At 71.2% G+C, this 53,981-nt stretch carries 57 protein-coding genes and 1 riboswitch (1 of these 58 running past the window's edge); of the genes, 25 read left to right on the top strand and 32 right to left on the bottom strand.

Annotation, left to right across the window (positions count from 1 at the left end; translation table 11 throughout):
* The 4 genes in view from ACIRQ7_RS10145 to ACIRQ7_RS10130 are tightly spaced (at most 10 nt apart) and all read right to left on the bottom strand, a layout consistent with a single transcriptional unit that may run on beyond the window.
* Positions 1-452: the beginning of a GH1 family beta-glucosidase gene (locus tag ACIRQ7_RS10145; RefSeq protein WP_404261439.1), read on the bottom strand. Its footprint begins 946 nt before the window's first position; the window shows 452 of its 1,398 coding nt (coding positions 1-452); its start codon is at positions 450-452; its stop codon lies off the left edge, out of view.
* A complete protein-coding gene (locus ACIRQ7_RS10140; protein WP_404261438.1) occupies positions 449-1,342 on the bottom strand; it encodes a carbohydrate ABC transporter permease in 894 nt (297 codons plus the stop codon). The genes ACIRQ7_RS10145 and ACIRQ7_RS10140 overlap by 4 nt, the downstream gene beginning before the upstream one ends.
* Complete coding sequence (locus ACIRQ7_RS10135) at positions 1,335-2,339, bottom strand: carbohydrate ABC transporter permease (protein WP_404261436.1); 1,005 nt, start codon at positions 2,337-2,339, stop codon at positions 1,335-1,337. The genes ACIRQ7_RS10140 and ACIRQ7_RS10135 overlap by 8 nt, the downstream gene beginning before the upstream one ends.
* Before the next feature lie 10 nt (positions 2,340-2,349).
* Positions 2,350-3,666: an ABC transporter substrate-binding protein gene (locus ACIRQ7_RS10130; RefSeq protein ID WP_404261435.1), complete on the bottom strand. Its 1,317-nt coding sequence runs from the start codon at positions 3,664-3,666 to the stop codon at positions 2,350-2,352.
* A 151-nt stretch (positions 3,667-3,817) separates the two neighbouring features.
* Here ACIRQ7_RS10130 and ACIRQ7_RS10125 point away from each other — a divergent pair, with 151 nt between their 5' ends.
* Complete coding sequence (locus tag ACIRQ7_RS10125; protein WP_404261433.1) at positions 3,818-5,161, top strand: ROK family protein; 1,344 nt, start codon at positions 3,818-3,820, stop codon at positions 5,159-5,161.
* Between the two features lie 104 nt (positions 5,162-5,265).
* Here ACIRQ7_RS10125 and ACIRQ7_RS10120 read toward each other — a convergent pair whose 3' ends face one another.
* Positions 5,266-7,020 (bottom strand): amidohydrolase, encoded by a 1,755-nt coding sequence (locus tag ACIRQ7_RS10120; protein WP_404262280.1) that lies wholly within the window; start codon positions 7,018-7,020, stop codon positions 5,266-5,268.
* Between the two features lie 70 nt (positions 7,021-7,090).
* Entirely contained in the window at positions 7,091-8,674 is a 1,584-nt protein-coding gene (locus ACIRQ7_RS10115; protein ID WP_404261431.1) for an APC family permease, read from the bottom strand.
* A gap of 244 nt (positions 8,675-8,918) precedes the next feature.
* Between ACIRQ7_RS10115 and ACIRQ7_RS10110 the strand changes: the two genes are divergently transcribed.
* Both ACIRQ7_RS10110 and ACIRQ7_RS10105 read left to right on the top strand, forming a co-directional pair.
* The gene (locus ACIRQ7_RS10110; RefSeq protein ID WP_404261430.1) at positions 8,919-9,725 is read left to right on the top strand and encodes a TetR/AcrR family transcriptional regulator; all 807 of its coding nucleotides are present in this window, start codon (positions 8,919-8,921) and stop codon (positions 9,723-9,725) included.
* 76 nt (positions 9,726-9,801) lie between these two features.
* Positions 9,802-11,136, top strand: coding sequence for a PP2C family protein-serine/threonine phosphatase (locus tag ACIRQ7_RS10105; RefSeq protein ID WP_404261428.1), 1,335 nt, complete (start codon positions 9,802-9,804; stop codon positions 11,134-11,136).
* Positions 11,137-11,248: 112 nt separating this feature from the next.
* Here ACIRQ7_RS10105 and ACIRQ7_RS10100 read toward each other — a convergent pair whose 3' ends face one another.
* Positions 11,249-11,812 (bottom strand): hypothetical protein, encoded by a 564-nt coding sequence (locus tag ACIRQ7_RS10100; protein WP_404261426.1) that lies wholly within the window; start codon positions 11,810-11,812, stop codon positions 11,249-11,251.
* Positions 11,813-12,185: 373 nt separating this feature from the next.
* On the opposite strand from ACIRQ7_RS10100, the gene ACIRQ7_RS10095 reads away from it, so the two are divergent.
* Entirely contained in the window at positions 12,186-12,422 is a 237-nt protein-coding gene (locus tag ACIRQ7_RS10095) for a DUF6400 family protein (protein ID WP_404261425.1), read from the top strand.
* Between the two features lie 2 nt (positions 12,423-12,424).
* Positions 12,425-12,655 carry a hypothetical protein gene (locus ACIRQ7_RS10090; RefSeq protein WP_404261423.1) on the top strand — a complete coding sequence of 77 codons (231 nt, stop codon included), beginning with the start codon at positions 12,425-12,427 and terminating at the stop codon, positions 12,653-12,655.
* 39 nt (positions 12,656-12,694) lie between these two features.
* On the opposite strand, the gene ACIRQ7_RS10085 is transcribed toward ACIRQ7_RS10090, so the two are convergent.
* The gene (locus tag ACIRQ7_RS10085) at positions 12,695-13,651 is read right to left on the bottom strand and encodes a S41 family peptidase (protein ID WP_404261421.1); all 957 of its coding nucleotides are present in this window, start codon (positions 13,649-13,651) and stop codon (positions 12,695-12,697) included.
* Positions 13,652-13,910: 259 nt separating this feature from the next.
* Between ACIRQ7_RS10085 and ACIRQ7_RS10080 the strand changes: the two genes are divergently transcribed.
* The 3 genes from ACIRQ7_RS10080 to ACIRQ7_RS10070 all read left to right on the top strand — a co-directional run bounded on the left by ACIRQ7_RS10080 (position 13,911) and on the right by ACIRQ7_RS10070 (position 16,716).
* On the top strand, positions 13,911-14,141 hold the full coding sequence (locus ACIRQ7_RS10080) for a DUF6296 family protein (protein ID WP_401477076.1): 231 nt from the start codon (positions 13,911-13,913) through the stop codon (positions 14,139-14,141).
* 306 nt (positions 14,142-14,447) lie between these two features.
* Entirely contained in the window at positions 14,448-15,401 is a 954-nt protein-coding gene (locus ACIRQ7_RS10075) for an SDR family oxidoreductase (protein WP_404261419.1), read from the top strand.
* Positions 15,402-15,792: 391 nt separating this feature from the next.
* Positions 15,793-16,716, top strand: coding sequence for a glycoside hydrolase family 19 protein (locus ACIRQ7_RS10070; RefSeq protein ID WP_404261418.1), 924 nt, complete (start codon positions 15,793-15,795; stop codon positions 16,714-16,716).
* A gap of 65 nt (positions 16,717-16,781) precedes the next feature.
* Here the strand turns inward: ACIRQ7_RS10070 and ACIRQ7_RS10065 are convergent, their stop codons facing one another.
* Positions 16,782-17,972: a cytochrome P450 gene (locus ACIRQ7_RS10065; protein WP_404261417.1), complete on the bottom strand. Its 1,191-nt coding sequence runs from the start codon at positions 17,970-17,972 to the stop codon at positions 16,782-16,784.
* A 220-nt stretch (positions 17,973-18,192) separates the two neighbouring features.
* Positions 18,193-18,480, bottom strand: a complete 288-nt coding sequence (locus ACIRQ7_RS10060) for a hypothetical protein (RefSeq protein ID WP_401477088.1) — start codon at positions 18,478-18,480, stop codon at positions 18,193-18,195.
* A gap of 282 nt (positions 18,481-18,762) precedes the next feature.
* On the opposite strand from ACIRQ7_RS10060, the gene ACIRQ7_RS10055 reads away from it, so the two are divergent.
* Positions 18,763-19,110: a hypothetical protein gene (locus tag ACIRQ7_RS10055; RefSeq protein ID WP_401477091.1), complete on the top strand. Its 348-nt coding sequence runs from the start codon at positions 18,763-18,765 to the stop codon at positions 19,108-19,110.
* 16 nt (positions 19,111-19,126) lie between these two features.
* Here the strand turns inward: ACIRQ7_RS10055 and bioD are convergent, their stop codons facing one another.
* From bioD to bioB, 3 genes are all read right to left on the bottom strand, one after another.
* Positions 19,127-19,849, bottom strand: coding sequence for a dethiobiotin synthase (bioD, locus tag ACIRQ7_RS10050; protein WP_404261416.1), 723 nt, complete (start codon positions 19,847-19,849; stop codon positions 19,127-19,129).
* Positions 19,850-19,945: 96 nt separating this feature from the next.
* Positions 19,946-21,250 (bottom strand): adenosylmethionine--8-amino-7-oxononanoate transaminase, encoded by a 1,305-nt coding sequence (locus ACIRQ7_RS10045; RefSeq protein WP_404261415.1) that lies wholly within the window; start codon positions 21,248-21,250, stop codon positions 19,946-19,948.
* Complete coding sequence (bioB, locus tag ACIRQ7_RS10040) at positions 21,243-22,406, bottom strand: biotin synthase BioB (RefSeq protein ID WP_404261413.1); 1,164 nt, start codon at positions 22,404-22,406, stop codon at positions 21,243-21,245. Before bioB ends, ACIRQ7_RS10045 begins: the two co-directional genes overlap by 8 nt.
* A gap of 145 nt (positions 22,407-22,551) precedes the next feature.
* Between bioB and ACIRQ7_RS10035 the strand changes: the two genes are divergently transcribed.
* Entirely contained in the window at positions 22,552-23,781 is a 1,230-nt protein-coding gene (locus ACIRQ7_RS10035; RefSeq protein WP_404262278.1) for an 8-amino-7-oxononanoate synthase, read from the top strand.
* Positions 23,782-23,806: 25 nt separating this feature from the next.
* Here the strand turns inward: ACIRQ7_RS10035 and ACIRQ7_RS10030 are convergent, their stop codons facing one another.
* Positions 23,807-24,697 (bottom strand): helix-turn-helix domain-containing protein, encoded by an 891-nt coding sequence (locus tag ACIRQ7_RS10030; RefSeq protein WP_404261412.1) that lies wholly within the window; start codon positions 24,695-24,697, stop codon positions 23,807-23,809.
* 273 nt (positions 24,698-24,970) lie between these two features.
* Here ACIRQ7_RS10030 and ACIRQ7_RS10025 point away from each other — a divergent pair, with 273 nt between their 5' ends.
* Positions 24,971-25,399 carry an ATP-binding protein gene (locus ACIRQ7_RS10025; RefSeq protein ID WP_401477106.1) on the top strand — a complete coding sequence of 143 codons (429 nt, stop codon included), beginning with the start codon at positions 24,971-24,973 and terminating at the stop codon, positions 25,397-25,399.
* A 9-nt stretch (positions 25,400-25,408) separates the two neighbouring features.
* Here the strand turns inward: ACIRQ7_RS10025 and ACIRQ7_RS10020 are convergent, their stop codons facing one another.
* Positions 25,409-26,326, bottom strand: a complete 918-nt coding sequence (locus ACIRQ7_RS10020; RefSeq protein WP_404261410.1) for a LysR family transcriptional regulator — start codon at positions 26,324-26,326, stop codon at positions 25,409-25,411.
* Positions 26,327-26,399: 73 nt separating this feature from the next.
* Here ACIRQ7_RS10020 and ACIRQ7_RS10015 point away from each other — a divergent pair, with 73 nt between their 5' ends.
* Positions 26,400-27,062 carry a LysE family translocator gene (locus ACIRQ7_RS10015; protein WP_404261408.1) on the top strand — a complete coding sequence of 221 codons (663 nt, stop codon included), beginning with the start codon at positions 26,400-26,402 and terminating at the stop codon, positions 27,060-27,062.
* 48 nt (positions 27,063-27,110) lie between these two features.
* Here ACIRQ7_RS10015 and ACIRQ7_RS10010 read toward each other — a convergent pair whose 3' ends face one another.
* The 3 genes from ACIRQ7_RS10010 to ACIRQ7_RS10000 all read right to left on the bottom strand — a co-directional run bounded on the left by ACIRQ7_RS10010 (position 27,111) and on the right by ACIRQ7_RS10000 (position 29,014).
* Positions 27,111-27,584 carry a C40 family peptidase gene (locus ACIRQ7_RS10010; protein ID WP_404261406.1) on the bottom strand — a complete coding sequence of 158 codons (474 nt, stop codon included), beginning with the start codon at positions 27,582-27,584 and terminating at the stop codon, positions 27,111-27,113.
* A gap of 3 nt (positions 27,585-27,587) precedes the next feature.
* Positions 27,588-27,753, bottom strand: a riboswitch (cyclic di-AMP (ydaO/yuaA leader).
* A gap of 316 nt (positions 27,754-28,069) precedes the next feature.
* Positions 28,070-28,378 carry a hypothetical protein gene (locus tag ACIRQ7_RS10005; protein WP_404261404.1) on the bottom strand — a complete coding sequence of 103 codons (309 nt, stop codon included), beginning with the start codon at positions 28,376-28,378 and terminating at the stop codon, positions 28,070-28,072.
* Positions 28,379-28,384: 6 nt separating this feature from the next.
* On the bottom strand, positions 28,385-29,014 hold the full coding sequence (locus ACIRQ7_RS10000) for an ATP-dependent Clp protease proteolytic subunit (RefSeq protein WP_404261402.1): 630 nt from the start codon (positions 29,012-29,014) through the stop codon (positions 28,385-28,387).
* A gap of 81 nt (positions 29,015-29,095) precedes the next feature.
* On the opposite strand from ACIRQ7_RS10000, the gene ACIRQ7_RS09995 reads away from it, so the two are divergent.
* A complete protein-coding gene (locus tag ACIRQ7_RS09995) occupies positions 29,096-29,410 on the top strand; it encodes a type II toxin-antitoxin system Phd/YefM family antitoxin (protein ID WP_404261400.1) in 315 nt (104 codons plus the stop codon).
* A 21-nt stretch (positions 29,411-29,431) separates the two neighbouring features.
* Here the strand turns inward: ACIRQ7_RS09995 and ACIRQ7_RS09990 are convergent, their stop codons facing one another.
* Complete coding sequence (locus ACIRQ7_RS09990; protein WP_404261398.1) at positions 29,432-30,382, bottom strand: M28 family metallopeptidase; 951 nt, start codon at positions 30,380-30,382, stop codon at positions 29,432-29,434.
* A 526-nt stretch (positions 30,383-30,908) separates the two neighbouring features.
* On the opposite strand from ACIRQ7_RS09990, the gene ACIRQ7_RS09985 reads away from it, so the two are divergent.
* The 6 genes from ACIRQ7_RS09985 to ACIRQ7_RS09960 all read left to right on the top strand — a co-directional run bounded on the left by ACIRQ7_RS09985 (position 30,909) and on the right by ACIRQ7_RS09960 (position 35,562).
* Complete coding sequence (locus tag ACIRQ7_RS09985; protein WP_401477124.1) at positions 30,909-31,211, top strand: urease subunit gamma; 303 nt, start codon at positions 30,909-30,911, stop codon at positions 31,209-31,211.
* 17 nt (positions 31,212-31,228) lie between these two features.
* The gene (locus ACIRQ7_RS09980; RefSeq protein ID WP_401477127.1) at positions 31,229-31,540 is read left to right on the top strand and encodes an urease subunit beta; all 312 of its coding nucleotides are present in this window, start codon (positions 31,229-31,231) and stop codon (positions 31,538-31,540) included.
* The gene (locus ACIRQ7_RS09975) at positions 31,533-33,254 is read left to right on the top strand and encodes an urease subunit alpha (protein ID WP_404261397.1); all 1,722 of its coding nucleotides are present in this window, start codon (positions 31,533-31,535) and stop codon (positions 33,252-33,254) included. The genes ACIRQ7_RS09980 and ACIRQ7_RS09975 overlap by 8 nt, the downstream gene beginning before the upstream one ends.
* 42 nt (positions 33,255-33,296) lie before the next feature.
* The gene (locus ACIRQ7_RS09970) at positions 33,297-33,971 is read left to right on the top strand and encodes an urease accessory protein UreF (protein ID WP_404261396.1); all 675 of its coding nucleotides are present in this window, start codon (positions 33,297-33,299) and stop codon (positions 33,969-33,971) included.
* A 62-nt stretch (positions 33,972-34,033) separates the two neighbouring features.
* Positions 34,034-34,726: an urease accessory protein UreG gene (ureG, locus tag ACIRQ7_RS09965; RefSeq protein WP_404261394.1), complete on the top strand. Its 693-nt coding sequence runs from the start codon at positions 34,034-34,036 to the stop codon at positions 34,724-34,726.
* A complete protein-coding gene (locus ACIRQ7_RS09960; protein ID WP_404261392.1) occupies positions 34,723-35,562 on the top strand; it encodes an urease accessory protein UreD in 840 nt (279 codons plus the stop codon). The genes ureG and ACIRQ7_RS09960 overlap by 4 nt, the downstream gene beginning before the upstream one ends.
* Before the next feature lie 16 nt (positions 35,563-35,578).
* On the opposite strand, the gene ACIRQ7_RS09955 is transcribed toward ACIRQ7_RS09960, so the two are convergent.
* The 4 genes from ACIRQ7_RS09955 to ACIRQ7_RS09940 form a co-directional block, all read right to left on the bottom strand.
* Positions 35,579-35,953: a hypothetical protein gene (locus ACIRQ7_RS09955; protein WP_401477142.1), complete on the bottom strand. Its 375-nt coding sequence runs from the start codon at positions 35,951-35,953 to the stop codon at positions 35,579-35,581.
* A gap of 71 nt (positions 35,954-36,024) precedes the next feature.
* The gene (locus ACIRQ7_RS09950; protein ID WP_404261391.1) at positions 36,025-36,405 is read right to left on the bottom strand and encodes a roadblock/LC7 domain-containing protein; all 381 of its coding nucleotides are present in this window, start codon (positions 36,403-36,405) and stop codon (positions 36,025-36,027) included.
* Between the two features lie 61 nt (positions 36,406-36,466).
* A complete protein-coding gene (locus ACIRQ7_RS09945; protein WP_404261389.1) occupies positions 36,467-37,354 on the bottom strand; it encodes a hypothetical protein in 888 nt (295 codons plus the stop codon).
* A 61-nt stretch (positions 37,355-37,415) separates the two neighbouring features.
* On the bottom strand, positions 37,416-37,817 hold the full coding sequence (locus ACIRQ7_RS09940; protein ID WP_401477151.1) for a hypothetical protein: 402 nt from the start codon (positions 37,815-37,817) through the stop codon (positions 37,416-37,418).
* A 684-nt stretch (positions 37,818-38,501) separates the two neighbouring features.
* Between ACIRQ7_RS09940 and ACIRQ7_RS09935 the strand changes: the two genes are divergently transcribed.
* A complete protein-coding gene (locus tag ACIRQ7_RS09935) occupies positions 38,502-40,142 on the top strand; it encodes an alpha/beta hydrolase (RefSeq protein ID WP_404261388.1) in 1,641 nt (546 codons plus the stop codon).
* A gap of 124 nt (positions 40,143-40,266) precedes the next feature.
* Here ACIRQ7_RS09935 and ACIRQ7_RS09930 read toward each other — a convergent pair whose 3' ends face one another.
* The 3 genes from ACIRQ7_RS09930 to ACIRQ7_RS09920 all read right to left on the bottom strand — a co-directional run bounded on the left by ACIRQ7_RS09930 (position 40,267) and on the right by ACIRQ7_RS09920 (position 42,384).
* Positions 40,267-40,548 (bottom strand): YbaK/EbsC family protein, encoded by a 282-nt coding sequence (locus tag ACIRQ7_RS09930; RefSeq protein ID WP_404261386.1) that lies wholly within the window; start codon positions 40,546-40,548, stop codon positions 40,267-40,269.
* Positions 40,549-40,734: 186 nt separating this feature from the next.
* On the bottom strand, positions 40,735-41,559 hold the full coding sequence (locus ACIRQ7_RS09925) for a TIGR02452 family protein (RefSeq protein ID WP_404261385.1): 825 nt from the start codon (positions 41,557-41,559) through the stop codon (positions 40,735-40,737).
* A gap of 87 nt (positions 41,560-41,646) precedes the next feature.
* The gene (locus ACIRQ7_RS09920) at positions 41,647-42,384 is read right to left on the bottom strand and encodes a lysophospholipid acyltransferase family protein (protein ID WP_401477166.1); all 738 of its coding nucleotides are present in this window, start codon (positions 42,382-42,384) and stop codon (positions 41,647-41,649) included.
* Between the two features lie 363 nt (positions 42,385-42,747).
* Between ACIRQ7_RS09920 and ACIRQ7_RS09915 the strand changes: the two genes are divergently transcribed.
* Positions 42,748-43,161, top strand: coding sequence for an SSI family serine proteinase inhibitor (locus ACIRQ7_RS09915; RefSeq protein ID WP_401477169.1), 414 nt, complete (start codon positions 42,748-42,750; stop codon positions 43,159-43,161).
* Between the two features lie 29 nt (positions 43,162-43,190).
* On the opposite strand, the gene ACIRQ7_RS09910 is transcribed toward ACIRQ7_RS09915, so the two are convergent.
* The 5 genes from ACIRQ7_RS09910 to ACIRQ7_RS09890 form a co-directional block, all read right to left on the bottom strand.
* Positions 43,191-43,349 carry a hypothetical protein gene (locus ACIRQ7_RS09910; RefSeq protein WP_401477172.1) on the bottom strand — a complete coding sequence of 53 codons (159 nt, stop codon included), beginning with the start codon at positions 43,347-43,349 and terminating at the stop codon, positions 43,191-43,193.
* Between the two features lie 109 nt (positions 43,350-43,458).
* Positions 43,459-44,409 (bottom strand): cytochrome c oxidase assembly protein, encoded by a 951-nt coding sequence (locus ACIRQ7_RS09905; RefSeq protein ID WP_401477175.1) that lies wholly within the window; start codon positions 44,407-44,409, stop codon positions 43,459-43,461.
* 117 nt (positions 44,410-44,526) lie between these two features.
* Positions 44,527-45,552 carry a 6-phosphofructokinase gene (locus ACIRQ7_RS09900; protein WP_404261384.1) on the bottom strand — a complete coding sequence of 342 codons (1,026 nt, stop codon included), beginning with the start codon at positions 45,550-45,552 and terminating at the stop codon, positions 44,527-44,529.
* A gap of 165 nt (positions 45,553-45,717) precedes the next feature.
* On the bottom strand, positions 45,718-46,446 hold the full coding sequence (locus ACIRQ7_RS09895; RefSeq protein WP_401477181.1) for a type 1 glutamine amidotransferase: 729 nt from the start codon (positions 46,444-46,446) through the stop codon (positions 45,718-45,720).
* A gap of 29 nt (positions 46,447-46,475) precedes the next feature.
* Positions 46,476-47,714 carry a MurT ligase domain-containing protein gene (locus tag ACIRQ7_RS09890; RefSeq protein ID WP_401477184.1) on the bottom strand — a complete coding sequence of 413 codons (1,239 nt, stop codon included), beginning with the start codon at positions 47,712-47,714 and terminating at the stop codon, positions 46,476-46,478.
* A gap of 187 nt (positions 47,715-47,901) precedes the next feature.
* Here ACIRQ7_RS09890 and def point away from each other — a divergent pair, with 187 nt between their 5' ends.
* Positions 47,902-48,462, top strand: a complete 561-nt coding sequence (def, locus tag ACIRQ7_RS09885) for a peptide deformylase (protein WP_404261383.1) — start codon at positions 47,902-47,904, stop codon at positions 48,460-48,462.
* Between the two features lie 27 nt (positions 48,463-48,489).
* On the opposite strand, the gene ACIRQ7_RS09880 is transcribed toward def, so the two are convergent.
* The gene (locus tag ACIRQ7_RS09880; protein WP_401477190.1) at positions 48,490-49,137 is read right to left on the bottom strand and encodes a TetR family transcriptional regulator; all 648 of its coding nucleotides are present in this window, start codon (positions 49,135-49,137) and stop codon (positions 48,490-48,492) included.
* Between the two features lie 161 nt (positions 49,138-49,298).
* Between ACIRQ7_RS09880 and ACIRQ7_RS09875 the strand changes: the two genes are divergently transcribed.
* From ACIRQ7_RS09875 to gcl, 3 genes are all read left to right on the top strand, one after another.
* The gene (locus ACIRQ7_RS09875) at positions 49,299-50,525 is read left to right on the top strand and encodes an acyl-CoA dehydrogenase family protein (RefSeq protein WP_401477193.1); all 1,227 of its coding nucleotides are present in this window, start codon (positions 49,299-49,301) and stop codon (positions 50,523-50,525) included.
* Between the two features lie 653 nt (positions 50,526-51,178).
* The gene (locus tag ACIRQ7_RS09870) at positions 51,179-51,577 is read left to right on the top strand and encodes a hypothetical protein (protein ID WP_404261381.1); all 399 of its coding nucleotides are present in this window, start codon (positions 51,179-51,181) and stop codon (positions 51,575-51,577) included.
* A 402-nt stretch (positions 51,578-51,979) separates the two neighbouring features.
* A complete protein-coding gene (gene gcl, locus ACIRQ7_RS09865) occupies positions 51,980-53,758 on the top strand; it encodes a glyoxylate carboligase (protein ID WP_401477253.1) in 1,779 nt (592 codons plus the stop codon).
* Positions 53,759-53,981 lie beyond the last annotated feature (223 nt).

Raw genomic sequence — 53,981 nt, 5'->3', positions numbered from 1 at the left:
CGTACGGGCCAGCCGCCGCGGTCCTGGAGGGTCTGCGGCAGATCCCAGTGGTAAAGGGTGGCGGACGGGGTGATGCCCGCGTCGAGCAGGCCGTCGACCAGCTCGTCGTAGAAGGCCAGGCCCTTGGCGTTGACCGGGCCGTCGCCGTCCGGCACGATCCGCGGCCAGGCGAGCGAGAACCGGTAGGCGCCGACGCCCAGTTGGCGCATCAGGCCGATGTCCTCGCGCCAGCGGTGGTAGTGGTCGCAGGCGGTGTCGCCGGTGTCATCGTTGTCGATCTTGCCAGGGGTGTGCGAGAACGTGTCCCAGATGGAGGGCGCACGGCCGTCCTCGGCAACCGCTCCCTCGATTTGATAGGCCGAAGTGGCCACGCCCCATGCGAAGTCGTCCGGCAGGGCGGCGAAGTCGATCCGGTCGGTCACGGCATTCCTTTCGAAGGACCCACGGTTCATTTGACGGCCCCGGCGGTGAGTCCGGCGACCAGGTAGCGCTGGAGGAGCAGGAACCCCGCGACCACCGGGACGCTGACGACCAGGGACGCGGCCATGACCTGGTTCCAGTAGACGTCGTTCTGCGTGGCGTAGCCCTGCAGGCCGACGGAGAGGGTGCGGGTGGTGTCGTTGGTCATCACCGAGGCGAACAGCACCTCGCCCCAGGCCGTCATGAACGCGTACACGGCGACCGCGACGATTCCGGGGACCGCGGCCGGCACCACGACCCGGAAGAGGGCGCCGAGCGGTCCGCAGCCGTCCACATGGGCGGCCTCGTCCAGTTCGCGCGGCACCGATTCGAAGTAGCCGATCAGCATCCAGATGGAGAAGGGCAGGGAGAAGGTGAGATACGTGAGGATGAGGCCGCCGCGGGAGCCGTACAGCGCGATGCCCGTGGAGTTGCCGATGTTGACGAAGATCAGGAAGAGCGGCAGCAGGAAGAGGATGCCGGGAAACATCTGGGTGGACAGCACCGTCACGGTGAAGACCCGCTTGCCGCGGAAGCGGTAGCGGCTGACGGCGTACGCCGCGAACACCGCGATCACCACCGAGCAGACCGTCGCCGAGCCCGCCACGATCAGCGAGTTGGTGAAGTACCGCGCCAGCGGGACCGTCGACCAGATGTCGATGTACGGGCGGATCGTCAGCTCGGTGGGCAGCCAGTGGAAGGAGCCCGAGACGTCCTCCAGCGGCTTCAGCGAACTGCTGAGCATGACGTAGACCGGCAGCAGGACGAAGCCCGTCAGAGCGGTCAGGAAGATCCGGCGGGTCCAGACGAACGAGCGGGGCGGTGCGGTGGGGGAGCGCCGCCGGCCGGTGCCGCGCGGCGCGCGGGCGGAGGTGCTAGCCATCGGCGTGCTTCCTTCCTCGCGAGGTGGCCAGGAGGTAGACCGCCGTCACCACGAGCAGGAACAGCAGCAGAAGGACGGACATGGCCGAGCCGGTCCCGAAGTTCCAGGTGACGAACGAGGACTGGTAGATGTGGACGGAGATCAGGTCGGCGGCCTCCGGCGCCGCCTTCCCGAAGAGCACATACGGCGTGTTGAAGTCGTTGAACGTCCAGAGGAACAGCACCAGCACCAGCACCTGGTTGACCGGCCGCAGCGAGGGCAGGGTGATCCGCCGGATCTGCTGGACCAGGCCGGCGCCGTCGAGCGACGCGGCCTCGTACAGATCCTTCGGGATGTTCTGGAGCGCGGCCATCACGATGAGGAACGCGAACGGCCAGGTCTTCCAGACGGCGACGACGACCAGCGCGACGAAGCTGTTCTCGCCCAGCAGCCAGAAGGGCCGGCCGTCGGTGAGCCCCAGCTGGTCGTGCAGTACGTGGTTGACCAGGCCGTTGTCCCTCTGGAACATGAACGCCCAGGTGATCACGGCGGCGTACACCGGCAGCGCGTACGGGGTGAGGAAGAGTGCCCGCAGCAGGCCCCGGCCCCGGAAGGTGTCCTGCATGAAGATCGCCGCCGCGGTACCGATGAGCCAGCACAGGCCGACGGACAGCACGCTGAACGCGCAGGTGACGAGGAATGAATGCAGCAGTGCGGCACCGACGGGGGCGTCCAGGTCGACGGTGACCCGGTAGTTGCCCAGCGCCTTCCAAGGGGCCGCGCCCCAGTTGCCGATAAAGAGCTGGGTCAGCTCCTTGAAGCTCATCACGGCACCGATGACCATCGGCGCGAGGTGGACCAGCAGTTCGAGGAGCAGGGCGGGCAACAGCAGCAGATAGGGCAGGCCGACGCGGCGCAGCCGGGCGGGGATACGGGGCCGGCGGAGTTTGCGCGCCGGTGTGGCGCGCTGCGGGCCGCCCGGGGGCGCCTGCCGGTGCGCGGTCGTGGTGGTCGTCATCGCGGGCGGCTCACTTCGCCATCTGCTGCTCGGCCTTGGTCAGCCGGGCCTTGACCGATGCGGTGGTCACCGGGTGTCCGGCGGCGGCATCGGCGAACAGGTCCTTGATCGCGGTGCCGACGGACGTCTCGAACTGCGACTCGTCGGCGATCTGCGGAAGCGGCTGGGCGCTCCTGGCGAGGGTTTCGCGCAGCACGGTGGTGTCCGGGCGGCGGAACGCGGCGTCCTGCTGAGCGGCCTTGACGGGCGGGATGGCGCCGTAGGTCTTGTTGAGCAGCCGCTGTTCGGCGTCGCTGGTCATGAACCTCACGAACTTCCGCGCGCCGTCCAGGTTGTCGGTGTTCTTGAAGACGGCGATATTGATGCCGGCGATCATGGAGTTGGTCTGCTTGCCGGTCCCCGGGGCGCCGGACGGTACGGGCACCGGCACCACGCCCCACTCGTCGGCCTTCATGCCGTGGGCGGCGAAACTGCTGGCGGCGGCCTGCCACAGCACCATCGCGGTCCTGCCTTTGGCGAAGTCCTGGAGCGACTGGTTCTGGCCGTACTCCGCGTTGCCCGGCGCGATGATCTTGTCCTTGGCCATGAAGTCGATGTACTGCTTCACCGCGGCGACCGCGCCGGCGGAGGTGAAGTCGGGCTTCCCGGAGGCGTCGAAGAAGTCCGCGCCGTGCTGCTTGCCGAGGGCGAACGCCTGGTGGATGTTGTTGGAGAGATTCCCGCCCTCCGCGCCCAGGGCCCATTTTCCGCCCTTGGAGATCTTCTTGCCGTCGGTGATCAACTCGTCCCAGGTGGCCGGGGGTTCGGCGATCCCGGCGTCCTTGAACATCTGCTTGTTGTAGTAGAGCGCGTAGGTGAGGGAGTAGAGCGGCACCGCGGCCGGGTCCTTGCCCGGCGCTCCGGTGGCGCCGAGCGCCGGTGCCACGAACCGGTTCCGGCCGCCGATCGCGTCGAAGTTCTTCCGGTCCCAGGGGAGCAGTGCGCCGGTGGCCTGGAGCGAGGCGGACCAGGTGTTGCCGATGTTGAGCACGTCGGGCCCTTGCCCCGACGTGGTGGCGGTGAGGATCCGGTTGAGCAGATCGGGCCACGGCACGACTTCGAGCTTGACCTTGATCCCGGTCCGCTTCTCGAACTTCTTCAGCTCGGGGAGAAGGATCTTCTTGTCCGCCTCGACGTTCGGGCCCTGATTGGAGGCCCAATATGTCAGTGTCTTGGGGGAGTTGTTGCTGCCCGCACCGCCGGGACCGGTTCCGCCGCCGCATCCGGCCGCCACGACGGCGAGCGCGGAGACGGTGGCGGTGACGGTCGCGGCTCGGAGTATGCGCATGGCGGATACGCCTCTCTCTGAGGGTCCGGAGGTCGGCCATGTTCAGTTCCTGAACGGCCTCATGGCTTAACTTAGGGTGTGAGTTAAAGCCCGAGAGAAGGTCGCGTCAAGGGATCGGACAGCGGTATGTTGCGGGCAGGGAGGGAGCCACATGGCCGAACAGAACAGACGGACCGTGCGTGACCTGCGGAGGGCCAACCGCTCCGCGGTCCTGCAACGGTTGTATTTCGAGGGGCCGATGAGCCGCCAGGCCCTCGGCCCGGCAACCGGCCTCAGTTCAGGCTCCGTCAGCAATGTTGTCGCCGAACTCACCGAGGACGGACTGCTGGAGGAAGCGGGCCTGGTCGAGTCCGACGGCGGCCGGCCCCGCACCCTGCTGCGGGTCGCCCCCTCCAGCGGCTGCCTGATCGGCGTGGACGTCGGCGAAACCCGGGTCAGGATCGAGCTGTTCGACGCCGCGCTCACCGAGATCGCCCGCGCCGAACTCCCGCTCACCCACCAGGGATACGACGTCGAGGTGATCGTCCGGCACATCGCGGACGGCATCGCCACGGTCCTGCGCCAGGGCCGTGTCACCCCCGACCGGCTGATCGGCGTCGGCGTCGGCGTCCCCGGCATCCTCGACCGCGGCGGCCCCGACGGCGCGGTCGTGCACGGCCAGACCATCGGCTGGCACGCCGTACCCCTCGAAGCGCTGCTCCGCGAAGCGGTCGAACTCCCCGCCTCCATCCGCTTCTTCATCAACAACGGCGCCAAGGCCCTCGGCCAGGCCGAGATGTGGTTCGGCGGCGGCCGCGGCGCACGGGACGCGGTCATCGTGCTGTTCGGCTCCGGCGTCGGCGCCTGCATCGTGACCGACGGCGCGATCCACGGCGGCGCACGCGACAGCGCCGGCGAATGGGGCCACCTGACGGTCAGCGTCCGCGGCCGGCGCTGCCGCTGCGGCGCCCTCGGCTGCCTGGAGGCCTACACCGGCGCCGAGGCCCTGCTGCAACGCTGGCAGGAAGCGGGCGGCCGGCTGCCCGCGGGCACCGACGAGGAATCCGGCGTCACCGCGCTGATCGCCGCTGCGCACCCGCCGGACGCCGGCACCGCGCCCGACCCCGTCGCCGTCGCGGTCCTCGACGAGACCGCCGAATACCTCGGCGCCGGCATCTCCGACCTGATCAACCTCTTCAGCCCCGAGCGGGTCCTCATCGGCGGCTGGGCCGGTCTCCAACTCGGCCCGCACATCCTGCCCGCCGTCCGCGCCTACGCCACCCGCTACTCCCTCGCGCACCCCGCCGGACGCGTCACCATCGACCTCGGGATGCTCGGCCCCGACGCCGTCACGGTCGGCGCCGCGACCCTGCCCCTCGCCGACTTCTTCGCAGGCGGCGGCCGACGCGCGGCGCCGGCTCGCGAAGCGTCCGATCCGACTCCGCCGGCGGGGTGGCGGACGGTGCTGGAGGGGCGGACACCGCAGGGACACACACGGGGCGCGGCGGCCGGCTGACCGCGGCTTCCTCCTCCGGCGGCCGCGCTACTGGATGTTCAGCAGGTCCGGGTGTCGGTCGAGGAGGCAGAGGCGGCGCACCCTATGTGCCCGTGCGCCGCCCCTCACGCGTCGTCCGCCGCGTACACCCGGCGGCCGCCGACGAAGGTCTGGAGGACGCGGGTGGCGGCGATCTCGTCGGTGGGGCCGGCGAACGGGTCGCGGTCCAGTACCGCCAGGTCCGCCAGCATGCCCGGCCGGATGCTGCCGGTGTCGTCGAGGTGGTTGGCGTACGCGCTGCCCGCCGTGTAGGCGGCGAGCGCCGCGCCCAGGCCGATGCGCTGGTCGGGCAGGAAGACCGGAGCCGACGGCGGGCAGTCGGGCGCCCGACGGTTGACGGCGACGTGCAGCGCGGCGATCGGGTCGGGGGAGCTGACCGGCCAGTCGCTGCCCGCCGCGAGCGTGGCGCCGGAGCGCAGCAGATCGCCGAACGGGTACTGCCAGGCGGACCGTTGGGGCCCCAGAAAGGGAATCGTCAGCTCGTCCATCTGCGGTTCGTGCGCCGCCCACAGTGCCTGGATGTTCGCCGTCGCCCCCAGCTGACGGAAGCGCGGTACGTCGTCGGGGTGGACGACCTGGAGGTGGGCGAGGTGCGGCCGGGTGTCGCGCCGGCCGTTGGCCTGCCGGGCCGCCTCGACCGCGTCCAGCGCCTCCCGTACGGCGCGGTCACCCAGGGCATGGAAGTGCACCTGGAACCCTTCGGCATCCAGCAGGGTCACATACTTGCGCAGCTCCACGGGGTCGATGAACGAGAGGCCGCTGTTGTCCGACGCGCAGCCGCAGGCCGTCAGGTAGGGGCCGAGCAGGGCGGCCGTGTGGTTCTCCGCGATGCCGTCCTGCATGATCTTCACGCTGGTCGCGCGCAGTCGGCCACCTGTCAACTCCTCGCGCCGGGACAGCAGTTCGGGGATCTGCTCGACGCCGCGCGCCCGGTCCCACCACAGCGCGCCCGTCACCCGGGCGGTCAGCGTGCCGGCGCTCCGCGCGGCCAGGTACGCCGGAATCGCGTCGGGCGTGCCAGGTCCCCGGCCCAGCATCGCGTCCTGCCACGCCGTCACTCCGTAGCTGTGCAGCAGGCGCTGCGCCCTGAGCAGTCCGTCGGTCCGTTCCGCGAGCGTCGGTTCCGGAAGGAGGTCGGCCACCAGCTGCATCGCCCCTTCCTGGAGCATGCCGGACGGCTCGCCGGCCGCGTCGCGCTCGATGCGCCCGTCGGCCGGATCGGGTGTACGGGAGGTCAGGCCGGCCATGCGCAGCGCACGCGAATTGGCCCAGCCGCCGTGATGGTCGCGGTTGACCAGGAACACCGGGCGGTCGGCGACGACGGCGTCCAGGAACTCCCGGGTCGGCTTGCCGCCGGGGAACGCCTCCAGGGACCAGCCGCCGCCCGTGATCCAGGGCGCGTCGGGATGCGCTGCCGCGTAGGAGCCGATCAGTTCGCGATAGCCGTCCGCGGTGTCCGCCGTGCTGAGGTCGCACTGCCCCAACTCCAGCCCGCCGCCCACGGGATGGACATGCGCGTCCTGGAATCCGGGGATGAGGAGCCTGCCCCGCAGGTCGACGACCTCTGTGCCGCTCCCGATCAGTTCGCGCACCTCCGCCACCGATCCGACGGCGATGATCCGGTCCCCGCGTACGGCTACCGCTCCGGCGCGGCCGTGCGCGGGGTCGACGGTGTGGACACCACCGGCGGGGCCGCCGGCGGCCGTGGGGTCGGAGAGGAAGACGAGGTCGGCGGTGGCGGAACGGACACCGCGGGAGGTGCCGGGCGCACCGGCCGGGCGCGGATTCCCGTCGCGGTCCGCGGTGTTGGGGGTGTCCATGCTGACGTCGCTGTCCATGGTGGTGGTGCTCCTGGTGGGGTGAAGGGGCTGGCTTCGGTGTACGGGGAGGTCAGGCCGGTGTGGCGGGGCGGCGAAGGGGGTCCTCCTTTCCGTCTCCGCGCTCAGGCGCGTACGCGTCGTCGGCCGGCTCGCCCTGCCCGTCCATCGGCAAGGTGATCGTGTCGGCGTCCGTGCCGCGGCCGGTGACGAAGTACGGGGCCCTGCGTACCCACTTGGCCCAGGCGGCGACCGCCAACCCCAAAGCCACCAGCAGCGTGGGCAGCGCGAGCATGAACCAGCCGTTGTCCGGGCTCGCCTCGAAGTGATCGCTCATCGTGGCGTACGTACGGACGAGGTAGCCGCCAAGGCCGAACAGCGTCAACGCGCTCGCCAGGGGGATGAGCACATCGCGGCAGGCGCGGAGCGGGCCCGCCCGCAGGCCTGCGCGGAAGCGCACCGCGCAGGCGAGGGCTGTGAGTCCGTAATAGAGGGCCACCGTCAGGCCGATCGAGTTGACGGCGGTGAGGATCATGTCGTTGAGCTGCGGGATGCCGACGGCGAGCACGGCGAGCAGGGCGGCCATCGCCATGATCAGAAGGGTTCCCACGGCGGGCGATCCGTAGCGCGGGTGCACCCGCTGCCAGACCGCGCCGAGGGTCCTGTCGCGCCCCATGGCCAGTGCGGCGCGCGCGGTCGGGATGACACTGGACTGGAGCGAGGCGAAGGCCGAACACATCAGCGCGGCAAGCGGCAGGGAGGCCCATGGCTCCGGGGCGAGACGGCTGCCGAGGAAGGTGAGTGCCTGCGGGCCGTTGCGGATGAGTTCGTCGGTGCTCATCACCCGTTGGAAGGCGAGCGCGCCGACGAGGAACAGACCGAGCATCGCGACCAGCGCGATCAGTCCGCCGCGGGCGGCGTCGGTGGCGTTCCGCGTCTCCTCGTTCACGCTGAACGCGGCGTCCCAGCCCCAGTAGATGAACACCGCCAGCACCATCCCCTGCGCCAGTCCCTGCAGTGAGCCGATCTCGAAGGGGTTGAGCCAGGACAGGCTGAACGGCTGGTCGCCGACGATCAGCGCGTAGCCGCAGAAGACCAGCAGCACCGCGTACTCGAAGATCAGCAGCGCCATCTGCAGCCGGGTCGCCGACCGGACGCCGGTGATGGCGGTCGCCGTGACGACGACCAGCGCGACCAGGCCGACGAGAGTGCTGACACCGGTCGAGGACGGGTCCAGCCGCAGCCCGAGAACGCTGCTGACACCGAGCTTGTTGAGGAACTGGAGCACCACGGATCCGGTGACCGCACCCGTGTACGCCATGAAGATCACATTGCCGACCAGCACCACCCACCCGGTCAGAAAGCCGGGCCAGGGACCTATCGACCGGCCCACCCAGGTGTAGCCGCTGCCGCAATTCGGCTCGGTGCGGTTGAGGCGTGCGTACGACAGGGCGATACCGAGGATCGGGACGAAGGCGAGCAGCAGCAGGGCGGGGGTCTGCCGGCCCGCGTACGCGGCCAGCGCACCCATGCCGATGCCGATACTCGTCGTCGCCGCGGTGCTCGACGCGGCGATCGCCACCCCGTCCTTCACCCCGAGGGAGCGGTGCATTCCCGCCGGGCCGGGGGCCGGGTCCTGCTGCGCTACGGAAGGCATGAGCACTCACTCCTTGGGCGGGCTGGGGCGGGGCGGTCGGAGGATCGGCGTCGACCGGTTCGGCGTCGACCGGGCGAACACCGGGCGGACCGACGTCGATCGGGCGGCGCGGGGGTGGTGTGGTGCCGGGTCCCGCGAACCGTGCCGCCGATAAAACAGGCGGCGCGCACCTTGTGTCAACGGTGTTGACGTAACTGGATGATTAACTGGCGCGGGTCCGACAGGCAGGGTCGTGGAGGGGGTTGTGGTGGCGGAGGGTGAGCGCGGTCCGGGAAAGCGCGCCCCGGGTGAGCGCGGGGCCGACAAGGGCGCGGGGGTCAAGCGCGCGGCGGGCGAGCGCGTGCCGGCCGAGCGGAAGCGCCGCAGGCCGACCGGATCGGGCGTGATGCTCTCCGCCGAACTCATCGTCGACACGGCACGCGACCTGATCGACGCGCAGGGGACGCAGGCGTTCACCGTCCGCAAACTCGGCGCCGCCCTCGGAGCCGACCCCTCCGCCGTCTACCGCTACTTCCGCAACACCGAGGATTTGCTGCTGGCCCTGGCCGACCGGCTCATCGGGGAGTCCATGGACGGATTCACACCCGGTGACGACTGGGCCGCGGACCTGCGCGCCTTCGGCCTGCGCGCCTACAACTCCGCGCTGCGGCACCCGCAGATCGCCGTCTTCAGTACGGTCCGCGTCACCGGCGGGCCGCACGAGCAGCGGGCGGTCGACGCCGGTATCGGCCTGCTGCTCCGGGCCGGATTCGACGACGCCTCCGCCGTCCGGCACTACCACACGCTCGTCGACACCGTTCTCGGCCACGCGGCCCTCGACGCCGGGGTGCTGCGGCTGGCGCCCGCCCAGCGGGCCGCGGACGAGAGTGCCTGGCACGCCGCGTACGGCACGCTGCCGCCGGACGAATGCCCCAGCCTGCACCGCGTGCGCCGGCACCTTTCCCTCATGGCCGGCTCGGCCGTGGAGCCCGCACTCGATCTGCTCATCGACGCGCTTCGCCGCGCGGCAAAGGAGGCGGGGCCGGGTCCGGCGGAGTCCGGCGAGGTGTAGGCGGAGGGCGGGGAGCGGAGACGCTGTCGAGAGCCGCCCTCCGGATATTTCCGCTACCCGGGTGCAAACATGGCGCATGCCCTCTTACCGGCCGGCGCTTCCGCGTGGACGGGGCCTGCGCCATGTCCTGCTGCTGATCCCGATCGGGCTCGTGGTCGCGGTCTGCGCGGTCGACGTCGCCGCACCGCCCGAGATCCACTTGGGCCCGCTCCTGGTCGCGGCACCGGCGATCAACGCGGCCTTCGCCGGCCCCTTCCGCACGGCCGCGATCGGACTACTGGCGGTGGCCGCCCAGGTGTTCATCGGTCTCGCCCGGCACGTCCTGGGCACCGAGAACCTCCATGCCCAGATCGCCGCACTGGTGGTCGTCTCCGCACTGGTCGTGCTCTTCACCGCCGTACGGGAACGCACTGCGCGACGGCTCACGAAGAGCCGCTCGGTGGCCGGCGTCGCCCAGCAGGTACTGCTGCGGCCGCTGCCCCGGCGCAGCGCGGACCTGGAGATCGCCTCGCTCTACCTCGCGGCCGAGGAGGAGGCGGAGATGGGCGGTGACCTGTTCGCGGCGTCCCGCACCACGCGGAGCACCCGGCTGATCATCGGCGACGTCCGCGGCAAGGGGCTGCCCGCGTACGGGTACGCCGCCCTCATCCTCGGCGCCTTCCGGGCCGCGGCCCACCGGCAGGCCACGCTGCCCCGGCTCGCCCGGCACCTCGACGGAGCCGTCCGGTGGGACGCGAGCCAATGGCGCACGCGCTGGGCCACCGACACCGACACCGACACCGGCCCCGTGGCCACCGGGCTCGGCACACCGGCCGCGGGCCTCGTCACGGAGACCGACCCCGCCCCGTCCACCAAGATCGGCGCCGACCCCGCCGCCGACCCCGAAGCGGCCATCGGCCCCGACCCGGATGCGGATGCCGGCCCCGAAGCGGACGGCGCGAGCGGACCGGATTCCCTGGAGGCCTTCGCGACCGCCGTGCTGCTCGACATCCCCGACCGGGGAACGGTTGCCCGCACCCTCACCTGCGGGCATCCGCCGCCGCTCCTGTTGCGTGACGGCCGCGTCCGCACCCTGCACTCCGAGCAGGTCGCGCTGCCGATCGGGCTCGGCGGCCTCCCCGGTGCCCCCGACTACGTGGTCGAGACCTTCCCCTTCGAGCCGGGTGACCTGCTGCTGCTCTACACCGATGGCGTGACCGAGGCCCGGGACGGCGCGGGCGCCTTCTACCCCTTGGCCGAGCGGGCCGGCGCCTGGAGCGCGGCGGACCCGCAGCAAATGCTGCGGTACCTGCGCGCGGACCTGATGGCGTACACCCAGGGGCGACTGGGCGACGATGCCGCCGCGGTCGCGATCCGACGACGTCCGGGCGCCGCGCCGCCCGCCGAAGCCGACCGGCCGGACATCGACTAGCGGGCAGCGGGCAGCGGGCAGCGGGTGAGGGGGCAACCGGGCTGGCGCGGGCGGGCGGAGAGCGCAGCGGAGGCCCACCGGCACGACCGGGCGCGTGCTCGAACGAGGGGCCCTATCCGCGATCGGCGGCCGGGGCCAGGCAGCCACCGCAGTTGTAGTACGTCACGTCCCAGTGGTTGCCCTCCTTGTAGTAGACGTTCCCGCTGCCCGACTTCCACTTCGAGCCGCCGATCGAGGCGAAGGTGCCGGTGATGTAGTTGGTCAGGCACGAGGAGAGGCTGAAGTCGACCTTGTAGCCGTTCCAGTGGCTGTAGGTGCCCGCGGCGTGTCCGGTCTCGGTGCCGCCGGTGAGGTTGATGGCGCAGCCGGTGGCCCCCTTGAGCGTGATCACGCCGTCCACGGTCGCGGAGTTGATCTGGTCGAACGACGTACACGTGGAGTTGTTCCGGTCCGAGCAACCGCCACTCGACGACCAACTGATCCCGGCCGAGCGGAGTTTGCCGGTGGCCTGCGCATGGCTGAGCTTGGCGAACAGGGCGGGCCCGGTCTGTGCCGCGGCGGCGGGGGAGTGGGAGGCGGCGGGAGCGGCGGCGTACGTGGTGGCGGCGGTGCCCGCCAGGGCGCCTGCCGCGAGCATGACAACACCCAGAGTGGTCGTGGCCGTACGTCGGAGCATGGATACCTCCTGGAGAGGGGTGAAGGCTCCGAGCGTGGCGTGGCGCGGCGGGCGCGTCAACAAGGCCGGTGAGCCGCCAGGGGGCCAGTCCTCTGGCGGTGCGGCCCCGTGCCGGCATCGCGGAGGCCCGGCGGCGTCGATGAAATCCGTCACGCCGGCCTATGGCCCACCGAGAGCCAACAAAACGGGCAATTGCCTCATGCCCTATTCCGTTATGGGCGTTATGGGCCGAATGGCATCCTCGCCCGCGGTAGCCGCCGCGCTGTGGCGCTCCCGGTCGTTCTGGCGGGTCTTTGCCTGACGCTTCCTCAAGGCCGTCGCGCTTGGTAGACACGTGCGCATCATCCGCACCGCACTGGCATCGGAAGCGAACATGACCGACCGCAACACCTCGGACCACCAGATATTCGACGTGGACCTCGCCGACCACGAAGCACGGCGGCGGACCGAAGTCCTGGCGGCGCTGGGGGACACCTGGAACCCCGTCGAGGTGATGGAGGCCGAGTCGGCGGCGCAGCGCCTGCTCTACTCCGGTCTGGACGCGGAGCAGCAGGCGACCTACGACATGCTGGTCACCGCCGGTGTCCTGCCGGCGTCCGGGCAGGACTGACCGTGCTCCCGCTCGACCCGACCGCCGACATCGGCCGCCGCGCCTGGGTGCCCTGCCCCGGATGCCAGGACCACCAGGACTGCACGGCCTGCCTCGACGGCCGCACCTGCCACCGTCACTGGCGCTATCTGCTGTCCAACAAGGGCAGCGTCCTGCACCTCCAGTGCCCCAACTGCACCCACCTGTGGGCCTGGCAGTCCGGCTTCGGCGCGGCCGGCCGCGGCACCGCCTGAGCGCCGGCCGCGCCGCCTCCCGCTACACCTCGTCTCCCGTTACGCCTCGCGGGATTCCGTCTCCTCCAGCGCCTTCCGGTGCGCGGCCTCAAGCGCCTGACCGGCCGGCGCGGCGAGGTCCGGGATGACGCCCACGCCTTCCCAGTTGGTCCCCGTCACGGCGTTGATGGACCGGGCCGTCGGCACGGTCACCGTGATGTGCGCCGTCACCGGATGCCGCGCGGTCGGGTGCGCACCGCCGCGGGTCGTCTCGCCGACCACGGTGGCGCGGCCGTGCGCCTGCAGGGTGTACGCCACGTCCTCGCCGCCGGAGAACGTGACCTCGCTGGTCAGCACGTAGACCGGGCGGTCCTCCGGATAGCGCGGCGCGGGGAGGTGGGCGACGGTCCAGTACTGCCGGGTGGAGTCGGTGGAGCGCTCGTAGATGTCGTTGAGGTGCACCTCGTCGTCGGGGAAGAAGAAGCTGGACCACAGGTTCGCGCCCGAGGGATAACCGCCGCGGCATTCCCGCAGATCGAGGATGAGGGCACGGGTGTGGGCGACCAGCTCCATCGCCGCGCCGATCGCACGGCCGCCGATGGCGGCGTCGGCGATCCGCCGGATTTCGAGGAGGCCGATATTGCCGTCGAGCTGCTCGACGCGGCGTATGCCCTGGTTCTCGGCCCGCATGAGCGCGAGGAAATCGGCCCGGCCGTCGTCATCCGGGGCTTCCGGGGCCCGCGGCTCGTCCTGCCAGAGCAGCCTGAGGTGTTTGTCCCCGCAGACCTCCTGAAGGTGAGCGGTCACGCGCTCGCAGAACGCGGCGCCGCTCACCTCGTCGTACTCCCCGGCGTCGATCCGGTTCCGGATCGCCGCGTCGATCTCCACGGCCCGCTGCGGAAAGACATAGCCGGCCACGATCCGTTCCAGGGCCGCGCTCACTATCTGCGCAGGGGTCATCTGTGCGTCGGTCGCGATATTCGCGGGAAAGGTGCTGGTCGTCGCATCACTGGGCATGCCTGGGGATCCTAGAGCGCCGATGCGAACGGCGGGTCGGTTTTTTCCAACGCCCTCGCCTCGCCGAGGCGGGTCGCTGCACACGGGCTGCCGCACACCCGGCGACCCGCCCTCCCCGGCCTGCCGCCCGCGCGCTTCTCCTGAGGCGGGGCGGGCGGCTGTGCGGGACGATGGAGGGGCGCCCAGGTACACCGGTGTGCAGCGGAGCAAACGCGGAGCGACGCTTCAGGCCCCTGCCGCGCTTTGTCGGGAGGCCCCCATGGAATACCCGGAACGATACGAGCTCGTCTTTCAGGCGTTCGTCGTGGAGGACGACGTCGTGGTGGTGCGCCGCACCGAAAAGGCGGGGGCCGGCGGCTATCCGATCTACGAGGACGACACGGGAATCGTCCGCGCCGAGATCAGTGACCGGCGCGAGGTGCGGATGCTGGCCAGCGGCGGACACCAGGTCCCCCGGACACCGCTGACGGCGCGGCCACTGAACTCCTGAGCACGAGCCGCGCGGGTGTGGCGCCGGACCGGGCGCGAGGCGGCCCAGCGCGGCGTCGTGCCGCCCCCGGCGCGCCTGAGTAGGTGGCGAAGGGCGGGCCAGGCATCCTGTGCGCGTAGCCCCGGGCGCGAAGCGGAGCCCGCCACCGAGCGCACCCCCGGGACCCGGCGCACCCCTCACAGGCCCGATCCAGGCGCACGCTCCCGCCCCGCAAAGTCCCGATGCCGGGGCCCGCTCTCCCGGACTCCGCGCCGGCCTCCGCTCCCGCGTTCCCCCGGGCCCCGATCGAGGAAGGCGCACACGCACATGGACACCACAGCCGGACAGGACACCGCGCGGTCAGGCGTGCTCGACGGGAAGGTGGCGCTGGTCGCCGGTGCCACGCGCGGTGCCGGACGGGCCATCGCCGTGGAGCTCGCCCGTGCGGGTGCCACGGTCTACGCGACGGGGCGCAGCAGCAGCGGTGTGCACGGCCGGTCGGAGATCGACCGTCCGGAGACCATCGAGGAGACCGGTGAGCTGATCGCCGCCGCGGGCGGTGCGGGGACGGCCTTGCGGGTGGACCACCTCGACAGTGACGAGGTGCGCGACCTCGTCCGGCGCATCGATGACGAGCACGGACGCCTCGACGTGCTCGTCAATGACATTTTCGGCGGCGACAGATATGCCCAGTTCGGCACGACCCTGTGGGAGCACGATCTCGCCGGGGGCCTGCGGATGCTGCGCATGGGGATCGACACCCACGCCATCACCAGCCACCACGCGTTGCCGCTGCTGATCCGTCACCCCGGTGGGCTGGTGGTCGAGATGACGGACGGGACGGCGGAGTACAACGTCGCGTACCGCCACCACGAGGGCTTCTACTACGACCTGGTCAAGGCGGCCGTCCAGCGGATGACGGGCGCACAGAGCCACGAGCTCGCCCCGCACCGGGGCGTGGCCGTCGCTGTGACTCCCGGCTGGCTGCGTTCGGAGAAGATGCTGGAGGCCTTCGGCGTGACCGAGGGGAACTGGCGGGACGCGACCCGGCGGGTGCCGCACTTCTGCATCTCCGAGTCCCCGGCGTTCGTCGCCCGCGCGGTGGTCGCCCTGGCCGCCGACCCGGACGTCGCGCGCTGGACGGGCCAGGTCGTCTCCAGCGGGCAACTGGCCCTCCGCTACGGATTCACCGACACCGACGGCACCCAGCCCGACTGCTGGCGCTACATGGTGGAGGTCCAGGACCGCAACCTCCCCGCAGGTGACCTCGGTTACCGCTGACGACTGAAGGGGCGGGACCGGAAGCGGCGGAGCGCCGTACCGGCGGCCCCTGCTTCGGGCGATCGTCGACGATCCCTCCGGCAACTGGATCCGCCTGTCCGAGAGTTCGCAGGTTACACACGTCCTGCGGCGCCGTCCGATGGCGGACTGGGCCCCTGCCGGGCCCTGTTGGCCGCAAGGGCCACGTGCATTGGTATGGACGTGAGTGCGGCGATCGCCCTAACCTGACGCTGGTCTAGACCGCAACCCCATCCGTTCGCGGTCCGCCGTTCGCCTGCCGCCGTTCACCCACCCGTCGGCGGGCGTCCCTCTCGCTGAGCGCCATCTCAACGCACCCCCCCCACAGCGGCCGTTGCCCCGTCCGGCGTCCGGCCGTGCGAAGGAGTCATGCATGAGCTCACGTATCGTCAGGTCGCAGGTCGTCAGGTCCCGTACTGCCGCACTGCTGAGCGCGGCCACCATGGCCGTGGGCGTCGCCCTCTTCGTGCCGGCCACGCCCGCGTCCGCCACCTCGGGTTGCGGCACCCCCTGGGACGCCTCGGCTGCGTACGCCGGAGGGAAGTCCGCCTCGTACGACGGGCACAACTGGTCGGCGAAGCGGGCCACGCACAGTGAGGCGCCCGGCCACGCCGGCGTCTGGTCGGACCAGGGGGCCTGCGCCGGCACCGCGGTGGCAGGGGCGGACGTGAAGGCCGAGGGGTTCGTCGTCAGCGAAGCGCAGTTCAACCAGATGTTCCCGAACCGGAATCCGTTCTATACGTACAGCGGTCTGACCGCGGCGCTCAGCGCGTATCCGGAGTTCGCGAACGCCGGGAGTGACACGGTCAAGCGCCAGGAAGCCGCGGCGTTCCTCGCGAACGTCAGCCATGAGACCGGCGGTCTCGTCTACGTGGTGGAGCAGAACACCGGCAACTACCCGCACTACTGCGACGCGACCCAGCCGTACGGCTGCCCGGCCGGCCAGGCCGCGTACTACGGCCGCGGCCCGATCCAGCTGAGCTGGAACTTCAACTACAAGGCGGCGGGCGACGCGCTCGGCATCGACCTGCTGAACAACCCGTATCTGGTGGAGCAGGACGCCGCTGTCGCCTGGAAGACCGCCCTTTGGTACTGGAACACGCAGACCGGGCCCGGCACGATGACCCCGCATCAGGCGATGGTCAACGGCGCGGGCTTCGGCGAGACCATCCGCAGCATCAACGGTTCCATCGAGTGCAATGGCGGCAACCCCGGACAGGTGCAGAGCCGGATCGACAGCTACAAGCGCTTCGTTGAGGTCCTGGGGACCACGCCTGGCGCCAACTTGAGCTGCTGAACGGGGAGTTGTGCGTAGGGGCCGGGCCCGGGTGGGAGCGGGCCCGGCCCCTACGGATCCGCGGCTCAGCTCCAGCGGATCGGAAGGTGCAGCGGTCCTCGGATCAGCATCCCGTGACGCCAGTCAAGGGCGTTGGGGTCGGCGTCCAGGGCGAGCCCGGGGAAGCGGTCCAGGAGGGCGCGAATCGCGATCCGCGCCTCCAGACGGGCCAGCGGGGCGCCGAGGCAGAAGTGGATGCCGTGGCCGAAGGCGACATGGCCGCGCGTCTCCCGTCGGATGTCGAAGTCGTCCGCGGCGGCGAACTGTTCGGGATCGCGCGAGGCGGAGGCGAGCACGAGCACCACGGCCGACCCGGCGGGGATGCGGCTACCGCCGATGTCGATCGGCTCCGACGCGAAACGCCAGGTCGCCGTCTCCACCGGGCCGTCGTAACGCAGCATCTCCTCCACGGCGTTGTCCAGCAGGGAACCATCGGCCCGCAGCGCGGCGAGCTGGGTGGGATGCGAGAGCAGGGCCCGCATGCCATTGGACAGCAGATTGACGGTCGTCTCGTGTCCCGCCACCAGGAGCAGGAACGCCATGCCGACCAGTTCGTCGCGGGAGAGGCGGTCGCCGTCCTCGTCGCTGGTGCGGACCAGGGCACTGAGCAGGTCATCGCCCGGGGTGCCCCGCTTGATGTCGATCAGCTCGACGAGGTAGGCCGTCATCGCCTTGACGGCCTCCTGCGCCGCCTCCTCGCCGGTCGGCGCCACCAGCTCGTTCGACCAGGCCCGGAAGGCCTCCCGCTCCATGGAGGGAACGCCCAGCAGTTCGCAGATGACCGTGATGGGCAGCGGGAAGGCGAGCGCCTCCACCAGATCGGCGCGTCCGTCCGGGGCGGCGGCCATCGCGTCCAGCAGCTCGTCGGTGATCTGCTGCACCCGGGGGCGGAGCGCCTCGACGCGGCGGGCCGTGAACTCCCTCGCGACGAGCTTCCGCAACCGGGTGTGGTGCGGCGGGTCCATGTCCAGCATGTGGTGGAACAGCGCGGACTCGTCGACCTCCCGCGTCAGGCCGGCGGCCCGCCAGTCCTTGTTGAGCCGGGAGTCGTTCAGCGCGGACCGGACGGCTTCGTGGCCGACGACCAGCCGCACTTCCATGCCGTTGGGGAGGCGCGCGTGGTGCACCGGCCCCTGGGCGCGCATCTTCGCGTAATACGGGTAGGGGTCCGCCGCGAAGTCCGCACCGTAGGCTTCCAGATCGACAATCTCCGACATGCTGCCCGCCGCTTCTCTCGCATGATTTCCGTTCACGACACCGGTTGTCACGGTATGCGGCAGGCGGGCGGCCGACATCGCCCCAGCGGACGACTCCGGCGGCACGAACTCCTCCACTGGTTGCAGGCCGGCACAACGGCGTCGTCAGGACCGACACCGCGCCACAGGACCGCGGCCGGATGCACACGGCAGGCCCCTGGCCCTACGGCACGACAGACCTCTACGAGCTGAAGAGCTGGTCGAGAGCGGGCGCGCCCTCCTCGCCGCGTACGGCTTCGACGACCGCCTGATGGAAGCTGCGGCTGTCCTCTTCCGAATGGCAGGGGACGGGGCTCCCCTCCAAGGTGTACCAGTCGTTCGCCCCGGAGTACTGCACAGCGATGTGCGCCTCGCCGTCCGACCACGTCGTATGGAGGGTGACGTCGCCTTCGAGCACGCCGGCCTCCACGGTACGGACCGTGCCGCGGCGGGCGTGTATGCCGATGGTGGTCCACGATGCCCAGGTCATGTCGCTCCCCTTGCAGGCAGGGGCCCCGCCGGCGGCCGGGCGCGGTGCCTCAAGTCTGGCACCAGCCGGGCACCCCCGCAGGGCAGCGAGCGGAGCCCCGGAACCCCGCTCACCCTGTGTCGTCACCCGCCCGGCGCAGCGTCATCGGACGGCTTTGCCGCGCATCGGGCCGATGAGCGACTGAACGGGACCCGCCGCATCCCCGTATCACTCACTGTCCGCTCCGGGCCAAGAGCGGGCGCTCCCCTGCGGGGCATCGATCCGAGACGTGAGGACGGGCTCATGACCGACCCCAGTAACCCCCAGCTGCACGCCCTGCCCGACGGAGACGCCGAAGTGCGTCTGGTGCTCCGCTTGCAGTGGGAGGACGTCGCCGCCCTCGGGCAGGAAGCCGGACGGCTCGCCGCCCAGCTCCAGCGCCCGGTGACCCTCGACGAGGCGGCCGGCCACCGGCTGCGCACCCGGCAGTCCGCGGCCCACGCCAAACTGCCGCCTCAGGAGCGGTCCCAGCCCACCGCGGTGCCCACGGCCTCCGCCACCCCGACCTCCCTGTCGGCCCGCTCCCCGGGGGACCAGGCCCGCCAGGCGATCGAGAGGATCAACGGAACCGCCGGACACGAGACGGCTTAGGGCGTCGTGGGGCGGATCAGGCCGTGCCGGCGGGGCCCGGACCCCGGCCGTCGCAGGTGCCCGACCCGCCGAGGGCAGGCGCGAGCCAGCCGGGGGCCGCCGCGCGGAAGTCGTGCGGCGGCAGGGCGCCGGAGCCTTCCGGGACCAGGCCGAGAAGGGGGGCACCGGCGGCGGTCGGAAGGTCCGCGAGGTTGCAGCGGGAGGCGAGGTCAGGGACCGCGGGCCAGCTGCCGACGATCACGCCGGGGGATTCGAGTCCGTATGTGCGCAGGGCCAGCGCGGTCAGCGCGGTGGCGTTGAGCGTGCCCAGGCCGGCCTGCGCGACCACCACGACGGGCGCGCCCGCCAGCCGCGCGGCGTCGGCGAGGGTGTTGCCCTCGGCGTCGAAGCGTACGAGGAGGCCGCCGGCGCCCTCGACCAGGACCAGATCGTGCGAGGCGTCGAGCTTGGCGGCGGCCTCGGCGATCCCGGCGGGCGTGACCGGCGGCATACCGGCCCGGTGTGCCGCGGTCGCGGGGGCCAACGGGTCCGGATAGCGGGCCAGTTCGAGGGTGGTGACCGGGCCGGCCAGCCGCTCGACCTCGGCCGCGTCGCCCGCCTCGTGGGGGGTGACACCGGTCTGCGCCGGCTTGAGCACCGCGACCGAGCGCCCCTGGCCGAGCGCCGTGGCGGCGATGGCGGCGGTACTGATGGTCTTGCCGATTTCCGTGCCCGTGCCGGTCACGAAGAGCACCGACATGGTGGCCTCCGACTCTCTGATGACGATGGTGAGGGGGTGCAGGGGTGAAAGGGGTGAAAGGGGTGAAAGGGGTGAGGCGGGGGAGGTGGGCCGAGGTCAGCCCGCCTCGGCCGCCGCGCCGACTGCCGCGCAGATCCGGGCCACATCGTCGTCGCCGGTGATGTACGGCGGCATGGTGTAGATCAGGTCCCGGAACGGGCGCAGCCAGACTCCCGCTCGGATCGCGGCGCGGCTCGCCGCGGCCATGTCCACCTCGTGGTCGAGCTGCACGACTCCGATCGCGCCCAGGACGCGGACGTCCCGCACCCCCGGGATGTCCCGGGCCGCGGCCAGACCGTCCCGGAGGCCGGCCTCGATCCGTGCGACCTCCTGCGCCCAGTCGTACGAGAGCAGCAGGCCGATGGAGGCGTCGGCGACGGCGACGGCGAGCGGGTTGCCCATGAACGTCGGGCCGTGGGCCAGCACGGGCACGTCGCCGCGGGAGATGCCGTCCGCGACGGCGGTCGTGCACAGCGTCGCCGCCAGGGTGAGATAGCCGCCGGTCAGGGCCTTGCCGACACACATCACATCCGGTGCGACGGCGGCCTGTTCGGCGGCGAAGAGGGTGCCGGTACGGCCGAAGCCGGTCGCGATCTCGTCGAAGACGAGCAGCACGCCGTGCGCGTCGCAGGCCTCCCGCAGCACCCGGAGATAGCCGGGGGAGTGGAAGGACATCCCGCCCGCGCCCTGCACCACGGGCTCCACGATGACCGCGGCCAGCTCATCGGTGTGCCGGGCGATCAGGTCGCGCAGATGCGCCGCGTACGCCTCGTCGGGCGCGGCGTCGAAGCCGGCCGGCGGTGCGTCGGCGAAGATCTGGCGCGGCAGCGCGCCCTGCCACAGTTCGTGCATTCCGCCGTCGGGGTCGCAGACGGACATCGGCTGCCAGGTGTCGCCGTGATAGCCGCCGCGCCACGTCAACAGCCGTTGCTTGCGGGGCTGTCCGACCGACCGCCAGTACTGGAGGCACATTTTGACGGCGACCTCGACCGACACCGATCCGGAGTCGGCGAGGAAGACGTGCTGCAGCGGCTCGGGGGTGATGTCGACCAGCCGCTTGGCCAGGCGTACGGCGGGCTCGTGGGTGAGCCCGCCGAACATCACATGGCTCATCCGGTCCAACTGGCCGCGTGCGGCGTCGTTGAGAACCGGGTGGTTGTAGCCGTGCACCGCCGACCACCACGACGACATGCCGTCCACCAGCTCGCCCTGGCCCTCGACCGGTTCGGCCAGGCGCAGGCGCACGCCGGACGCCGACTCGACCAGCAGCGGCTCGGACCGGCCGGGCATCGGCCCGTAAGGGTGCCAGACGTGCTGCCGGTCGAGGGCGAGCAGTTCGCGGGGGGTGAGCGGATCAGGCATTGGGCGGGAGGTCGGTGCCGGCGCCGCGGCGGCGTACCGAGACGAGGTTCCGGCGGGCTTCCTCGGTGGGGGCGGGGACGGTGGCGGCGAGCGTTTCGGCCGCACCGGCCGGCTGCCCCGCGTCCGCGTCATCTGCGGCCGCGTCCGCCGCCCTGCGGTGCTGAGGGAGCGTCGTGGTTTCGGCGCCCTCGACCTCGAAGCCGGCGTCCTCGATCATCGCGAGGTCGTCCTTGCCCGCCTGGCCCTCACTGGTCAGATAGTCGCCGAGGAAGATGGAGTTGACCAGGTGCAGGGCGAGAGGCTGCAGGCTGCGCAGGTGCACCTCGCGGCCGCCGGCCAGCCGTACCTCGGAGTCCGGGCAGACGAACCGGACCATCGCCAGGATGCGCAGCGCCCGCTGCGGGTTGAGGTTCCACTCGCCCGCGAGCGGGGTGCCCTCCATGGGGATGAGGAAGTTGACCGGGACGGAGTCGGGGTCCAGGTCGCGCAGCGCGAAGACCACGTCGACGAGGTCCTCGTCCGTCTCGCCCATGCCGGCGATCAGCCCGGAACACGCCGACATGCCTGCCGCCTGGGCCTGCTGGACGGTGGAGACGCGGTCGGCGAAGTCATGGGTGGTGCAGATGTCGCCGTAGGTGGCTTCCGAGGTGTTGAGGTTGTGGTTGTACGCGTCGGCGCCCGCCTCGCGCAGCCGTCCGGCCTGGCCGTCGCTGAGCAGACCGAGGCAGGCGCACACCTCGATGCCCTCGTTCTGCTCCTTGATGGCGGAGATGGTCTGCGAGACGCGGTCGACGTCCTTGTCCGTGGGGCCGCGGCCACTGGCGACCAGGCAGACGCGCTTGGCGCCGCCGGCCACGCCCGCGGCGGCCGCCTTGGAGGCGTCATCGGGCTTGATCCAGGTGTACTTGAGGATCTCGGCCTTGGAGCCCAGCCGCTGGGAGCAGTACGAGCAGTCCTCGGGGCACAGGCCCGACTTCAGGTTGACGAGATAGTTGAGCTTGACCCGCCGCCCGAACCACTGGCGGCGTACCTTCCCGGCCGCGGCCACCACATCGAGCAGTTCGTCGTCGGACGTCGCCAGCACGGCGAGCGCCTCTTCGCGGGTCGGCAACTCACGTCGCAGCCCCTTGTCCACCAGTGTGTTCAGCAGGTCCATGGCGTTGATCCTTGCTTACGCCACCGCCCCCGGCCAAGGAGGATTCCCACAACGACGACGGATCGGGGTGTGTGTATCGCCACACCGTGGCCTGGCGGAACGACCGCTAACGTCTATCGACAGCCAACAATCGAGAAGGATGCCGATGCTGCAGGACTCCGCCCCGCCGCAGGTCCACGACGCCCTGCCGGCACCGCCCGCGCTGCCGGGCCAGGGGGCCCCGCGGGATGTGCGCGGTGCGGCCTTCGACTGGATCGACGCGGCGGGCGCCGAGCGCCGGCGCGCCGGTCTCGTCCGCACCCTGCGGCCCCGTCCCGCGGAGTCCCCGCTGCTGGATCTGGCGAGCAACGACTACCTGGGGCTGGCCCGCCATCCCGAGGTCACGCGGGGCGCGGCACAGGCCGCACACCGCTGGGGCGCCGGCGCGACCGGGTCCCGGCTGGTGACCGGGAGCACCGAGCTGCACGCCCGGCTGGAGCATGAACTCGCCGAATTCTGCGGCTTCGAGGCGGCTCTGGTGCTTTCCTCTGGTTATGCCGCGAACCTCGCGGCCGTCACGGCCCTCACCTCAGACGGCACCCTCATCGTCTCCGACGCCGGCAACCACGCCTCCCTGATCGACGGCTGCCGCCTCTCCCGGGCCCGCACCGCGGTGGTCCCGCACGCCGGTCCGGAAGCCGTACGCACGGCGCTGGCCGGGCACGACGGGCGGGCACTGGCGGTCACCGACTCGGTGTTCTCGGTCGACGGGGATGCCGCGCCGCTGCCCGCCCTCGCCGAGGCCTGCCGGGCGTACGGCGCCGGGCTCGTCGTCGACGACGCGCACGGGCTGGGGGTGCTGGGCGAGGGCGGACGCGGCGCACTGTCGGCCGCCCGGCTCGCCGGCGACGGCGATGTGGTGGCCACCGTGACGCTCTCCAAGTCGCTCGGCTCCCAGGGCGGCGCCGTGCTGGGCCCGGCCCGGGTCATCGAGCATCTGGTCAACACCGCCCGGTCGTTCATCTTCGACACCGGACTCGCGCCGGCGGCCGTCGGTGGCGCGCTCGCGGCGCTCCGGCTGCTGCGCCGCGAACCGCAGCGCGCGGCGCGGGCCGGGGAGGTGGCCAGGGCGCTGCACGGCAGGCTGACGGCGGCGGGCCTGACGGCGGTCCGGCCGGACGCCGCGGTGGTCTCCGTACGCGCTCCGTCCCCGGAGCAGGCGGTGCGCTGGGCCGCCGACTGCCGCGAGGCCTCCCTCCAGGTGGGCTGCTTCCGTCCGCCGTCCGTGCCCGACGGGATCTCCCGGCTGCGGCTCACCGCCCGCGCGGACCTGACGGACGCGCAGATCGACGAGGCCGTCGGCACGATCGTGGCCACGGCGCCCGACCGCCGCTGAAGGGCGGTGCGCCGGCCGGGCGCTCTCATCCGCTGCCGTCGTCCCGCTGGAGGCCCGCGAACCGGGCCAGGACCTCACGCGATTCCGCGTACGGGAGGGCGTCCGCGCGCAGAGTGGCGAAAGCGTCGCCGTACGCCCTGAGTTCTTCTTTCCGTGCGAGATGGAGACTGCTCACCAAATGGTCGAGAACGACCACATCCAGGTCCGGGGTGAGCGGAAAGGAGAGGATGACGAAAGGCCCGGTGATGCCGATATGGGGACCCGCGGAAAACGGCATGATCTGTAAACGGATATGCGGCAGCCGGGACATCTCCAGAAGATGCCGCACCTGGGCGGCCATCACCTCGGGACCGCCCACCGGCCGCCGCAGCACCGCCTCGTCCAGCACCGCCGACACCTCCAGCGGACGGGAGCCCCGCAGCACCGACTGGCGCGCGATCCGCACCTCCACCAGGGCGTCGATCTTTTCCTGCGGCAGCCCGGTCAGCGCGGCGGCGGTGGCCGCACGGGCGTAGTCGGGGGTCTGCAGCAGCCCGGGAACCACCATCGTCTCCAGGGTACGGGCGTGTGCGGCCTCCGCCTCCAGACTGAGGAAATCGCGGTAGGCGGGCGGCAGCAGCTCGCCGTAGGCGTGCCACCACTCCCGGCGGGCCGCTGTGCGGGCGCCGCGTGCGCCGCGCCCGCACAGCGCCGTGAGGAGCGTGCGCAGCGCGTCGTCGGTCACGCCGTACGCGTCGAGTAATCGCTCCGCGTCGGAGGGGCGCAGCCCGCTGCGGCCGGTTTCGATGCGGCTGACCTTCGACTGGTGCCAGCCCATCAGCCGGGCCGCCTCACCGCTGGTGAGCCCGGTGAGGGACCGCAGGCGCCGTAACTCCGCGCCCAATTTGCGGCGGCGCACCGCGATTCCGTTGTGCATACAGCCTCCTGGCGAGGGAAGCCTCGCGCGTGGGTTCCGGCGTCGGTCCTGGTTTCGGATCCGTGCGCTCAAATACGTTCTCGCGTAGCAGAGTTCACCGCTTCGAGCGACAGATTTATATATATCTTGGTGGATCGACCACCACACCGGCAGCTTGGGTGGCACTCTGGCGCAAAGCAGTATTCCGAGGCCGAAACGGTGTCCCGACCGGCATCTCGATTTCCCGGCGGATGCGCCGGAATCGGACCTCGGCGGGAAAGGGACGGCGTCGCGATGGCAGACCACCAGGAATCCTCACTCACACTGCCGAGCGACCCGGCCTCGGTCATCGTCGCGCGAAGACATGTACTGCGAGTGCTCGGCGAATGGGGCCTGCCGGCCGACACCGGGACCGCCGACGCCGTCCGCCTGATCGTCTCCGAACTCGCGACCAACGCCGTCCAGCACACCTTCGGGCAGTCACCGACGTTCACCGTCGACATGCGGCTGGAGCGCGATGAGCAGCTGCGCATCGGCGTCACCGACAGCTGTCCGCGCTGGCCCCAACGGCTGCCGGCCGCGGTTCAGCAGGACAACGGCCGGGGCATGGTCATCATCCGCTTCCTCGCCGCGGAATCCGGCGGGCGGCTCACGGTCGTGCCCACCGCGTCCGGCGGGAAGACCGTGTGGATCGCGATGCCGTGGACCCTCGTGCTGCCCTGAGCGCGCGCGTCACTGCGCGGGGGAGTGCCGGGTGAACGCCCCGTGCAGCAGGGCCCGCAGGGTGTCGGCCGCCGGGGTGCCGCCGCCGGGGCGGTAGGCGATCGAGATCGTACGGTGCAGCTCGGCCCGGTCCAGGTGGCGGATCCCCAGCGGGGTCACCGAGCCGGTGGCCATCATCTCCGGCACCACCGCCACCCCGAGCCCCGCACTCACCAGCGCACACACCACCGCGTAGCTCGGCGATTCACAGCGCACCGCCACGCTCGCCCCGGCCGCCGCCAGCGCCTCCTCCACCTCGCGCCGGTTGGGGTTGGCCGGCGCCATGCTGACCAGCGGCTGCCCGTCGAGTGCGGCCAGCGGCAGCCGCCCGCTCCCCGCCGAGAGGGCGTGCCCGGGGGCCGTCACGAGCACCAGCTCCTCGGTCAGCAGCGGCTCCAGCCGCACCCCGTCCGGGACGGACGACACCTCGCCCGGCACATACGCATGCGTCAGCGCCAGATCCACCTCGCCGAGCGCCACCGCAGCCGTCCCCAGCGGCGGTACGTACTCCGTGACGCTCAGCTCCACATCGGGGTGCGCCCGCCGGAACGAGCTGAGCGCGGGCGGCAGCAGATGCGTCCCGGCGGTCATGAACGTGCCCACCCGCAGCCGGCCACCGGACAGCCCCGTCAGCCGGGACAGCTCGTGCCGGGCGAGATCCAGCTCGTCCAGCACCCGCCGGGCCCGTACGAGCAGCAGCTCCCCGGCCGCGGTCAGCCGCGCGCCCCGGTGGTGGCGCACCAGCAGTGCCGCCCCGGCCTCCCGCTCCAGCTTGGCGAGCTGCTGCGAGAGCGCGGGCGCGGTGTAGCCCAGCCGGGCGGCGGCGCGGGTGATCGACCCGGCCTCCGCCACCGCCACCAGAGCAGCGAGCCGCGTGGGGTCGTACATATAAGAACCTCTTCAGGCAGACCAAGAAGATTGCCAATACCCATTAAAGGCTCCGACCGGCGAAGCTGGCTGCATGGACGGACAGCTGATCGCCTTTTCCGGAGTCGCCGCGGGCATGGTCGCCATGCCGGGCGCGGACTTCGCGGTCGTGGTGCGCAACGCCCTCGACTCGCGCCGGGCGGGGGTGGCCGCCGCGGTCGGCGTCGCGGGCGGACTGCTGGTGCACACGGCGCTCGCGGTGGCCGGGCTCGCGGCCGTCCTCGTCGCCGTACCCGCGCTCTTCGGTGCGGTCCAACTCCTCGGCGGAGGCTACCTGTTGTACCTGGGGTCGCGCGCGCTGATCGCGGCGGCCCGCCGCCCGGCGGCAAGCGGGGACGCCGAGTCCGCCGGGCAGGACGGCGGGGACGCCGCGGTGCCGGCGCACCGCCTCGGCACCGCGGCGAGCCTGCGCCAGGGCTTTTTGGCCAATGCGCTCAACCCCAAGGCGCCGGTGCTCTTCCTCAGCCTGCTCCCGCAGTTCGTTCCCGCGGACCGGCCCGCGCTGCCCCGCACCTTGCTGCTGGCAACGATGGTCGTCGCCATGGCCCTGGTGTGGTTCCCCGCCGTCGCCCTCCTCGTCGACCGGCTGGGCAGCCTGCTGCGTCGCCCCACGGTCGCCCGCGCACTGGAGGCCACGACGGGCGCGCTGCTGACCGTGCTGGGCGGCGTCCTCCTGGTGGAGTTGGCGCTGGCCTGATGACCGGCGCCCGCGCCGTCAGCACCGCACGCCCCGCCGCCCGTACGGTCAGCCGACCCGTCCGTACGACACCGAGCGGCTCCAGATCTTCTCCAGCCGCACCACGGTGCCCGGCTTCGGCGCATGCCAGACCTGGCTGCTGCCCGCGTAGATGCCGACGTGGTAAATGCCCTTGCCCGCATGGAAGAAGACCAGGTCACCGGTTCTGCGGGAGCCGGCCGGCACGTGCCGGGTGCGACGGTACTGACCGGTCGCCGTACGGGGCAGGGCCTTGCCCGCCCGCCGGAACGAATACAGCATCAGCCCCGAACAGTCGAAGCGGCGTGGTCCTATGGCGCCGTACTGGTAGGGGGAGCCCTCTTTGGAGGCGGCGATCCGCAGCGCCTTGGCCGATACGGCTGCCGCGTCGGCGCCCGTGGTCCCTCCTGGGGCGAGTGTGGTGCCCGCGACGGTGGCCAGGGTGAGGGCGGAAACGATGCCGGCTCGTGCCAGCAGATTCGGCACATACATGCGCATGGTCATGCGCGACCCTTCGTCAGCCGCCTGCGAAGGATGACCTGTCGGGTTCGGGCAGGCGAAGATGCCCGGCCTTGCGTACGGCTTCACCCCAAGGAGCCCGTCGGCCGTGGCGGCCGTGGCCCCGTCGTGCTCGGGTCCTCCGCTCCTGCCGATCCATCAGCGTCGACCGGACATCCGGGACGGCGGCAGGATAAGGCGCCCGTCCGGACCGCCCCGTCGCTGTGGCGGGGTCTTGTCGTCGGAGGGATCGTTACGCACCGCGCACCCGAAATCCGAGTTGAAAATGCCCTATGTGAGATTCGCCACATTTGGGCTGATTGGTTACAAACGTCCCTTTTGGGGTAGTTCGAAGGGGGCTTCCGGCCCCGGGACCAGCGGCGAAACATGAAGTGCCGCACGAAGTGCGTGCGCCCAACGCAATTCGCCGCCCCCATATGGCAGGCACGGACGCTACGCCGTACGTGCGGGCCGGACGGGACTGTGTCGCCTCAGATGTCGGGCGGCGCCGGGACCGTCAGCAGGCGGGTGCGGCGTTCACCGCCCAAGACCCGCAGCGCGCGGGTCAGTGTCGCCGCATGCAGTTCACTCTCGCCGCGGTCGTGCATCACGGTCAGCGCATCACGCAGCGCGGTGGCTCTGCCGACCAGGGCCTGGGCGGCCCGCAGGCTGCTGTAGGTGCCGTCGCAACGGGCCGGGTTGATGCGGCCGAGCAGGTCGATCACCTCCAGATAGCGGTCGATGAGATCTCCCTCGGCCCGCGTCAGCGCGGGCAGCGGCGGCAGTTCGGGGGGTAGCATCCGGGCTCACCGCGCGCCGGGCGACGGCTGCTTGCGGGTACGGGTGAGCGCGTCGATCAGGCCGTATTCCTTGGCGGCCGGGGCGTCGAAGATCGTGTCGCGCTCGATGTCGGCCGCGATCCGTTCGCGGGACTGCCCGGTGTGCCGCGCCAGCATCTCTTCCAGCAGGGCGCGGGTGCGCAGCAGTTCGTCCGCCTTGATCTGCAGATCGGTGGCCTGGCCCTGCACCGGTTCGCCGAACGAGGGCTGATGGATGAGGACCCGGGCGCCCGGCAGGGCCAGCCGCTTTCCGGGGGCGCCGGCGGCCAGCAGGACCGCCGCGGCGGAGGCGGCCTGGCCCAGGCAGACGGTCTCGATGTCGCAGGAGACGAAGCGCATCGTGTCGTAGATGGCGGTCATCGCGGTGAACGAGCCGCCGGGAGAGTTGATGTAGAGCGAGATGTCCTGGTCGGGCGCGGCGTGTTCGAGATGCATGAACTGGGCCATCACGTCGTTGGCCGCGGCGTCGTCGACGGGGGTGCCCAGGAAGACGATGCGCTCGCTGAGCAGCTTGGAGTACGGATCCAGGGTGCGGGTGCCGTGGGAGGTGCGCTCGGTGAGCTCCGGAAGGACATGGCGGGCCGTCGGTCGCAGCATGGCTGCTCCTCTTCCTCGGGAAAGCCTCGGCGAATGCTACGTAAAAAATGTACAGGACGTACATCCAGTTAGAATGGCGGCATGGCCTACGAAATTCCGGTGACGCAAGCACGGGCGGAGCTCGCGGATCTGATCAACCGCGTCGTCTACGGCAGTGAGCGGGTGGTCGTCACCCGCCACGGCAAGCCCCTGGTGGCGCTGGTGTCCGCCGCTGACCTGCAATTGCTCGAAGAGCTGGGGCAGCGTGACGCGGAGACGGAGGAGGAGCAGGTGATCAGCACGGTCTCCGCCGTGCGGCAGCTGCCGTCCGCTCCCGGCGAACGGCGGCGCTTCGGCATCGCGGCAGAACACCGCGACCCGGCCGCCGGGGATCGGCGGCCGGGTCGCGAGAGCTGACCTTTCAGTGCGGGGCGGGAGTCAGGAGGACAGCTCCCACAGCGCGTTGGCGATGGCGTCGGTGTTGTTGTCCAGCGCCTTGTCGTCGATGTTCTTCGACGTGTCGCACGACTGGTGGTAGCAGGCGTCGAACGCCTTGCCCGCCTCGCCGCCCCAGGCCTTCGCCTGCTTCTCGGTCTTCTTGTAGTCGGCTCCGGAGAAGAGGCCGCCGACGGGGATGCCGGCGTCCTTGAAGGAGGCGTGGTCGGAGCGGCCGTCGCCCTCGGTCTCGATCTCGGTGGCGATGTCCTTCTTCGCGAACCAGTCCTTGAAGACCTTCTCCAGGCGGGTGTCGTCGTCGTAGACGAAGTAGCCCGGGTTCGGGGAGCCGATCATGTCGAAGTTCAGGTACGAGTCGACCTTCGACTTGTCGGCGCCCAGCTTCTCGACGTAGTTCTGGGAGCCGACCATCCCGTCCTCCTCGTCGCCCCACCAGCCGAACCGCAGGTGCTTGGTGGGCTTGAGGTCCGCCTTGGCGACCGCGAGGGCGACCTCCAGGATGCCGGCGGAGCCGGAACCGTTGTCGTTGATGCCGGGGCCCTCCTGGACCGAGTCCAGGTGTGCGCCCGCCATGACGGTCTTGCTGTCGTCGCCACCGGGCCAGTCGGCGACGAGGTTGTAGCCCTTGGCGCCGCCGCTGTCGAACTCCTGGACCTCGGTGGTGAAACCGGCGGCGTCCAGCTTGCTCTTGATGTAGTCGACGGACGCCTTGTAGCCGGGCTGCCCGTGGGCGCGGTTGCCGCCGTTGTCGTCGGCTATGGACTGGAGCTTGTCGAGGTGCCCCTTGACATTGGCCACGGGGATGTCCGGCGCGGCGAGAGGGGTGGGGGCACTGGTGGCCTGGGCGACCGCGGCGGTGCCCAGCAGGGCGGCGACGGCGGTGCAGGCGCCCGCGGCGAGAACGACGCGGCGGGTACGAACTGAGCGAGTCACGGTGTGGCTCCGATACTGGTGTGGGGGGTTGTGCGGAGCTGATTTGACGCGCACATGAGGATTGCGAGCCTCGTGGGACTCGTCAAGAGCGCATACCGGACAGTCGCGTTCGGGGAGCGGGACATGTCTGGATTGCGGAAAAGGTCTGGTGGGCGGGGGTGCGTCCCGCCGCCGTTCGGAAGCCCGCGCCGTCGTCGGCGCTGTGGAACGCGCCACCAATTTCGTGAGCAATGCGGGGAATCGGGACGCGAATGGCGGCGGGTCCTGCGGTCGCCGCGCCGTGACAGGCGGTTAGTGGACGCCGTGTTACCTCAGGCGTAAGAAGGGCCCGGCGGATGTCCTCGGATGTAACGCAGTCGAAATCCCGCCGAACTAGCCTCCAGGCCCACGGTCGTTGATGGGCAGGTGCTGGAAACCGGTTTGCTCGCCCTTTAATTATTGTGTGATACATCTATCGATACAGGTGCGTCCACGCCTGTGACCTGGGCGAACGTGGCCCAGGCGGGAAGACTGTGAGGTGGAAGGTATGCAACTGACCCCGCATGAGCAGGAACGTCTGATGATTCATGTGGCGGCAGACGTGGCTGAAAAGCGACGGTCCCGAGGGCTCAAGCTGAACCACCCGGAATCCATTGCGCTGCTGACCGTGCACATCCTTGAGGGCGCCCGGGACGGCCGTACGGTCGCCGAGCTCATGTCCTCCGGGCGCAAGGTGCTCACCCGTGACGAGGTCATGGAGGGCATCCCGGAGATGATCCACGACGTCCAGGTCGAGGCCACCTTCCCCGATGGCACCAAGCTCGTCACCGTTCACGAACCCATCAACTGACCGCGGGAGACCAGAAGATGATCCCGGGACAGATCCTCTACGCCGACGAGCCGGTGCGCCTCAACGAAGGCCTCCCCCTCACGCGCATGACGGTCCTGAACGCCGCCGACCGCCCCGTCCAGGTCGGCTCCCACTACCACTTCGCCGAGGCCAACCCCGGCCTCGACTTCGACCGTACGGCCGCGCACGGCAAGCGGCTGAACGTCGCCGCCGGCTCCGCCGTGCGCTTCGAGCCCGGCATCCCCACCGAGGTCGAACTGGTCCCCATCGGGGGCAAGCGGATCGTCGTGGGCCTGCGCGGCGAGACCGGAGGCACCCTCGATGGCTGATCTGACCCGCCAGGCATACGCCGATCTGTTCGGCCCGACCGCGGGCGACCGGATCCGGCTCGCCGACACCGATCTCGTCATCCAGATCGACGAGGACCGTTCGGGCGGACCGGGGCGGGCCGGCGACGAAGCCGTCTTCGGCGGCGGCAAGGTGATCCGCGAATCGATGGGTCAGTCCCGCGCCACCCGCGCCGAGGGCACCCCCGACACCGTGATCACCGGCGCGATCGTGCTCGACCACTGGGGCATCGTCAAGGCCGACGTCGGCATCCGCGACGGCCGTATCACCGCCCTCGGCAAGGCGGGCAACCCCGACACGATGGACGGGGTCCACCCCGACCTCGTCATCGGGCCCGAGACCGAGATCATCGCGGGCAACGGCAAGATCCTCACGGCCGGCGCCATCGACACCCACGTCCACTTCATCTGCCCCCAGCAGGTGGACGAGGCGTTGGCTTCCGGCGTCACCACCCTCGTCGGCGGCGGCACCGGACCCGCCGAGGGCAGCAAGGCCACCACCATCACCCCCGGCGCCTGGCACGTCGCCCGGCTCTTCGAGTCGATGGACTCGCTGCCCGTCAACGTCGGGCTGCTCGGCAAGGGCAACACCATGTCCGTCGCCTCGATGCGTGACCAGCTGCGCTCCGGCATCCTCGGCTTCAAGATCCATGAGGACTGGGGCGCGACCCCGGCCGTCCTGGACGCCTGCCTGAACGTCTGCGAGGAGAGCGGCGCCCAGCTCGCGATCCACACCGACACCCTCAACGAGGCCGGATTCCTCGGCGACACCCTCGCCGCCATCGCCGGACGCTCCCTCCACGCCTTCCACGTCGAAGGCGCCGGCGGCGGCCACGCCCCCGACATGATCGCGATGGTCTCCGAGCCGAACGTGCTGCCCGCGTCCACCAACCCCACGCGGCCGCACACCGTCAACACCGTCGAGGAACACCTCGACATGCTGATGGTCTGCCACCACCTGAACCCCGCCGTCCCCGAGGACCTCGCCTTCGCCGAGTCCCGGATCCGGCCCTCCACCATCGCCGCCGAGGACATCCTGCACGACCTCGGCGCCATCTCGATCATGTCGTCCGACGCCCAGGCCATGGGCCGGATCGGCGAGGTCGTGATGCGCACCTGGCAGACCGCGCATGTGATGAAGCGGCGCCGCGGCACCCTGCCCGGCGACGGCAGCGCCGACAACCACCGGGCGCGCCGCTACGTCGCGAAGTACACCATCAACCCCGCCGTCGCCCAGGGCATCGACCATGTCGTCGGCTCGGTCGAGGACGGCAAGCTCGCCGACCTCGTGCTGTGGGACCCGGCGTTCTTCGGCGTCAAACCGCAGCTGGTGATCAAGGGCGGCCAGATCGCCTACGCGCAGGTGGGCGACGCCAACGCGTCCATTCCCACCCCGCAGCCGGTCCTGCCCCGCCCGATGTTCGGCGCGACCGGCCGGGCGCCGGGCAGCAACTCGCTCAACTTCGTCTCCCAGCAGGCCCTTGAGGACGACCTCCCCGAGCGCCTGCCACTGGCGAAGGCCTTCGAAGCCATCCGCAGCACCCGGGGTGTCACCAAGGCCGACATGCGGGGCAACGACGCCCTGCCGCGCGTGCACGTCGACCCCGACACCTTCACCGTGCGCATCGACGACGAGGTGGTCGAACCCGCCCCCGCCGCCGAACTCCCCATGGCCCAGCGGTACTTCCTCTTCTGATGTGCCGTCGATGAAACCCCCGACGAAGGACACGTACCACCGATGAGCCGCGCAGCGCTGCTCGTCCTCGCCGACGGCCGGTTCCCCGCCGGAGGGCACGCCCACTCGGGCGGCGCCGAACCGGCCGTCACCGCGGGACGCATCAAGGACGCCGCCACCCTGGAGCACTTCTGCCGGGGCCGGCTGCACACCGCAGGCCTGGTCGCCGCCGGTCTCGCCGCCGCGGCCGCCGCCGGCTGCGATCCGCTCCTCCTGGACGACGCCGCCGACGCCCGCACCCCCGTACCCGCCCTGCGGCAGATCGCCCGGCGGCTCGGTCGGCAGATGATGCGGGCCGCCCGTGCCACCTGGCCGGGCGCCGAACTCGACGCGCTCGCCGCGGCCCGCCCGCGCGGCGCCCACCAGCCCGTCGTCCTCGGTCTCGCCGCCAGGTCCGCCGGGCTGCCCCCGCTCGACGCCGCGTACGCCGTGGCCTACGAGAACATCAGCGGCCCGGCCACCGCGGCCGTCCGCCTGCTCAGCCTGGATCCCTTCGACGCCACCGCCGTCCTCGCCCGCCTCGCCGCCGACCTCGACCAAGTCGCCGAAGCGGGCGCCGAGGCCGCCCGACGCGTCGCCACCGAAGGAACGGACGCGCTGCCCGCCGCCTCCGCGCCGCTGCTCGACATCACCGCCGAGCAGCACGCCGCCTGGCCGGTACGCCTCTTCGCGTCCTGACCCCGCCTCCCCGACACCGGACCGCCACACCCGCGGCCCTACGAGAACCACCGGAGCCCACCATGCACCTCGACCACAAGGAAACCTTCCCCCAGCGCCACACCCACAGCGCCGACCCGCACCGCTCCGACGGCACCCGCCGCGCCCTGCGCATCGGCCTCGGCGGCCCGGTCGGCACCGGCAAGACCGCCACCGTCGCGGCCCTCTGCCGCGAACTGCGCGACCAGCTGTCCATCGCCGTCGTCACCAACGACATCTACACCCGCGAGGACGCCGAATTCCTGCTCCGCGAGGCCGTGTTGCCTGCCGACCGCATCACCGCCGTCGAGACCGGCGCCTGCCCGCACACCGCCATCCGCGACGACATCTCCGCCAACCTCGAAGCCGTCGAGGACCTGGAAGAAGCAGTCGGCCCACTCGACCTGATCCTGGTGGAATCCGGCGGCGACAACCTCACCGCCACCTTCTCCAAGGGCCTGGTCGACGCGCAGATCTTCGTCATCGACGTCGCGGGCGGTGACGACATCCCCCGCAAGGGCGGCCCCGGTGTCACCAACGCCGACCTCCTCGTCATCAACAAGACCGATCTCGCGCCCTACGTCGGCGTAGACCTGGAGGGCATGGCGCGCGACGCCAAGGCGCAGCGCGGCGAACTCCCCGTCGCCTTCACCGCCCTGAAGTCGGAGAACGGCGTCAAGCCCGTGTCGGACTGGGTCCGCGGGCGGCTCGCGGACTGGACCGCGGGCCCGGCATGACCGGCACGCTCACCGCCGCCACGGACTCACGGGCCGCCGCCCCTTCGGCGGCCGGCCTGCGGGCCACCGCCCGCATCACGGCCCGCACCGACGCCGACGGCATCACCCGCCTGCCGGTCCTCGACGGGGCCGGGCCGTTCGCGCTGCGCCGCGTCCGCGCGCACGACGGCCAGGCCCGGGTCTGTGTCGTCGGCGCCATGAGCGCGCCGCTCGGCGGCGACCGGCTGTGCATCGAGGCCACCGCGGAGGCCGGTGCGGCCCTGCATCTCACGGCCGCCGCTGCGACGGTCGCGCTGCCCGGCCGCAGCGCCGAACCCGCCACCTATGACGTGCGGTTGACGGTCGGCGACGGGGCGCGGCTCGACTGGCTGCCCGAGCCGCTGATCTCGGCCGAGGGCAGCGACCTGTGGATGACCACGACCGTGGAACTGGCTCCCACCGCACGCCTGGTACTGCGCGAGGAACAGGTCCTGGGCCGCAGCGGCGAACGGCCGGGCGCCCTGCGCAGCAGGCTCACCATCCGCCGCGCCGGACGCACACTGCTCGACCAGGAGACGGCGTACGGGCCCGGCGTCCCAGGCTGGGACACCGCCGCCGTGCTGGACGGCCATCGCTCCATCGGTCAATACCTGCTGGTGGAGCCGGAGTTGGCGGACACCCCGGCCGAGGTGCGGCTCCTGGGGGACGCGGCGGCCGGCCGGAGCGGCGACGGCGCGGGGCAGGGTGTGCTGGCGCCACTCGCCGGGCCCGCGCTGCTGGCGACCGCCGTCGCCCCGGACGCGCTGCGGCTCCGCCGTCTGCTGGACGAGGCGGCCCGCGCCGCCACCGCCCGGTGACCGGCCGGCGCCGCCGTCACACCTCCAGACCGGCTTCGAGCTGGGCGAGCCGGTGGCGGGCCAGCGCGAGATTGGCCCGCTTGCGGTCCAGCACCAGATAGAGGAACAGCCCGCCGCCGCCCTTGCCGGACACCGGGCGGATCAGGTGGTACTGCGTGGTCAGCGTGATGAGCATGTCCTCGATGGCGCCCTGGAGTTCGAGCATTTCCATGGTGCGCATCTTGGCGCGGACGACATCGGTGTTACCGGCCGCTGCGACGTTCAGGTCCAGGGCCTGGTTGTCGCCGAGGGTGGCGAGGGCCATGCCGCTGGTGTAGTCGACGAGGGCGACGCCGAGGGCGCCCTCGATCGTCGACATCGCGTCGGCGAGTGCGGTGTCCATCTGAGCCATGACGATTACCGGCCTTTCGGTTTCTTCTCGGTGTGCGGGTGGGTGGTACTGGCAGGCGGAGGGGCAGTCGGTCAGCCGCCCGGCGGCGCGTCGACGAGGACGCCGATGCGTGCGGCGGCCCGGCGGGCCTGGAGATGGAGCCGCCCCACGTTGGTGTCCGGGCTCGCCACGGCGGTGAGGACCGCGCTGCGGCCCGCGGAATAGGCCGCGACATATCCGTGGGTGCCGCGGGTGAGGGACTCCTCGAACGCCCCTTGTCCGGTCGCCTCGGTGAGCCGTTTGGCGACCCCGATCGCCGCCGCGGTGAGCGCGGCCAGGCCGTCCGGTTCGATGTCCTGGAGGTCGTGCGCGATGACCATGCCGTCCGTACTGGCCACCATCCCGCCCCGGAAATGGCGCACTTGGTCCCGCAGCACGCGTAATTCGTCCCGTACAAGGGGTTCCAGCGTCATCAGTCTCCTTCTCTTCGCACGTTTTCCGCGTACGTGCTTCATGGCCGGGGTCCGCGAGGGTTCACAGGTTCTCCTCCAACGCCGTACGCAGGCGGACCAGCAGGGCGATATCCGGATCGGCGGTCTCCAGGATTTCCGGAACCGGCAGGTGCCAGTCCGGCGTACGACGATCTCCGGTGCGGGGCGCGGCGGGCGGGTGCCCGTCCAGGCAGGCGCCGGGCCGCCGCCGGGGCAGCGTCGCCGGCGTGGCGGGCGGTCCGATGTGGCCGGCGGAGGCGAGCCGCCGGACGTCGAGCAGCGTCATGAACGCGGACCGGCCGAGGGCCCGTGCCAGGTCGTACGGGGTGAGCCGGCCGTCGGCGTGGGCGAGCAGCAGCCGCTGCCCGGAGGTGAGGGGCGCGCGACCCGAGGCGGCCGGAAGCGGGCGCACGGGGAAGGCGTCGAACGCCGCCCATGCACGCAGTCGGCCGAGCAGCGCCCGGCGGCGGGCGGTGGCCTGCTGCAGGCGGGCGGCGTCCAGCGGCCGTATGCCGCCCAGCCGGTGCGTGGCGCCCGGCACGAACGAGACGCCGGCGGGCGCTCCGGGTGTCCCCAGGGCGTCGGGTGCGTCGGACAGCGCGAAGAAGGCGGCGTCGAGGAGGGCGGCGAGGTGGCATATCTCCAGCTCCCCCTGCGTCAACAGCCCCTGCCGGACGAGGACATGGCCATCCTCACGGGCCGCCTCCGCCGCCGCCCCGGCCTCCCGCCGGCGCTGCGCGGGCACCCGGCCGGACGCGGCCAGCCGCACCTCCAGCCCGGGTGCTGCCGGGCATTCGACGCAGGTGACCGCGCCGTCGACGAGGTAGAAGCAGCCGTGCGGGCCGCGCAGCGCGCCGGTGGCCCGTTCGGCGGCGTACCGGTCGAGCGCCCCGGCCGTTGCGGACGGGGGCGGGGGTACGGGCAGGCCCATGGCTGCTTCCCTCACCGTTGCTGCCGTTGCTGCCGTTGCTGCCGTTGCTGCCGTGCCGCCGTCAGTCCGAGACCAGCTCCGCCGCCAGATCCCGCAGGCGCAGCCGCGCGATGGCGAGATTGGCCTGCGCGCGATCCAGCCAGAGGTGCAGACAGGTCTGGCTGTCGAAGGCCGTGTGCACGAAGCGGATGAGGTGATAGCTGTCCGCCGCCGTGATGATGAGGTCCTCCAGCGCCGGGCCGCCGGTGGTTGCGGGGCCGCCGGGGCCCGCGGCGTGGAAGGTGGCGTTGCGCGCCACCGCCTGTGCCACCTCCGCGGTGTCGGCCGCGGCGGCGTCGTGATCGCCGTGCGGCGCCCGCCCGGCCGTGCCCAGCGTCAGGCCGCTGGTCCAGTCGACCAGCCCGGCACCCTGGACGCCGGGGATCTCCATGGCCCGGCCCAATACCTGATCGATACCCGGCACTTCGGCTCTCCTTCTGCGCTGCGGTGACGGGCGGTCCGGAGCTGACGGAACCGGCCGTGCGGTGGGACGGGGACGGCGCCGATGCGAAAACGCCGAAGCCCTCCCTCGTGGCAGCCAGTGGGAGAGCCTGCACGGAAGGTTACTGAACGGGTTGCGTCTGGCACATGCCTGAAGGGAATGTGCAGGGCAATTGACGTATTATCGCCCCTCCTCGGCCCGTAGTCGCCCGGGGCCGGCTCCCGCCACACGGGTAAGCAGGGAAGCGATCGCCCTTCACGGCAGCAGCGAATCCACCGGCACCGGGCCGCCGTCGATCAGCCCCACCGCGCGGCAGCCCTGCGGCCGGCCCCGGTCAACGGCACCCTGTCCGACGCGAGTTCGCCATGGCGCACGTCAATGACGCGCAGCGCAGGGCCAGGGCGGCGCGGCAGTCGGCGGGGGCGTACGTACCGCGGTCCGCGGCGGACGACACGGGCGCGGTCATGGCCGGAGGACTACCCGCCGCCGGACCGGCCGAACACCGGGGTCGGCCGCGCCATCCGTCGGCAACCGCCGGAATCCTACGGGTTGGTAAAGAAGTGGTGGTCAAACCTATTCAGGAAGGGACAGGAGACGACAGGATCCTTCTGTAGCTCTGTGATCATCGCCGTCCCAAGCGGCACATCATGCAGGGGGTTCAATTACGTGAGACGAACAGCAGCGCTCGGCGCCGCCGGCAGTCTGGTGACCGGCACGCTCATCGCCGGAGCGATAGCCGCCACACCCGCCAGCGCGGGCGAGCAGCACCAGGGCGGATCCGCCGAGGCACGCGGCGTGCAGACGGCAGCGGCCCGCGCGGCGAAGCACGGCATCGACTGGCAGGACTGTCCCGCCGACTGGGGCCTGAAGGCACCCATCCAGTGCGGATATGTCACTGTTCCGGTCGACTACGCCAAGCCCGGCGGACGCACGATCAAGATCGCGGTCGACCGGGCCGTGAGCACCGGCAGCAAGAAGGAGCGACAGGGCTCCCTCATCTACAACCCCGGTGGCCCCGGCGGTTCGGGCATGAAGTTCCCGGCCCGCATCACCACCAAGGCCCCGCTCTGGGCCAAGACCGCCAAGGCGTACGACTTCGTGGGCTTCGACCCGCGCGGCGTGGGCCACTCCGCGGCCATCTCCTGCATGGACCCGCAGGAGTTCGTCAAGGCCCCCAAGGCCGACCCGGTCCCGGACAACGAGGCGGACAAGCGCGCCCAGCGCAAGCTCGCCGAGGAGTACGCCGACGGCTGCGCCGAGCGCAGCGGGGACCTCCTGCCGTACATGACGACGCCGAACACCGCCCGCGACCTGGACGTGATCCGCGCCGCCCTCGGTGAGAAGAAGCTGAACTACCTCGGCGTCTCCTACGGCACCTACCTCGGCGCGGTCTACGGGACGCTGTTCCCGAACCACGTCCGCCGGATGCTCGTCGACAGCGTCGTCAACCCCTCCCGCGAGAACATCTGGTACCAGGCCAACCTGGACCAGGACGTCGCGTTCGAGACGCGCTGGGGCGACTGGAAGAAGTGGGTCGCCAAGAACGACGCGGCCTACCACCTGGGTGACACGCCCGCGAAGGTCCAGGCGGCCTACGACAAGCTGCGTGCCACCGCAAAGAAGAAGCCCATCGGCAAAGTCGTCGGCCCCGCCGAGCTGACGGGTTTCTTCCAGAACGCGCCGTACTACGACTCCATGTGGGCCACGGTCGCCGAGGTCTGGAGCGCGTACAGCTCCGGTGACGAGAAGCCGCTGGTGGAGAACGCCGGTCCGGACCTCAAGGACACCGCGGGGAACATCGCCTCGGAGAACGGCAACGCCGTCTACACGGCCGTCGAGTGCACCGACGCCAAGTGGCCCACCAGCTGGAAGCAGTGGGACCGCGACAACACCCGGGTGCACGCCAAGGCACCGTTCATGACCTGGTCCAACGCCTGGATGAACCTGCCCTGCGCCACCTGGTCGGCCAAGCAGCAGCGGCCGGTCGACGTCAAGACCGGCAAGGGTCTGCCGAACGTGCTCATCGTGCAGTCCACCCGCGACGCCGCCACGCCGTACGGCGGCGCCGTCGAGCTGCACAAGCGGTTCAAGGGATCCCGCCTGATCACCGAGCGGGACGCCGGATCGCACGGTGTCACCGGCCTGGTCAACCCCTGCATCAACGACCGGGTCGACTCGTACTTCCTCCAGGGGAAGACGGACGGCAAGGACGTGACGTGCGCTCCGCACGCCACGCCCGAGCCGAGCACCACATCGAAGGTCAAGTCGACCGTCACGGGCCTCCTCGGTCTGCCGGCCGCACCTTGATCCGTACCACCGCGCGTCCTGTCTGACGCGCAGCGCGGGCGGCCGGGAATCTCCCGGCCGCCCGTCGCGCGTCAGAGCGCGATCGGCTCCACACGGGGCTCCGCGATCGCGACGTGGTCGTCCGTCACCAGGGCCGGTGACCGGTCCAGCCGGGCCGCGTTGAAGAAGATCTCCGGCTGCTCCAGCAGCGCCCGTCCACGATCAGCGCCGGCTCCTCGTCGAAGGAGAACGGCAGAATCGTCCCGCTGACACTGCCTGCCAGCCGGTCCGCCACCTCGGGCGTGGCGAACCCGGCATACGACCCGCCCAGCAGCGCGTTCAGTGCCGCCGGATCCACCCGCCGGTCGCCCGGCACCACGGCCGGCACGAAGCGCTTGCTCTTCTTGCCCGACCTGACCCTCGCCACCAGGCACTTGGCGGCCTGCTCGACGGCGTTCCCGCGCAGCGCGCTGACCGCTTCCGTGGACCCTTCCTCCGCGTGCTCCAGGACGCGGTAGCGGGCGACCGCGCTCCTCCAACAGTCCGATCAGCTCGGTGTGCGTCTCGTGCTCGCTCACCGTTCTCCGCTCTCTCGCCAGGTGCTTCCTGCCGCTCAGGCCGCGAACACGTCGGCGAAGGCGGCCCTGGTGGGGGAGTCCTCCCGACGGTCCAGCACAGCGAAGACAATACGGTCGAAGCGGCCGGCGAAGCGCCGGCCGTCCAGCAATGCGCCCGCGAACGCCGCGGCGACCTCCGGCGGGTCGTTGCGGAACACCCCGCAACCCCAGGCGCCGAGCACCAGTTGACGGTGTCCGCTCGCCGCGGCGACCTCCAGCACCCGGCCGGCCCGGGCGGCCAACGCCCCCGCCACCCGGCCCGCCTCGTCCGGCCGCTGCCGGGCGATCACCCCGGCGTTCGGCGCCGCCGCCGTCAAGAACCCTGCCTCGTACGGCACTTCGCGCAGCGCGCCGCGGTCGTCGCGGAACACCGGCACACCGGGGGAGAGGATCACCCGGTCGCTGTAGAAGGGGCTCGGCTCGGCGCGGTGCGCGGCGTAGAACTCCGGGGCCTCCCGCACGCAGGTGTACAGCGCCGACCCGCGGCACAGCGCCTCCTCCTGAGCCTGCGCGCCGTTGAGATAGCCCCCGCCGGGATTTCGCGCCGAGGCGAAGTTCAGCACCGCCAACGGCCCGCCACCCGCGGCCGCCAGCCGGGCCCCGGCCGTGAGACTGCCTTCCCCCGTCACCTCGAACACCGTCCGCACGTCCTGCTCCGTGCCCGGGACGGTCACCGGCCCGGGGCCGAACAAACGGGTCCCCGCGCGCGCCCGCGCGATGGCCGCCCCGATGTCCACCAGCCGTCCGCTCGGCGCTCGGTAACCGCCCGCCGCCACCATCTTTTCCGTCTCCTGTGCCATGCCGCGCAGCCGTGCGCTCATCGCTCCCACCCCCGTGGCCGAACCTTCGACGATCAAGGTACGGGCGGGCGGCAAGCCCCGGCGACCGGTTATCCGCTGCCCGGCAGCTCAGTCCCGCCCCTCCGTGCCCGCGCCTGTGCCCCCGCGCCGGCCCTGCCCCCGCCCCCGGCCCTGCGCCGCGGCCTTCGCCTCGCCCGCGTACGTGTCGACGTACTCCTGCCCCGACAGCTTCAGGATCGCGTACATGATCTCGTCGGTGACGGCGCGCAGCGCGAGGCGCTCGTCGTCCATCCCGGCGTAGCGCGAGAAGTCCAGCGGCTCCCCGAAGCGGACGGTGACCCGGATCGCGCGCGGCAGCCGGCGCCCGGTCGGCTGTGCTTCGAAGGTGCCGATCATCGCGCACGGCACCACCGGTACCCCCGCCTTGATCGCCATCGCGGCGACGCCGGTACGCCCCTTGTAGAGCCGGCCGTCGTGCGAGCGGGTGCCTTCCGGGTAGATCCCCAGCAGCCGCCCCTTGCGCAGCACCGACAGCCCCGACGAGATCGCCGCCTGCGAGGCGCGGCCACCGGACCGGTCCACCGGGATCTGCCCGACACCGCGGAAGAACGCCGCGGTCAGCCGGCCCTTCAACCCGGGGCCGGTGAAGTACTCGGCCTTGGCCAGAAAGGTCACCCGGCGCGGCACGATCGCCGGCATCACGAAATGGTCGGCGAACGACAGATGATTGCCGGCGATGATCGCCGCGCCGTCTTCCGGCACGTGCTCGACGCCCTCGATCCGCGGCCGGAACACCAGCCGCAGCAAGGGCCCGAGGATCACGTATTTGAGTACCTGGTAGAACACCGCGTCGGCCTCCCGTAGTCAGCGTGCCGACGCAGAGTAGTCGCCCGCCGATCAGCGCGCGAGGGGTCCGTACGGGCGACCTCGCGGCGTGGCCGCTTGCCCGCGGGCGTCGGGCGGGGTGGCGTAGTGCCTCTCGTGTGGATCAGGCCGGGCTCGCGGGGTCTGGCACGCGCTCCCCACGCCTCACGGGCGCGGGGCCCCCTCCGCGTGGTCACCCCTCAGCGGCGCTCCGCGCCGGCTCCCCCCCCGCCACCTTGCAGCCGCACGCACCAGAGCCCGCTCCCTGATCCGGCCTGGTCCAAACGAGAGGCCCCAGCCGCGCGCATCTGCGCTCGCTCTCACCGAGCCGTCCAGGAGACGCCCATGCCCACGAGCCGCCGACACCGCTTCGCCCGCGCCGCCGCGACCGCCACCGTGACGGCCGGAGCGGCCGTACTGACCGCACTCGCCCCGGCCGGCGCCACCGCACCGTCGGCCGACGAGCAGCTCTTCCTCACCGTGTCCGGCTCCGGCAACACCTGGATCCGCGGCGTACAGCTCGTCTGCCCGGACACCCTCGGCAGCCACCCCGAGGGGGTCGCCGCCTGCGACGCGCTGATCGGGGCCGCCGGAGATCTCAACAGGCTGCCCGGGGACCCGCGCGCGTGCACCAGGGAGTACGACCCGGTCACGGCGACCGCGAAGGGCACCTGGCAGGGCCGCCCGGTGGAGTGGACCAAGAGCTACCCCAACTCCTGCACCCTGGAGTCCGCCACCGGCGCCGTCTTCCGCTTCTGAGCCCCAGGGGCGGCCCGGGGCCCGCGCGCTCAGGCCTGCCGCGCCGCGACCACGCCCAGCGTCACCAGGGCCAGCACGACCCAGGAGAACCAGAGCCAGCCATTGCCGCCCAACGCCACGGTGTAGGCGGTCGCGACCACCAGCCCGCCCACCGTGCACACGGCCATCGTCTTAGCAGATCCGGGCATACCCGCAACCTCCTCACGGCAGCCCGCCGCACCAACGCCACGGGCCGCGGCCATGGGACCATCGTCCCCGGCCGCGGCCCGTACCGCTAGCTGTCTGCTGCCCCTGGAGTCACTGCCCCCGCGCGTTGAGCGAGGCGAGATAGGCGTTGTAGTCCGCCAGATCCTTGTCGCCGTTGCGGTCGGCGGCCCGGTCCGAGCGCTGCGACTGGCGCTCCTCGGACTTGTACCACTGGAAGACCAGGGCGATCAGCACGACCACGGACGGGATCTCACTGAAGGCCCAGGCGATACCGCCCGCCGCCGTCTGATCGGCCAGAGCCTCGATCCCGAGCGAGGCCGGCGGATGCGTGTACGTGCTGACCATCGGCTCGGTCGCCATCATCAGGGCGATGCCGAAGAAGGCGTGGAAGGGCATGCCCGCGAACAGCTCCAGCATCCGCATGACATAGCCGGGGCGGTGCGGGCCCGGGTCGACGCCCATGATCGGCCAGAAGAAGACCAGCCCGACCGCGAGGAAGTGCACCATCATCGCGATGTGCCCGGTCCGGGACTCCATCAGGAAATCGAAGAGCGGCGAGAAATACAGCCCGTACAGGCTCGCGATGAACAGCGGGATGGTGAACGCCGGATGCGAAACGATCCGCAGGTAGCGGCTGTGCAGCAGTGCGACGAGGAGTTCGCGCGGCCCCTTGCGGCCGCGTCCGGCGGTCGGCAGCGCGCGCAGCGCCAGCGTCACCGGCGCCCCGAGCAGCAGCAGGATCGGTGACAGCATGCTGATGACCATGTGCTGCACCATGTGCACGCTGAACATCGCCATGCCGTAGTCGTTGAGCTTGGTGCACATCACCAGCGCGACGGTCAGCACCCCGACGACCCAGGCGACGATCCGGCCCACCGGCCAGGCGTCGCCCCGCCGCCGCAGCCGCAGCACCGCCCCGGCGTACAGCACCAGCCCCAGCAGGCAGCCGACGAGAAAGAACGGATCGCCGCCGAACTCCAGCCCCCGCCCCAGCGTGAACGGCGGCAGATCCATGTTCATGCCGTGCCCGCCGTGATCCATCCGCTCGCTCCTGATTCGTACCGATACTCCGGCGACCAGACTAGAGCTGCCCCCGGCCGATGCCATGGCCGGGGGCAGGTCGTTGCGCGGAGAACTACCGCGTGCGGGCGTCGCAGGTCACAGCACGCACTCGGCCTCGGCGTAACGCTCGGCCGGCACCGTCTTGAGCGTCTCGACGGCCTCGGCCAGGGACACCAGCGTGATGTCCGTGCCGCGCAGCGCCGTCATCATGCCGAAGTCGCCGCGGTGCGCGGCCTCGACGGCGTGCCAGCCGAAGCGGGTGGCGAGCACCCGGTCGTACGCGGTGGGCGTACCGCCACGCTGCACGTGGCCGAGGATGACCGGGCGGGCCTCCTTGCCGAGGCGGTTCTCCAGCTCCAGGGAGAGCTGCCGGGCGACGCCGGCGAACCGCTCGTGGCCGTACATGTCCTTGCCGCCGATGTCGAACGACATGGTGCCCGCACGCGGCTTGGCGCCCTCGGCGACGACCACGATGGCGAACTTCTTGCCGGCCTCGAAGCGTGCCGCGACCCGGGCGGTCAGCTCCTCGATGTCGAAGGGCCGCTCCGGCACCACGATCGCGTGCGCACCGGCGGCCATGCCGGAGTGCAGCGCGATCCAGCCGGTGTGCCGCCCCATCACCTCGACGATCATCACCCGCTGGTGCGACTCCGCGGTCGTCTTGAGGCGGTCCAGCGCCTCGGTGGCGACGCCCACCGCGGTGTCGAAGCCGAACGTCACATCGGTGACGGCGATGTCGTTGTCGATGGTCTTGGGTACGCCGACGATCGGCAGCCCGGCGTCCGACAGCAGCCGCGCCGCCTTGAGCGTGCCCTCGCCGCCGATCGGGATGATCGCGTCCAGGCCCAGCTCGGCGACGTGGCCGCGGGCCCGCTCGACGCCGTCGCGCAGGTGGGCGGGCTGTACACGGGACGAGCCGAGGATGGTGCCGCCGCGCGCCAGGATGCCGCCGACGGCATCGAGGTCGAGCTTGCGGTAGTCGGCCTCCAGCAGGCCCTTCCAGCCGTCGCGGAAACCGATCACCTCATCGCCGTGATCAGCGGTGGCGCGGTGGACGACGGACCGGATGACGGCGTTCAGACCGGGGCAGTCGCCGCCGGAGGTGAGTACACCAATACGCATTGCTCGTAGAACCCTCTGCAGCTCAACCGGAGGCCCGGACCCCGTCGTCCGGTTGGAATCCCGCACACCCTACAAGCGCGGAGCCGCCGGGCACACGTACGCCCGCAGTGCAAGACTGCGGGCGTACGAAATGGTTGATTACGGACTATTCGTCCGAATCGCGCATCAAGCGGGCTGAGTTGCCGCGGCGATCCGCTCCTGCCGCAGTGCCTCGTACCAGCGGTCGTCGGCCGGCGGCAGCGCGTTCACGTCCAGCGCCAGCTTGATCAGCAGATCCGCGATATGCGGATTGCGGGCCATCACCGGGCCGTGCATGTACGTACCGAAGACGGTGTCGTTCCACGCGCCCTCATAGCCGTCGCCCACGCCGTTGCCGTTGCCGAAGCGGACCTTGGCGAACGGCCGGGCGGTCTCGCCCAGGTGCGTCACACCCTGGTGGTTCTCGAAACCGGTCAGCGGCGGCAGCCCCAACTGCGGGTCGATGTCGGCGAGTACGTCACCGACGCACCGCTCCGCCTCACCGCGGGTGCTCACCACGTCCAGCAGCCCCAGGCCCTCCTGCTGCTCCCCGAGGTCATTGACGAACTCGTGGCCCAGGATCTGATACCCGGCGCACACCGAGAACACGATCGCGCCGTTGGAGACCGCACGGGCCAGGCCGCCGTCCCGGATCAGCCGCTCGGAGGCGAGCCGCTGCGGCCGGTCCTCGCCGCCACCGATCAGGTAGATGTCACCGGAGGTGGGAATCTGCTGGTCGGACCGTACGTCGAGGCGCTGCACGTCCAGCCCGCGCTGTCGTGCCCGCCGCTCCACCACGAGGGCGTTGCCCTGGTCGCCGTACGTGCTCAGCAGATCGGGGTAGATCCACACCAGGCGCAGGCTGTTGTCACTCATGCTCGCTCGTCCTTGTCCGCGCATCGCGCTCAGTTGCCCACTCGCCGACGCAGGTCCTGGAAGGCCGTGTAGTTGGCGATGACCTCGATACGGCCGGGCGGCGCCATCCGCACCGCCTCGTCGAGGTTCTCGCACACCTCGAAGTCGAGCCCGGCGACCTCAAGACGCACCGCCAGGTCCAGCTTGCGGTCGCCGAGCACGAAGATCGGGTGCCCGGCCAGTCGCGTGTAGTCGACGTCCCACAGCCAGGAGGTGTCCGTACCGTCGGCGCCGCGGGCGTTGACGGACATGATCACCGGGGTCGGCGGCGGGTCGATCAGCGAGAACGTCTCCAGCCAGCCGGCCGGGTTCTTCGCCAGCAGCAGCCGCAGCTCCCGCTCCATGAACGTGACCACGTCATAGCGGCCGGCGACGGCCTGTACCGAGTTCATCCGCTCCAGCGCCACCTGCGGCGGCACACCGAACGCGGCGGCGACCGCGGCCGACGTCGTGGCGTTGGCCTTGTTGGCGCGCCCCGGCAGCTGCAGTTTGATCGGCCACGCACTGCCGTGCGGGTCCAGGACATGGTCACCGGAGAGCGCCCAGCTCGGCGTCGGGCGGCGGAAACCGCACTCGCCGCAGAACCAGTCGTCGCCGGGACGCTGCATCACGCCACCGCACGACGGGCAGGACCAGGCGTCGTCCTTCCATTCCTGACCGGCCGCGACCCATACGACGTTCGCGGACGACGAGGCCGCCCAGACGATCAGCGGGTCGTCCGCGTTGGCGATGATCAGCGCCTTGGACCCGGCCAGTCCCTCGCGCCAGTGCTCGGCCAGCATGCGGGTCTCCGCCGCCCGGTCGAGCTGGTCGCGCGAGAGGTTCAGCAGCGCTATGGCCTTCGGCGTCACGTCCCGTGCCACGCCCGAGAGGTACTTCTCGTCCACCTCGATGACGCCGTACTTGGCGTCCGAGCCGCCGGCCAGTGCGGACGTGATGCCCGCCGGCATGTTGGCGCCGAGTGCGTTGGAGACCACCGGGCCGCTGGCCCGCAGCGCCTCGGCGATCAGTCGTGTGGTGGTCGTCTTGCCGTTGGTCGCCGACACCAGGATGACGTCCAAGTGCCGTGCGAGCCGGGCCAGCAGGTCGGGGTCGAGCTTGAGTGCCACCCGGCCACCGATCACCGATCCGCTGCCGCGGCCCGCCGCGCGCGACACCGCCGCCGCGGCCTTGCCCGCCGTCACGGCCAGCTTGGCCCGTGGCGACAGCGGCTCCGTGTTGCCTGCCATCGTCCTTGATCCTCCTTGCATCCGGCGCCCTCCTGCCCTGTGGGCTGCCGGTGGAACGCCTCCTCCGGAGCCGATGACCGGCCGGAGGCTTCGGTCGGGGATCAGCCTATCGAGATCCGGGGCCGGGCCCGAACCCCGCCACCCGTGCGGCGACATCCGGCCCGGCCCGGACCGTACGCTTACCCCCATGCGCTCCCGCACCATCCCCGGCTCCGCCGGCCGCCCGCGACCCTTGCGAATCCTCGGCGATCCGGCCCTGAAGGAGCCCTGCCGGGAGGTCACCGCCTTCGACGGGGAGCTGGCCCGGCTGATCGAGGACATGTACGCCACGATGTACGCCGCGCGTGGCGTGGGTCTCGCCGCCAACCAGATCGGTGTGCCGCTGCGGGTGTTCGTCTACGACTGCCCCGACGACGAGGACGTCCGTCACCTCGGTCATCTCGTCAATCCCCGGCTCGTGGAGACGGACGGCCCGGTCATCCGAGGCTCTGAGGGCTGCCTCTCCCTCCCCGGCATCGAGGCCGGCACCCCGCGTCACGACCACGCGGTGGTGGAAGGGCGCAGCCGGGACGGTGAGCCGCTGACGGTGGCCGGCACCGGCTTCTTCGCCCGCTGCCTCCAGCACGAGTGCGACCACCTCGACGGCGGTCTCTACGTCGACCGTCTCACCGGCCTCCGGCGCCGCCGGGCGCTGCGCGCGGCGGCCAAGGCCCCCTGGGCGGTGGCGGCGGGGGAGCCGGGCCGCTGAGCGACCGGGCACCTCACGCCGCGCCCGTCAGAAGCCGGGTCCCTCCGCGCGGTCCTTCACCGTGGCCAGCTGGCCCCACAGCAGATCCGTGAGGTGTTGCACCAACTCCTCGCGGGAGAAGGGGCGTTCGCGCAGCCACCAGTCGCCTGCCGCGTGCATCATGCCGACTATCCCGTGGCCCCACACCCGGGCCCGCTCCTCGCCACCGGGCCCCAGGTCGAGACGGTCGGCGATCACCTTGGCGAGTTCCTCACCCAGCCTGCGCAGCAGCGGGGCGGAGTGCCGCCCCACGTCGAACCCGGACTCGGTGGGGCTCTCCTCGTCCGCCGGGTGCATCAGGAACCGGTAGACCTGCGGCCGGGCCTCGATCGCGACGAGGTAGGCGTCGAGGGTGGCCTCCACGCGGTCGCGGCGCAGGACCGGCGCGTCCAGCGCGGTCCGCAGATTGTCCAGCAGGGCGTCCGTGTGCCGTACGGCAAGCGCGCGGTACAGCCCGCCCTTGTCGCCGAAGTGCCGGTAGAGGATCGGCTTGGTGATGCCGGCCTCCGCGGCGATGGCGTTCATCGACGCCCCCGGGCCGTCCCGCAGCACGATGCGCTCGGCGGCCTCCAACAGCTCCCGCCGTCTGCGCTCGGTCGCCGTCTTCTGGCGATCGCTGTGCTCTGTGTTCTCCATGGTCGTGCTCCCCACCCTTGTGAATCCGTGGCGCTCGCGCAACGTAACACCCGAACTCCACGACGAATCCGCGCACCTGGGGAGTTGACATTCCTTACTGACGAGTAACACACTGCGGTTACCGCAAGTAACAGCTGAGAGCACGTAGCGCTGGAGGGGTCATGGCCGAGTTCACCATGGAGCTCAACGACGAGCAGAAGGAAGTCCGCGACTGGATTCACGGCTTCGCCGCGGACGTCGTGCGCCCCGCCGCCGCGGAGTGGGACGAGCGGGAGGAGACTCCCTGGCCCGTCATCCAGGAAGCGGCCAAGATCGGCCTGTATTCGCTCGACTTCTACGCCCAGCAGTTCTTCGACCCCACGGGCCTCGGCATCCCCATGACCATGGAGGAGCTGTTCTGGGGCGACGCCGGCATCGCCCTGTCGATCGTGGGCACCGGCCTCGCCGCCGTCGGCGTGCTCGCCAACGGCACCGAGGAGCAGATAGGCACCTGGGTCCCGCAGATGTACGGCGACGCCAACGACGTCAAGGTCGCCGCCTTCTGCTCCTCCGAGCCGGACGCCGGCTCGGACGTCGCCGCGATGCGCACCCGCGCCGTCTACGACGAGGCCAAGGACGAGTGGGTGCTGAACGGCACCAAGACCTGGGCGACCAACGGCGGGATCGCGGGCGTGCACGTCGTCGTCGCGGTCGTCGACCCCGACCTCGGCTCCAAGGGCCATGCCTCCTTCATCGTGCCCCCCAACACCCCCGGCCTCTCCCAGGGCCAGAAGTTCAAGAAGCACGGCATCCGCGCCTCGCACACCGCCGAGGTCGTCCTGGAGGACGTCCGGATCCCCGGCCACTGCCTGCTCGGCGGCAAGGAGAAGCTCGACGAGCGCCTCGCGCGGGCCCACGAGCGCGCCAAGAACGGCGGCGAGCGGGTCAAGAACGCCGCGATGGCCACCTTCGAGGCCTCCCGCCCGGCCGTCGGCGCCATGGCGGTCGGCACCGCCCGCGCCGCGTACGAAGAGACGCTGGAGTACGCCAAGACGCGCACCCAGTTCGGCCGCCCGATCATCGACAACCAGGGCGTCGCCTTCCAGCTGGCCGATATGCGCACCCAGATCGACGCCGCCCGTCTGCTGGTCTGGCGCGCCTCCTGGATGGCCACCACCGGCAAGCCGTTCACCTCGGCCGAGGGCTCCATGTCGAAGCTCTACGCGAGCGAGGTGGCCAAGACCGTCACCGCGCAGGCCGTACAGATCCACGGCGGCAACGGCTTCACCCGCGAATACCCGGTCGAGCGGATGCACCGCGACGCCGCGATCTACACCATCTTCGAGGGCACCAGCGAGATTCAGCGCCTGGTCATCGCCCGCACCCTGTCGGGCATGCCGATCCGCTGAACGATCCGCCGGCCGGTCGGCTGACCGGCCCGTCACGCGCCGCTGCCGCCGGCCCCTCCCACTACGGGAGGGGGGCCGGCGGCAGCGGCGCTTTCGGCTGCCCCTACTCCCCGCGGAGCAGCGCGGGGAGTAGGGGCAGCCGCCCGCCGTACGACGCGCGGGAGAGCGGATCCGCGGAGGGTGGGGATACGGCGCCGACCCGGGCGGGGGCCGGCCACCGACCCGAGGAGATGACCGAAAGTGACCACCCGCGCCGCGGACCGCCACCGCATTCCGCCGCTGCGCCGCCTGTCGGGTGCCCTCCGGACGCACTGGAACACAGCCCGGACCGTCGAGCGGATCAGCTACGCGCTCGGTGCCGTGCTGACCCTCGCCGGGGTGTTCCACCTGGGCGTCTTCCTGGTTGACGGCGGCCCTTGGGGTGGTCCTGTCTCATGGCGGAAGCCGACGTCCTTCGGCCTGTCCTTCGGGCTGACGCTGCTCGCCCTCACCTGGCTGACCTCGTACCTCCGCATCGGAGCGCGGCTACGCACCGTCACGCTCGGCGTCTTCGCCGCGGACTGCGTCGTGGAGGTCGCCGGCATCACCGTGCAGGCCTGGCGGCACGTTCCCTCGCACTTCAACCGCGAGAGGGGGCGGACAGTTCGGTCTCGATGCTGCTCGCGGTGGGCGGCGCCGTCCTGGTCGTCACCCTCGTCCTCTTCGCGGTGCACGCGTTCCGCGGCAATCCGGCCCTCGCCCCGAGCATGCAACTGGCGCTGCGTGCGGGGTTCGTGGCCCTGCTCATCGGCCTCGCCTCCGGCGCCGCGATGATCGTCCGTGGCGTCATCGAGGTCAACTCCGGTCAGCAGCACCTCGCTTATGCCGTCGGAGGCTTCCTCAAGCCGGTGCACGGGGTGAGCCTGCACGGCATCCTCGTGCTGCCGGCGCTCGCGTGGCTGTCGGCCCGCACTCACTGGAGCGAGGAGCGCCGCACCCGGCTCGTCGCGCTCGGGGCGTGCGCGTACGGGGTGGCCATCTGCGGCGCGCTCGCGCTGTCACTGGTGGGCTGAAGGGCCCCGATCCTGCGCGGTACCGCCGAGGGCTGAGGCGCTGAGCGCCTCCCGCACGTCCTCCCGTCCTCCTCCCGCACTTCATGCGTACGTCCGTTCCGCAGGGCAGCTCCGTACGTCCCTGCCGCGGTCGCGCGGTTCTCGCGGCCGGTCCATGGTGGGCCGGCTCGCCCGCCTGCCCGTACGGCCGGTGCCCCATCCGTCACGTGCCCCCTCGCCCACCCCGCATCGCGGACATTCCGGCACCCCGCACCGGTCATCCCCTTGACGGCTCGATCGTCGCGCTCTACGTTCCTTCCATAAAGCAAAACATTAATTCCATGATGCGGAATTAAGAACTTCTGGCCCCTCGGTCGGAACATGCCCCTGACAGGTCGACGCAGGAGTACCTCGATGCCTCGAATGACAGCCGCCCGCGCCGCAGTGGAGATCCTCAAGCGCGAAGGCGTGACCAACGCGTTCGGCGTGCCCGGCGCCGCGATCAACCCGTTCTACAAGGCGCTCCAGCAGGGCGGTGGGATCGACCACACCCTCGCTCGGCACGTCGAGGGCGCGTCGCACATGGCCGAGGGCTACACCCGTGCCAACCCCGGCAACATCGGGCTCTGCATCGGTACGTCGGGCCCGGCGGGCACCGACATGATCACCGGTCTGTACTCGGCGATCGGTGACTCGATCCCGATCCTCTGCATCACCGGCCAGGCCCCCAGCCACCTGCTGGCCAAGGAGGACTTCCAGGCCGTCGACATCGCGTCGATCGCCAAGCCGGTCACGAAGATGGCCGTCACCGTCCTGGAGGCCGCGCAGGTCCCCGGCGTCTTCCAGCAGGCCTTCCACCTGATGCGCTCCGGCCGTCCGGGCCCGGTCCTGATCGACCTGCCCATCGACGTCCAGCAGGCCGAGATCGAGTTCGACCCGGAGACGTACGAGCCGCTGCCGGTCTACAAGCCGTCCGCGACCCGCGCCCAGATCGAGAAGGCGATCCAGCTCCTCGTCGCGTCGGAGCGGCCACTGATCGTCGCCGGCGGCGGCATCATCAACGCCGACGCGAGCGACCTCCTGGTCGAGTTCGCCGAGATCACCGACACCCCGGTCGTGCCGACCCTGATGGGCTGGGGCACCATCCCCGACGACCACGAACTGAACGCGGGCATGGTCGGCCAGCAGACCGGCCACCGCTACGGCAACGCGACGTTCCTGGAGTCGGACTTCGTCCTCGGCATCGGCAACCGCTGGGCCAACCGCCACACCGGCTACAAGCTGGACGTGTACACCCAGGGCCGCAAGTTCGTGCACGTCGACATCGAGCCGACTCAGATCGGCAAGATCTTCGCCCCGGACTACGGCATCGCGTCCGACGCCAAGGTCGCACTCGAGCTGTTCGTGGAGGTCGCCCGCGAGCTCAAGGCGGCCGGCAAGCTCCCCAACCGCTCGGAGTGGGTCGCCTCCCACCTGAAGCGCAAGGAGACGCTCCAGCGTCGTACCCACTTCGACAACATCCCCATGAAGCCGCAGCGCGTCTATGAGGAGATGAACAAGGCCTTCGGCCCGGAGACGCGGTACGTCACCACCATCGGCCTCTCCCAGATCGCGGGCGCGCAGATGCTGCACGTCTACAAGCCCCGCCACTGGATCAACTGCGGCCAGGCGGGCCCGCTCGGCTGGACGATCCCGGCGGCCCTCGGTGTCGCGACGGCCGACCCGGAGACTCCTGTCGTCGCGCTCTCCGGTGACTACGACTTCCAGTTCATGATCGAGGAGCTGGCGGTCGGTGCGCAGCACCGCATCCCGTACGTCCATGTGCTCGTCAACAACGCCTACTTGGGCCTGATCCGCCAGGCGCAGATCGGCCTGGAGATCAACTTCCAGGTCAACCTGGAGTTTGAGAACCAGAACTCCCCGGAGCTGGGCGTCTACGGCGTCGACCACGTGAAGGTCGCCGAGGGCCTCGGCTGCAAGGCGATCCGCGTCACCGACCCGAACGAGCTGGGCGCGGCCTTCGAGCAGGCCAAGAAGCTGGCCCAGGAGCACCAGGTCCCGGTCGTCGTCGAGGCGATCCTGGAGCGGATCACCAACATCTCCATGAGCCCCACGGCTGACATCAGCGCGGTCAAGGAGTTCGAGGAGATCGCCACCGAGCCGGGCCACGCGCCCACCGCGATCAAGCCGCTCAAGGTCTGACCCGGGTCAGGTCCGGGCCGGGCGGGGCCCGGACCTGATCCGGGCGGCGGGACGGGCGCGGCCTCTCGGCCGCGCCCGCCCTCGCCGCCATCCGGTACACCCATCCCGCCACCAGACACACCCATTCGCTATCCGGAAGGAGCGCCGCCTTTATGGGTTTCACGGACACGCGCTTCAACGTCAATCTGTCGATTCTGTTCACCGAGCTTCCGTTGCTGGAGCG

Origin of the sequence: Streptomyces sp. NPDC101393 (assembly GCF_044767385.1) — a bacterium.
In the GTDB taxonomy this organism is placed as follows: Bacteria; Actinomycetota; Actinomycetes; order Streptomycetales; family Streptomycetaceae; genus Streptomyces.
The sequence above is the reverse complement of the archived record's forward strand: the minus strand, read 5'-3'. Positions and strand labels throughout refer to the sequence as shown.

Coding starts and splice junctions, on each gene's coding strand:
- ACIRQ7_RS10140 (WP_404261438.1), bottom strand. CDS start 1,342: ATGGCTAGCACCTCCGCCCGCGCGCCGCGCGGCACCGGCCGGCGGCGC.
- ACIRQ7_RS10135 (WP_404261436.1), bottom strand. CDS start 2,339: ATGACGACCACCACGACCGCGCACCGGCAGGCGCCCCCGGGCGGCCCG.
- ACIRQ7_RS10130 (WP_404261435.1), bottom strand. CDS start 3,666: ATGCGCATACTCCGAGCCGCGACCGTCACCGCCACCGTCTCCGCGCTC.
- ACIRQ7_RS10125 (WP_404261433.1), top strand. CDS start 3,818: ATGGCCGAACAGAACAGACGGACCGTGCGTGACCTGCGGAGGGCCAAC.
- ACIRQ7_RS10120 (WP_404262280.1), bottom strand. CDS start 7,020: ATGGACACCCCCAACACCGCGGACCGCGACGGGAATCCGCGCCCGGCC.
- ACIRQ7_RS10115 (WP_404261431.1), bottom strand. CDS start 8,674: ATGCCTTCCGTAGCGCAGCAGGACCCGGCCCCCGGCCCGGCGGGAATG.
- ACIRQ7_RS10105 (WP_404261428.1), top strand. CDS start 9,802: ATGCCCTCTTACCGGCCGGCGCTTCCGCGTGGACGGGGCCTGCGCCAT.
- ACIRQ7_RS10100 (WP_404261426.1), bottom strand. CDS start 11,812: ATGCTCCGACGTACGGCCACGACCACTCTGGGTGTTGTCATGCTCGCG.
- ACIRQ7_RS10095 (WP_404261425.1), top strand. CDS start 12,186: ATGACCGACCGCAACACCTCGGACCACCAGATATTCGACGTGGACCTC.
- ACIRQ7_RS10085 (WP_404261421.1), bottom strand. CDS start 13,651: ATGCCCAGTGATGCGACGACCAGCACCTTTCCCGCGAATATCGCGACC.
- ACIRQ7_RS10080 (WP_401477076.1), top strand. CDS start 13,911: ATGGAATACCCGGAACGATACGAGCTCGTCTTTCAGGCGTTCGTCGTG.
- ACIRQ7_RS10075 (WP_404261419.1), top strand. CDS start 14,448: ATGGACACCACAGCCGGACAGGACACCGCGCGGTCAGGCGTGCTCGAC.
- ACIRQ7_RS10070 (WP_404261418.1), top strand. CDS start 15,793: ATGAGCTCACGTATCGTCAGGTCGCAGGTCGTCAGGTCCCGTACTGCC.
- ACIRQ7_RS10065 (WP_404261417.1), bottom strand. CDS start 17,972: ATGTCGGAGATTGTCGATCTGGAAGCCTACGGTGCGGACTTCGCGGCG.
- ACIRQ7_RS10060 (WP_401477088.1), bottom strand. CDS start 18,480: ATGACCTGGGCATCGTGGACCACCATCGGCATACACGCCCGCCGCGGC.
- ACIRQ7_RS10055 (WP_401477091.1), top strand. CDS start 18,763: ATGACCGACCCCAGTAACCCCCAGCTGCACGCCCTGCCCGACGGAGAC.
- bioD (WP_404261416.1), bottom strand. CDS start 19,849: ATGTCGGTGCTCTTCGTGACCGGCACGGGCACGGAAATCGGCAAGACC.
- ACIRQ7_RS10045 (WP_404261415.1), bottom strand. CDS start 21,250: ATGCCTGATCCGCTCACCCCCCGCGAACTGCTCGCCCTCGACCGGCAG.
- bioB (WP_404261413.1), bottom strand. CDS start 22,406: ATGGACCTGCTGAACACACTGGTGGACAAGGGGCTGCGACGTGAGTTG.
- ACIRQ7_RS10035 (WP_404262278.1), top strand. CDS start 22,552: ATGCTGCAGGACTCCGCCCCGCCGCAGGTCCACGACGCCCTGCCGGCA.
- ACIRQ7_RS10030 (WP_404261412.1), bottom strand. CDS start 24,697: ATGCACAACGGAATCGCGGTGCGCCGCCGCAAATTGGGCGCGGAGTTA.
- ACIRQ7_RS10025 (WP_401477106.1), top strand. CDS start 24,971: ATGGCAGACCACCAGGAATCCTCACTCACACTGCCGAGCGACCCGGCC.
- ACIRQ7_RS10020 (WP_404261410.1), bottom strand. CDS start 26,326: ATGTACGACCCCACGCGGCTCGCTGCTCTGGTGGCGGTGGCGGAGGCC.
- ACIRQ7_RS10015 (WP_404261408.1), top strand. CDS start 26,400: ATGGACGGACAGCTGATCGCCTTTTCCGGAGTCGCCGCGGGCATGGTC.
- ACIRQ7_RS10010 (WP_404261406.1), bottom strand. CDS start 27,584: ATGACCATGCGCATGTATGTGCCGAATCTGCTGGCACGAGCCGGCATC.
- ACIRQ7_RS10005 (WP_404261404.1), bottom strand. CDS start 28,378: ATGCTACCCCCCGAACTGCCGCCGCTGCCCGCGCTGACGCGGGCCGAG.
- ACIRQ7_RS10000 (WP_404261402.1), bottom strand. CDS start 29,014: ATGCTGCGACCGACGGCCCGCCATGTCCTTCCGGAGCTCACCGAGCGC.
- ACIRQ7_RS09995 (WP_404261400.1), top strand. CDS start 29,096: ATGGCCTACGAAATTCCGGTGACGCAAGCACGGGCGGAGCTCGCGGAT.
- ACIRQ7_RS09985 (WP_401477124.1), top strand. CDS start 30,909: ATGCAACTGACCCCGCATGAGCAGGAACGTCTGATGATTCATGTGGCG.
- ACIRQ7_RS09980 (WP_401477127.1), top strand. CDS start 31,229: ATGATCCCGGGACAGATCCTCTACGCCGACGAGCCGGTGCGCCTCAAC.
- ACIRQ7_RS09975 (WP_404261397.1), top strand. CDS start 31,533: ATGGCTGATCTGACCCGCCAGGCATACGCCGATCTGTTCGGCCCGACC.
- ACIRQ7_RS09970 (WP_404261396.1), top strand. CDS start 33,297: ATGAGCCGCGCAGCGCTGCTCGTCCTCGCCGACGGCCGGTTCCCCGCC.
- ureG (WP_404261394.1), top strand. CDS start 34,034: ATGCACCTCGACCACAAGGAAACCTTCCCCCAGCGCCACACCCACAGC.
- ACIRQ7_RS09960 (WP_404261392.1), top strand. CDS start 34,723: ATGACCGGCACGCTCACCGCCGCCACGGACTCACGGGCCGCCGCCCCT.
- ACIRQ7_RS09955 (WP_401477142.1), bottom strand. CDS start 35,953: ATGGCTCAGATGGACACCGCACTCGCCGACGCGATGTCGACGATCGAG.
- ACIRQ7_RS09950 (WP_404261391.1), bottom strand. CDS start 36,405: ATGACGCTGGAACCCCTTGTACGGGACGAATTACGCGTGCTGCGGGAC.
- ACIRQ7_RS09945 (WP_404261389.1), bottom strand. CDS start 37,354: ATGGGCCTGCCCGTACCCCCGCCCCCGTCCGCAACGGCCGGGGCGCTC.
- ACIRQ7_RS09925 (WP_404261385.1), bottom strand. CDS start 41,559: ATGAGCGCACGGCTGCGCGGCATGGCACAGGAGACGGAAAAGATGGTG.
- ACIRQ7_RS09915 (WP_401477169.1), top strand. CDS start 42,748: ATGCCCACGAGCCGCCGACACCGCTTCGCCCGCGCCGCCGCGACCGCC.
- ACIRQ7_RS09910 (WP_401477172.1), bottom strand. CDS start 43,349: ATGCCCGGATCTGCTAAGACGATGGCCGTGTGCACGGTGGGCGGGCTG.
- ACIRQ7_RS09905 (WP_401477175.1), bottom strand. CDS start 44,409: ATGGATCACGGCGGGCACGGCATGAACATGGATCTGCCGCCGTTCACG.
- ACIRQ7_RS09900 (WP_404261384.1), bottom strand. CDS start 45,552: ATGCGTATTGGTGTACTCACCTCCGGCGGCGACTGCCCCGGTCTGAAC.
- ACIRQ7_RS09895 (WP_401477181.1), bottom strand. CDS start 46,446: ATGAGTGACAACAGCCTGCGCCTGGTGTGGATCTACCCCGATCTGCTG.
- ACIRQ7_RS09890 (WP_401477184.1), bottom strand. CDS start 47,714: ATGGCAGGCAACACGGAGCCGCTGTCGCCACGGGCCAAGCTGGCCGTG.
- def (WP_404261383.1), top strand. CDS start 47,902: ATGCGCTCCCGCACCATCCCCGGCTCCGCCGGCCGCCCGCGACCCTTG.
- ACIRQ7_RS09880 (WP_401477190.1), bottom strand. CDS start 49,137: ATGGAGAACACAGAGCACAGCGATCGCCAGAAGACGGCGACCGAGCGC.
- ACIRQ7_RS09875 (WP_401477193.1), top strand. CDS start 49,299: ATGGCCGAGTTCACCATGGAGCTCAACGACGAGCAGAAGGAAGTCCGC.
- ACIRQ7_RS09870 (WP_404261381.1), top strand. CDS start 51,179: ATGCTGCTCGCGGTGGGCGGCGCCGTCCTGGTCGTCACCCTCGTCCTC.
- gcl (WP_401477253.1), top strand. CDS start 51,980: ATGACAGCCGCCCGCGCCGCAGTGGAGATCCTCAAGCGCGAAGGCGTG.